The sequence below is a fragment of the Algoriphagus lacus genome (assembly GCF_003583985.1).
Classification (GTDB): Bacteria; Bacteroidota; Bacteroidia; order Cytophagales; family Cyclobacteriaceae; genus Algoriphagus; species Algoriphagus lacus.
In genome coordinates, this window is the sequence record NZ_QXML01000005.1 from 173,014 (window position 1) to 230,684 (window position 57,671).

Sequence of the window (57,671 nt, forward strand, 5' to 3'; positions counted from 1 at the left end):
GCTTATACAAAGCTTTGGTGTATTCCAGTTCCAGCCATGGAGATACAAAAAGACCATGAATCCGAAATGCACCCGGAATCAAATATTCTCCGTCTGCACTTATAGACCATTTCTCGGAGATTTTTCCGATCAGCTCCCCTCCGATGTAAAGTTCATTAAAGGTTTCCTTTTCTGCAGGGAAAAAAGGACTTTCCATCCTGCCATTCCGCAGACGGGTAAACGCATTGTAATAGAACCCTTTGTATGAACCTTTCACCCCGAATTCATTTCTCCACTCTGCAAAATCGCTTTTGTTCTGCGTGGTATCAGGTTGATTAAATCGGTTCTTATTGAAAAATAAGGAATCAGAAGTAGTCAGGTCTGACTCAAAGACAATATTCTGGTTTTTTCGATCGAGTGTATGATAGATTTGTAAGCCATTGCCCAGCTTGTACTCATGGTAAACATGGTAATCCTGTCTCAGATCTCTAGCTCTGGAATTTTGAAGCCAAACTTTGGCATCCTCATAGGTGAAATAAAGGGAGGTAGGATCCACTTCAGGAGGTATAATTCCACCGATTTCATTCACCTCGTGCTTCATTCTTGAATAGGAACCTAAAAACCAGTAACGCCCGTTCTCGGACCTGTAATTGGTGTGAAGCCCATAGGCGTTTTGCTCGGCCATATGGTCATCCCGATCCGCTGGATTAAGCGTTTTTCGAATCCGCTGGGTATTAAAATCCAACCCCAAATTCCACCTAGGATTCACATTTCGTGCAAAGGCAATATCCAGCATGTTTCGGTTGCCTCCTCCAAAAAATGCAGACATCTCCGTAAAAGGTGATTTGGTATCAAAATACCGCCTCTTGGCAGGATCACGGAAATACAAATCATAGGCATGGTAGCCCGAAGTCAGTCCGATCAGTTCCGGTATTTCATAAAAAACTGGCTTGGCCGCACTCCCGATATTTCCGAGGTCCTGGTATTTCCATCCTCCCTTTGCCACAGGATCGTAATTATGGAAATTATTGAGAAGCGTATCTTGCTCATAGAGCACAAGTCTGTTTCGTTTGAGGTCTTTTTCAAAAAAGTAAAGGGAAGTTTTGGGACCATAGACCTGACGCGTACTGTCGTCCAGCAGCGCCCTTCTGCCGTCGGCCTCCTCCGCTTGCTGAGGATCGGCCAATTCCCTACCCGGCCTGGCTGTTTGACCCATTCCCGGAAACTGCTGCGCTTGGGGGATCGGCCGCTGTGCAAAGAGCGACTGAATGGCCAATAAACCGAATAAAACCCCAAAGAATACCCTTTTTCTGATCACTTCTTTTTGAATTTTTCCAGGATATAGCTCAACAGCATTTGCTTGTCTTCTGATTGAAATTTAGCCTCAATGGGCAGCACAAAAATCGGAATTTCCCCCAAAAATCCCCGATTTGCGAGAGATTTAAGTTTGACGGCATCTTTTTCTGTCGTGAGTAAAACGGGCTTTTGCCTGTGGTGTTTTCCTACCAGTCCGGCAAATTGTTCTAGATCAGCCAATGTGTATTCATGATGGTCAGGGAAAGATAGGACATCGAGTACTTCAAATCGATCCTTACAGTAAGAAACAAACGACCGATCATCGGCCAGTCCTGAGACCGGAATCACTGATCCGGAAAAAGGAATAGGCTCACCAAGCGAATAGGGATCTCCATAACCTATCTCGGAAAACAGCACCGAAACCTCTGGCCGAAGGTAGGACCTGAGCTGATTTTGAATTCCCTCTTTACTACTTCTTTTGAGGTTTTCAGGGCACTTGGTCACGATGACCAAATCTGCGCGTTTGGCCTCTGATCGGCTTTCCCTCAGCCTACCCATGGGTAAGAGAAAATCATCGGAAAAAGGAAATGAATAAGGTGTGAGCAGGCAATAAAAATCCCCATTCAGCCTTCTGTGCTGAAATGCATCGTCCAAAATCACCAACTCAGTTTCAGAAGAAATCCGGGAAATTTTATCCAAGGCAGCGACACGGTCTTCCCCCACAAAAACCTTGATTTTCCTGTGAAAATTCCTGTAAATCTGAAGCGGTTCGTCTCCGATATCACTTGGTGAACTTTCCTGATTTGCTTGGAGAAATCCTTTGGTCTTTCGACCATAACCCCTGCTGAGTGATGCAATTTGAAAATCAGCCTGAAGATTACGGATCAGAAATTCCACCATGGGGGTTTTTCCTGTTCCTCCTACACTCAGATTCCCTACAATTAAGGTTGGGATCTGAGATCTGTAACTTTTTAGAATTTTCAGATCAAACAATAAATTGCGTATGCCGGTGATTATCCGAAAAATCAGCGCAAAAGGAGCAAGCAGATAGGAATACCACGGCATTGGCAGGAATTGCTATTTTTGACCAAAGAAAAGAAAAATAATGGGATACAGGATTCAGGATGTGATTTCTTACTTGGAGCAATTGGCTCCTCCGGCCTATCAGGAAAGCTACGATAATGCAACCCTGATCTGCGGGGACCGAAGCGCAGAAGTAAAAGGAATATTGTGCACCTTGGATTGCACAGAAGCCGTGGTGGATGAAGCCATCCGCTTAGGGGCTAATCTAATCGTAGCCCATCATCCCATTGTCTTCAAAGGACTAAAAAGCCTGACCGGAAAAAACTACGTGGAGCGCACAGTCATCAAAGCCATCAAAAATGACGTCGCTATCTATGCCATCCATACCAACTTGGACCATGTTTCGATGGGTGTCAACAAGCGGATCTGTGACCGACTTGGGCTTTCCCACACCAAGATCCTACAACCTAAAAAGCAGATTTTGAACAAACTGGTCTTTTTTGTGCCAGTCAAAGACAAGGACAAAGTGCTCGAAGCGGTGTTTTCCGCAGGAGCAGGGCAGATTGGAGAATACAAAGACTGCTCATTCCAAGTCGAAGGAATGGGCACATATACCCCTTCCGAAAATGCAAATCCCCATTTGGGTCAGCGGGGAGTCCCTCAATTCGAAAAGGAAGTGCGTGTCGAAGTAATTTTACCTGCATTTCAAAGCAATCGGATCATTTCTGAAATGAAAAAAGCGCATCCTTACGAGGAAGTGGCCTATTACCTATCTGCTTTGGAAAATGAAAACCAGGAAATCGGAGCAGGAATGATCGGGACTTTGGATAACCCAATGGGTGAACTTGATTTTTTGGATCATTTAAAGGAGAAAATGAATCTTAAAATACTCAAGCACACAGCACTAAAAAACAAACCCGTAAAGAAAGTCGCAGTCTGTGGCGGCGCGGGTATTTTCTTACTTTCAGATGCCAAGCGTTCAGGTGCAGATGTATTTATCACCTCGGATGTGAAGTATCATGAGTTTTTTGACACGGAAGGGCAATTAGTCCTTTGCGACATCGGTCATTATGAGAGTGAAATTTTTACAAAAGAATTATTAGGGGAGTTATTGTCACAAAATTTCCCTAATATTGCACTCTATTTGACAAAAGTAGTTACTAATCCCACATCCTACCGATAGTACATGGAAAGTACAGTAGCACAAAAACTAGAAGCTATCTACAACCTTCAACTCATAGATTCAAGACTAGATGCCATCGTAAAAGTAAGAGGAGCACTTCCTGAGGAAGTCCAAGACCTCGAAGACGAGATAGCAGGCTACGAAACCCGACTCGAAAAATTCAAGAATGACATCGAATCTTTCGAAGACGACATCAAGCGGTATAAAGAAAACATCAAGGAGTCCGAGAAACTGATCAAAAAGTATCAGGACCAACAGATGAACGTACGAAACAACCGTGAGTACGATGCCATCACCAAAGAATTGGAACTTCAGGATCTTGAAATTCAGGTTTCCAAAAAGAAAATCGCTGAAGCCGGTGTGAAAATCGAACAGAAAAAGACTGATCTGGAAGAGTTGAGCAACCTGATGAAAGATCGTCAGAAAGATCTTGATCTGAAAAAAGAAGAATTGGATACCATAGTCGCAGAAAGTGAGTCAGAGGAATCCAAGCTTCAAGCCGAAAGAGACAAATCAGCCAAGAAAGTAGAAGATAGACTCATCAAGTCCTACACTAAAATCAGAGCTAACGCTAAAAACGGTTTGGCAGTAGTAATGGTAAAAAGAGGTGCTTGCGGAGGTTGCTTCAACACAGTACCTCCTCAAAGACAGGCTGATATCCGAGAAAAGAAAAAACTCATCGTATGTGAACATTGCGGGAGAATCCTTGCCGGAGTAGAAGATGAAATTGAAGAAGAAGGAGTAAAAGCAAAAAGAAGAGCTGTTAAAGCTTAAATCATAAATTACTTTCAAAATCCCCGAAGCCAAACCTTCGGGGATTTTTTTATGCCCTTAGGTCTTGCCAACCTTCCTTTTATTATAGTATATTACAAGCCATGAAAAAGTTAGCAATGCTTCTGTTAAGTATGATTTGTTGCGCTTCGGTGTTTGCAAAAGATCCCGAATCCAAGACTTTTTTGGTGCTTTTCAAAAGCAAGGAATTAAAAGAGATGAAAACCAGCATCAAGGAGATTGAGTCCCAATTTTCCATGGCCTTCTCTACCAAATCCTACGAAGGAAACTCCGACCTGGCGCTTATGATTGAAATTCCTTCCTGTGATTTTGACGAGTGTTTCCTCGGTGAATTTTTAGTTGACTTAAAAGACGGTCAAAAAGTACAACTTCAGCACATTGCGTTTCGCCTTTTTGATCTTTCTGAAAACAGATCCCTTCATCAGCAATACCTGGCGATGTATGAGGAAAGTATGACCCCAAAGAAGAAAGCAGCCAAATCTGCTAAAGCCGCTTCAAACCCTTGAGGTGCTCCTGATCATTGAATTTCTTTACTACAAAGGTCTCGTCTGGCAATTGTTCGAGCAGATAGAGACATAAATTATTATGCTCAAACTGGTCCATGTATCGCATGTCGTAATTCAGCAGCAAGCTTAGGAAAATACGCATCGCCCGCCCATGCATGCAGACCAAAATAGTTTCTCCCGGACCATTTAGAATAATTTCAATTCCTCGTTTCATTCGAACAGCAACCGTATTGGGACTTTCTCCTCCGGCAATAGCGTAGTCCAGATTCCCCTGCTGCCACTGATGAAGCATGTGTCGGTAATACTCACCCTCCTCAGGAGTCATGGGAGTTCCCTCATAATCTCCCCATGATATCTCATTCAACTCTGAAAGCGATCGCGTCGGAATACCCAAGTCGATAAACTTCTGAATTGATTGCTTGGTGCGGATAAGTGCAGTGTGATAAATCTGGTCAAAAGGAATATCCTTGTAAGCCTCAAAAAAAGCTTGGGCTTGGGCCTCACCTGTCGAATTGATGGGTGCATCTATCCCACTTCCTTGTACTACCCCCTGAAGATTAAAGTCAGTCTGACCGTGTCTGACCAGGTAAATTTTTTTTCGAGTCAAGTTTCTCTATTTTTGTCCAAAGCTCAAATAAACTTCATTTACCCCATATTTTAATGGTTTTTCTTACCAGACCCACTCTTGAGCAACTGAATTTCACCAGAGAAGAAACCATGGTTAACCATTTGGGTATTGAGTTCACTGGTATTGGAGTGGATTACTTGGAAGCAACCATGCCGGTGGATAATCGAACCAAGCAGCCTATGGGCTTGTTACACGGTGGAGCAAATGTAGCACTTGCTGAAACCCTTGGTAGCCTAGCAGCTTCCTTGACGATTGATCAAACAAAGCAGGCTTGTGTCGGTTTAGAAATCAATGCAAATCATATCAAGTCTGTAAGGGACGGAAAAGTAAAAGGAGTAGCCAAACCGATCCATCTTGGAAAGACTACCCAGATTTGGGAAATCAAAATCTACAACGAGGCCGAACAATTGTGCTGCATTAGCCGGATTACCATGGCTATTTTGGAGAAAAAATGAACGCTACCGAAAACCCAATAACCACTACGCAATCCGAGGTTTTGGATCTTTTGTTTCTGAAAGGTCTGACGTCAGGTGGTTCATTTGCAGTTTGGAGAAAGCCTCGAACAACAAAACTGGAATTTTTGCTTGATGACAAGAAAAACCCAGAGCGGGTCACCCTGAATTTTGAAGAACTCCCGGCTGGTTTTTTGGTACACCCCTTTGCTGACCAAGAGGATAAAAAAGCCTTTTTCATCAGATCAAGTCACTATTTCAGCTTTGATCTGGACCAAGACCTTGACCAGGAAGATTTACCAAAATGGTTAAATCAATCGCTTGATCCAGAGGCCGGCTCAATTCGTTCAGAGATAAGCCATCTCATTCAAATTAAATCTGAATCTTCCCTTCAGGAAAATTTAAAGGGAAACGAAAAAGAACATTTCATTCGACTGGTCGAACATGGAATTAAGGCAATTGAGGACGGAATTTTGGAAAAGGTAGTACCTGCCCGAACAAAATTTATTCATCTTTCTGAAGATTTCGATCTTGGAAAAACTTTCTCCAACCTCCTGAAATCCTATCCAAATTCCTTCATCAACTTCTTTCATATTCCCCAAGTGGGAACTTGGATTGGAGCAAGTCCGGAAGTATTGATTGAGACTAAAGGAGACCATTTCCACACTATGGCATTGGCGGGTACCCAGCCAGCCATCGGTGAAAATCCTCTTAAATCAGCCGGCTGGACACAAAAGGAAATTGAGGAACAGGCCTTGGTCTGCCGGTACATTGTGGATTGTTTCAAAAAAATCCGATTGAGGGAATATGAGGAGCATGGCCCAAAAACAATCATGGCCGGAAATCTCCTCCATCTTCGAACGGATTTTAGGGTGAATATGAAAGCAACCGGGTTCCCTCAACTGGGATCGGTCATGCTGGAGCTGCTTCATCCAACTTCAGCTGTTTGCGGAATGCCTCGTAAGGAGGCTCATGATTTTTTGCAGGAAAATGAAGGTTTTGACCGTTCGTTCTATGCAGGTTTCCTCGGCCCTGTAAATATCCAGGACGAAACCTCCATCTATGTGAATCTACGAACCGCATCGATCCGAGGAGACAAGGCTATTCTCTATGCAGGGGCAGGAGTGACAGAGGAATCAGATCCTGAAAAAGAATGGGAAGAAACCGAACTCAAATGTCAGATCATCGGTAAATTCATCCAAAAACCAAACACTTGATCATTCAGCCTATCCTCGACCTTGTGGCCATCTGTGCCAAAAAGGGTATCGATCATGCAATTCTTTCCCCGGGATCACGGTGTGCTCCGCTTACATTGGCTTTTGCAAGACATCCAAACATCCATTCCAGGACCATTCCCGATGAGCGTTCGGCTGCATTTATTGCCTTGGGCATGGCACAACAACAAAGTCAACCTGTGGTCCTGGTCTGTACTTCCGGTTCAGCAGCATTGAATTATTTTCCTGCCATCGCCGAGGCCTATTTTCAGCAAGTTCCGCTTTTGATTTTGACTGCAGATCGCCCTCCGGAATGGATTGATCAGTGGGATGGGCAAACGATTTATCAGGAAGAAGTTTTCGGGAAACATGTTAAAAAGAGCTTCCGTTTTCCAGATAACTTTTCCAATCAAGATCAAATCTGGCATGCTGGCAGAATCGTTAATGAAGCCATTAATCTCAGCCAGCAATTTCCCGCCGGACCGGTTCACATTAATATCCCACTCCGCGAACCCTTCTATCCTGTAGAGGGGGAAAAATTTGACTTCCCGGAATATCCCCGCGAGTTCACTCCAATTACCAGCCAAAGTCAACTGACCGAAGAAAGTCTTCGAAATATAAAAGACAGACTTTCAAAGGTAAGCCGTGTAATGATTGTTCCAGGTCAACAAAAACCAAATAATCAGATTCAAAGCCTTTTGGATCAGCTGGTAAAAAACCGGAAAGCTGTAATAGTAACTGATGTCATCACCAATCTTCAGGGAGAAAATACAATCAACCTACACGATCATTGGCTGGGAAATGAAAACCTTCATCCGGATTTAACGCCGGATTTGGTCATCAGCTTTGGAAAATCTGTGATTTCAAAATCGCTCAAGCAGTTTTTGAGAAAGTCGAATACCTCGCATTGGCATATTCAGCCCGATGGTCAATCCAGAGATACTTTCCACCATTTGACCCGAATTCTTGCTTGTTCACCCACAGGATTTTTGAATTGGCTATATGAAAACCTTCCGGATCAGGATGAAGACTTTTTCACTCGATGGATGAGATTGGAAAAAAACGTTCAAAATGCTCTCCCTTCAGCTTTTTCATCCGTAGAATTCGGAGAATATCCGGCTTTACATTTTCTGCTGAAGAAAATTCCGCCCTTCTCCAAAATCCACTTGGCCAACTCCATGGCTGTTCGTTATGTGAATTTTCTGGGAAAAAGAAACCAGGAAATCATCTGCAACCGCGGGACAAGCGGAATCGACGGCTCCAACAGCACGGCAGTTGGATGCACTTTTACCACCAAGGAGCCCGTTACCCTGATCACAGGGGACATGGCTTTCTTCTATGACCGAAATGCCTTTTGGCACAATTACGGAATGCCAAACCTAAGAATCATAGTTCTGAATAATCATTCGGGTGGAATCTTCCGCCTGATAGACGGACCGGCCAAGCAACCCGAATTGGAGGAGTTTTTTGAAACCAGACAAAAATTAACTGCCAAACCTCTATCTGAGGAATATGGCTTTCAGTACACTTTTGTCAAAAATCAGGAGGAGCTTGAACTAGCCATGCTGAAGTTTTACGAACCTAGCCTTCAACCCAAGATTCTCGAAATCGAATCTTCCAGCCCGAAAAACGCGGAGATTTTGAAACTGGTGAAAAGCAAAATTGCTTCAGCATTGGCTGAATCCATCTAGAATTCAGTTCGGAGAAATTTATTTTTTCTGGAATACCCGGATATAATCCACGTTCATCTCCTGAGGGAATACAGTACTTGCGTCAGGACTACCAGGCCAAGTACCTCCCACTGCCACATTTAAGATAAAGTAGAATGGTTTGTGAAATTCATCCAATCCGGCTGGACGGATGTCTATGACATGGTATTGTACATTGTCTAAAAGCCAAACAATCTTCTCTGTATCCCAGATGATCGAAAAGACATGAAACTCATCGTTGAAAATCCCAAAAGGCAACGCAGTTTTCCCTCCATAGTTGGCGTAGCTTCCTCCATTATCCCAATGGACTGTTCCATGAATGGTTCCGTCTTTGTTTTCAGGGCTCCCTCCGACCAACTCCATGATGTCTATCTCGCCGCATTTTGGCCAACCCACTTCTGTAATATTTTCACCCAGCATCCAAAGTGCCGGCCACATTCCTTGACCTTTAGGCAGCTTTGCCCGAATATCTATCCGGCCGTAGGTAAAGGATTTTTTTCCTTTTGTGATTAGTCTGGAAGAGGTATAGCTTCTGCTCCCGGCATTTTCTTTTTTTGCAGTGATGATCAGATTCCCATCCTTAAGGCTTGTATTTTCCTTCTTGTAAAATTCAAGTTCCTGATTTCCCCATCCACAAAGATCTGGGCATCCATCTCCCAATTCAAATGTCCAATCGGCAGAAAGTGCTGATCCTGAAAACTCATCTGCCCACACCAAATTGTATCCATCGTAAGTACTTGGACTGGTATAGCCCGCATTGGGACCCAATCCCAGAGCCTCGGCATTCATGCTGATAGTTTGTGAGGAAACCACGAAATCAGTTTCGGTGGAATGGGCTTGCACATTCAGCTGGTAGTTCCCTTTCTCGGTGTAAGTTTTTGTCGCCGAATTCCCGTCCACACGCACCATTGACTCACCTGGAGTACCGAAATTCACTTTGAAAAAAACGGCATTATCCGCAGTGAAACTGGCTTTCACCTTTCCATTCCCCAGATATTCTACCGAAACGAGCAAGTTATCCGGTAATTTTATGGGATCCTCTGGAGTACTTTCGGAGCAGGAAAAAAAGAGAACAGCTCCAAAAAGAAGGTAGAACAATGAGCTAAATCGATTCATGGGTCAAGGGATTTCCTATCAATATAATCCGATTTGGTCAGTCTTAAAAAAATCAGCCATTTGGAATTTCAGGTTTGTAAGGAGGAGTGACACTGCTCCTGGTTTTTTGAATAAAGTAAATCATCAATCCCAACTGCCCAATCTCAAATAAGGTCAATGGAATTAATCCGAAAATCACACCTATACCTGAAAAAATGAGGATTCCAGCAGTTAAACCCAATGCTCCAAGAATTTGGGGGATAGTTGACCAAATCTTTTTGTATGCCATATATCCGACACCCAAAAAGGCATAGCACAGGCCAAAAGCGCTCATCTTTACCAAATAATAATCCTCCAATGAAAATTGGCCGGTGATCAACCCAATGCAATCCACCGAATACCAGACCACATTTACGCCCAGCATGGTCCAAAGCGCAATCTTGAGAACAAAATTGGGGATCAAAGATTCGAGTCTTATCCAACCATAAATGAATGCCGCATAAGTCAGAAACGTCCCGATTTTCACTCCAATGAATACAGAAGTATCCGAACTGGGTCCACTTTCGATCCATTCGTATTCCATCATGATCTCGAAAAAAGCGAGAAAAAAATAGACTAATCCTGCAGCAAAAGCCCAATATAGATACGGAGGAGTTTTCTTTTCTTCATCTTCAAATCCGCTCTTGGCTTCCTCCCACTGATAATCCAAGGCCTCAAAAAGTGCCTTGACCGTGTAGCTTCTCGGAGTTACCTCCCCGGCTTCGATCCGCTGAATAGTGCGAACATTCAGATTGCATTTTTCAACAAGCTCCTCTTGCGTTAGACCTTTGGCTTTTCTCAGTTCAGAGATTTTTTTGCCCAATTCCGGTTGTTTCATAGAAAATAGATTTTGATTAACCATGGCAATTTCTCTGATTGAATTTTGACAAAGGACGGAATGAACTCGGAATTGACCCGACTTTTACCCGACATTTCGATTGGGCTTTCAAAATAGTGAATCCCAAGCTGCAGTCGGAAATCTAAAAGGGTTTAGAGTTGGAAGATGGGCTGGGAAATTCCTTTACAATAAAGGCAAAACACGCTTCAAGGCTGGATTTCGATTTGCCGGTTTCCAAATCACCGAAAGCTCTGTAAACTGCGGAATTCCCGGAATTTCCATAAAACGCACATTAAGGTCATAGCCTTCTTTTAAGGAAGTGGGAACGATGGCTATGCCAAGTCCATTTTCAACCAAGCGGAAGATTGTCAGTGCATGGACTGACTTGTGCCTAATCTTCGGTGAAAAGCCGGAATCCCTGCAAATACTCAAAATCTGCTCGTAGTAAAAACTCGAATAGTCACTGGAAAAAAGAATAAATGATTCCTCCTTAAACTGGGAAACTGTCCTAAAATCAGCCACCTGAACGGGATGATCCTGAGGCACAACCAAGGAAAAGGAATCTCTCAAAACAGGCTTCATTTCCAAGTCTTCCGGCACCGAAGCAAGTCTCACAAAACCCAAATCCAATTTGTCTTTTTGGATCATTTCCACTTGCACGGAATTACTCAACTCTTCCAAACTCGTCGTAATCAAGGGCTGCGATGCATTGAGGTGAGTTAGCAAATCCGGTAATACCCTATTGGAAGCAGAACCCAAAAATCCGATCCGTAACTCCCCGATTTTTCCGGATTCGATAAGTTTCAATTGACTTTTGGTGGATTCCAGATGGTTGATTACAAAATCAACCTCTCCTTTCAAAAATGCTCCAGCAGCTGTCAGTTCCACATGTTTCTTATCTCGGTCAAACAGCCTCACCTCCAGCAGTTCCTCCAATTGCCTGATTTGCCGGCTTAATCCAGGCTGGGAAATAAACAGCCGCTCAGCTGCCTTACGGTAGTTTAACTCTTCAGCAACAGCCTTAAAATAGAGTAAATGTCTAAGCTCCATTGATGCTTTTCAGTTATTGATTATTGACAAAAATAGTATCAATAAGCATCAAATGGAAGCGATACCTTTGATCAACCTTTAAGACTTTATAGACTTCGAAAGGTTGAAAGCAGGTCTTAATACATCCTCAATTTTAGTCCTTGGGGTTTTGAAAACTCCAATGAATTCCCATACCATGAAAACCTTCCACTACGGTCAGGATCACCTCACGGCTTCTCTTGCTCTGCAACTGGCCAGCAAAGAAATCAAGGGAGTTTTTAGTCCCGAAACAATTCAAAAAATAAGTTCATCGGCTGAAGCTGTTGCAAAAATTGCTCAGGGGGAAAAGGCAGTCTATGGCATAAACACCGGATTTGGTCCACTTTGCACGACCCGAATTTCGGCCGATGACACCACCACCTTGCAGGAAAACCTGCTTAAAAGTCACGCTGTGGGTGTTGGGGAACATGTGTCTCCTGAAATCTCCCGATTGATGCTGGTGTTGAAAATCCAAGCCTTGGCCCAAGGATTTTCTGGCATCCGGATGGAAACGCTTGATCGGATCATTTGGATGCTTGAAAATGACATCATCCCTGTTGTACCGGAGCAAGGTTCTGTGGGGGCATCAGGGGATTTGGCTCCTCTTTCTCATTTGTTTTTGCCGTTGATCGGTTTAGGGAAAGTACACTTTAAAGGAGAAATCACATCAGCAAAAAATGCCCTAGACCACTTTGCGAAAGCACCTTTACAACTCGGTCCAAAAGAAGGATTGGCGTTGATCAACGGAACCCAGTTTATGGCAGCTCACGGGGTAAAAATCGTCGAGAGACTGCATAATCTACTTTCTCATGCCAGCATCACAGGCGCGATGATGATTGAAGGACTGATGGGGTCTGTTAAACCATTTGCCGCTGAACTGCATCGACTTCGTCCTTATGCTGGAAATCAACACGTCGCACAAACGATCCTCAATCTCCTACACGAATCCGAAATTGTCAATTCCCATCTCCATTGTGCACGGGTACAGGATCCTTATTCCCTTCGCTGTATGCCACAGGTCCATGGGGCAAGTTGGAATGCATGGCTTCATCTGAAGGATTCGATCGAAACCGAAATCAATTCTGTGACCGATAATCCCGTGGTCTTTGATGCGGAAAATACCATTTCCGGCGGCCATTTTCATGGTCAACCGATCGCTTTGCCTTTGGATTACGCCTGCCTGGCAGCATCCGAAATCGGAAACATTGCGGACCGTAGAATCTACCTTTCCATCGAAGGAGACACCCCTGGAGTACCCAAACTTTTACTCAAAGAAACTGGGCTCAACTCCGGGCTGATGATACCCCAATACACCACCGCTGCTTTGGCTTCGGAAAATAAAGGACTGTGCTTTCCTGCCTCGGCAGACTCCATCCCTACTTCACTTGGTCAGGAAGATCACGTGAGCATGGGAAGTATCGGAGCCAGAAAAGCGCTTCGAGTCATCGGAAATGTGGAAAAAATCTTAGGCATTGAGCTTTTCTATGCTGCGCAAGCAATGGACTACCATGCACCATTGAAGTCTGGCAAAATCATGACCGCAATTTACGAGCGGGTGAGGCAGGAAATTGATCCAGTAGTTTCTGACCGGATTATGTACGAGGATATGGAAACAGCCATCAACTTGGTGAAAAGCGGAGAGTTGGTGACACTTGCAAAAAAGGTAGCCGATCAGGAAGGATTGGCCTTTGAAACCGAGTGGAGTGAGTTGTTTAATTATTAAAAAATCCCTCCGCCATCTTATAAAGGGGGAGTCATGCACATTCAACATCAATTGTAAAACAAGAACTTAAAGAGATCTTTTTACGCAATTCCCCCTTTTTAAGGGGGTTAGGGGGATTTGAAAATTAAACTAAATGAAAAACTTAAAACTAATCGGCCCAATTGCCCAACTACTCACCCTTGAAAGGCTTCATTTAAAAGGAGCTTTGAAGGATGAACAATTGGAAATCATCTCTCAAGCAGGTATCCTCATCCAAGGCGAAAAAATCCTGAAAGTTGGTTCATGGCTTGATTTGAAAAAAGAATTTACTCAGGCAGAACTGTTCGAATTGGAGGGCGATTATGTAGCTCTGCCCGGATTGGTGGATTGCCACACACACATTTGCTTTGGTGGCTCGAGAGCTAAAGATTTTACCATGCGAAACGCAGGAAAAACTTACCTCGAAATCGCCCAAGCAGGAGGTGGAATCTGGGACACCGTCACCCAAACTCGAAAACTGAGTTTGGAGGAATTGGCTGAAAAAACTACCAAAAATGCCAATAGACACCTTTCTGAGGGAGTGACTACAATCGAGGTGAAAAGTGGCTATGGGCTTTCCGTTGAGGAAGAGTTGAAAATGCTCTGGGCTATCCGACAAGCCAATCAGGCCACCTCAGCTGATCTGATTCCAACTTGCCTTGCAGCACACATGAAACCCAGGGATTTTCAGGGTTCCAACTCTGAATATTTGAACCAGATTGCTGCTCAACTTTTACCCATTCTAAAAACTGAAAATCTGTGCAATCGCATCGATGCCTTTGTTGAGAAAAGTGCTTTTTCACCCGAAGAAATCACACCCTATTTTCATAAAGCCAAAGAAATGGGTTTTGTCCTGACCGTTCATGCGGATCAGTTTAGTGCAGGGGGATCCAAGGTTGCAGTGGAACTTGGAGCACTTTCTGCAGATCACTTGGAAGCTTCCGGAGAAGAGGAAATCCAACTTTTATCCAAGTCCAACACCATGGCAGTTGCACTACCCGGCGCGAGCCTAGGTTTAGGCTGTGATTTCACACCAGCCCGACAACTCCTCAATCAAGGTGGAGGGTTGGCCATTGCTTCTGACTGGAATCCGGGTTCGGCACCGATGGGCGATTTAATAGCTCAAGCTTCTATTTTGGCAACTTTTGAAAAACTCAGCACGGCAGAAGTCTTTGCAGGAATCACCTTCCGGGCAGCAGCAGCTTTGGGCTTGGCAGATCGTGGCAAAATCGCTTCCGGTCTCCTGGCTGATTTTATCCTTTTCTCTACATCGGATTACCGTGAGATCCTGTACCACCAGGGCAAATTGAAGCCAGTGATAGTCTGGAAAAATGGCCAAAGACTCTAGATATTAGAAACAAGACTTGAGAACTGAAATCCAGGGTTGAGGAACCAAAAAGCCTCGTAAATAAAACATCGTAAATCTTAAATCCTATGACTTTTCAAGATCAAATCCGACAAGGAATTCCTGCTGCTCTTCCTCCAAAAAAGAAAAGAAATCCGGCTGTTTCACATGCACCAAAGCGAAAGGACATTTTAACTCCTGAAGAGAAAAAACTGGCTATACGCAATGCCCTGCGCTATTTCCCCAAAGAATGGCATACTGAACTGGCTGAGGAATTTCTGGCAGAATTGAAGGAATATGGCCGGATTTACATGTATCGTTTTATGCCGGATTACCCGATGAATGCCCGGCCAATTTCGGAGTATCCCGCAAAATCCGCCCAAGCTGCAGCGATCATGCTAATGATCCAAAACAACCTGGATCCGGCTGTTGCCCAACATCCTGAGGAATTAATCACCTACGGAGGTAACGGGGCCGTCTTTCAAAACTGGGCCCAATACCTCCTCACGATGAAATACCTGTCTGAAATGAACGAAGAGCAGACACTCCATATGTATTCAGGTCATCCCATGGGACTTTTCCCATCTTCTTCGGAAGCTCCAAGGGTCATCGTCACCAACGGAATGATGATCCCTAATTATTCCAAACCTGACGATTGGGAGCGATTCAATGCCTTAGGCGTCACCCAATACGGACAAATGACTGCAGGATCTTACATGTACATCGGACCTCAGGGAATCGTCCATGGTACTACGATCACTGTCATGAATGCCTTTCGGAAAAAGCTCCTGTCGGGACAAAAATCCAAGGGGAAAATCTTCCTAACGGCAGGATTGGGCGGCATGAGTGGCGCCCAACCCAAAGCAGGAAATATCGCGGGTTGCGTGACCGTCTGTGCCGAGGTCAATCCTGCCGCAGCACGAAAGCGACATTCCCAAGGTTGGGTGGATGAATTGATCGAGGATCTGAGCGAATTGGTCAAGCGAGTGCAATCCGCCAAGAAGAAGGAAGAGATAGTTTCCATCGCTTACCTCGGCAATGTGGTAGACGTGTGGGAACGGTTTGATCAGGAAAATATCCTGGTTGAAATTGGTTCCGACCAGACTTCACTTCACAATCCCTGGGCTGGCGGATACTATCCGGTGGGCCTGAGTTTTGAGGAATCAAATCAGTTGATGTCCGAAAATCCGGAAGAATTCAAGGTCAAAGTTCAGGAGTCTCTTCGCAGACATGCTGCTGCTATAAACCAACATGCAGCAAAAGGAACCTATTTTTTCGATTATGGGAATGCGTTTTTACTCGAGGCCTCCAGGGCTGGTGCAGAAGTCATGGCCGAAAATGGAATTGATTTTCGCTATCCTAGCTACGTGCAGGACATTTTGGGGCCAATGTGCTTTGACTACGGATTTGGACCTTTTCGCTGGGTTTGTACTTCCGGAAAAGCCGAAGACCTGAGAAAAACTGATCAGATTGCAGCTTTGGTTTTGAAAGAGATCAAAAAAACAGCACCTGAATCCATCGCCCAACAATTGCAGGATAATATCACCTGGATTCAAGAAGCGGAGAAAAACAGCTTGGTGGTGGGTTCTCAAGCCCGGATACTTTATGCAGATGCAGAAGGAAGATCCAGGATTGCAGAAGCCTTCAACCGTGCTATTGAAGAAGGGAAAATCTCTGCTCCAGTTGTTCTTGGCCGAGACCATCACGATGTAAGTGGCACGGATTCTCCCTACAGGGAAACAAGCAATATCTACGATGGTAGCCGATTTACAGCAGATATGGCTATCCACAATGTAATTGGCGACAGCTTCCGTGGCGCCACTTGGGTATCGATCCACAACGGAGGCGGAGTAGGCTGGGGAGAAGTAATCAACGGTGGTTTTGGATTGGTTCTTGACGGTAGTCAGGAGGCGGAAAGACGATTGAAATCAATGCTTTTTTACGATGTAAACAATGGCATCGCACGGCGGGCATGGGCGAGAAATTCCGGGTCCTTGGAAGCCATCCAGAGGGAAATGGACCGGACTCCGGGGCTGAAAGTGACGATTCCAAACTTGGTAGATGAGGTGATTTTGAATGAATTATCTTAAATTACTTGTATGGAAAAGCTCCATCAAAACCCCACATCCGCACTTTGGTCCGGCAGGACCTCAGATCAGCCTGAATATTGGCATCAGATCGTCCAACCTGTAAATGGCCTTGAACTTCATTCTGGCTCCCAAAAGAAAATCGGGATCTTGGGATATGCAGGAGATGAAGGTGTAAGAAGAAACCGGGGAAGAGTTGGAACTGCAAAAGGACCGGACGCAATCCGAAAAATGCTGGGGAGCACAGCCTACCACCTTCCCGACCACCTCTCAGTTTTAGATTACGGCAATGTAATCACCGTTGGCGAAAACATGGAAGGCAGCCATGAGCTCATCACCCAAATTACCTACGACTTATTGCAAACCAATCACATTCCTGTACTCTTGGGAGGTGGACATGACTTGGCCTATGCCCATGGAAAAGGAGTGGAACGCTATGTAAGGGAAAAAAATGAAAAATTGGGAATCATCAATCTGGATGCACATTTTGACTTAAGACATTTGATAGATGGAAAAGGTCATTCGGGCTCTCCTTTCTATCAACTTGCAATGGAAAATCCTGATAACTTCAACTACCTAGCCCTAGGTATCCAGCGTGCTTCCAATCCCAAATCACTTTTTCAAACTGCTGAGAATTTAAATGCCCTTTGGATGGTCATGGAGGAGTTCCGAATGAACAACTGGCCGGAAATCCAGGAAAAAATCCTGTGGTTGATCGAATCCATGGATAAAATATACCTCAGCATCGATTTGGACGGATTTTCTTCCGCCTATGCTCCGGGGGTATCTGCGCCTTCTCCCATTGGTTTTGATCCTCTGGTTTCGTTCAAGGTTTTTGAACTCATTGCTACTAGCAACAAACTCATCAGCATGGATGTGGTGGAGCTTAATCCTCAATTTGACAATGACAATGCCACGGCACGACTGGCTGCCCGCTGCGTAGAATATGTACTTAGAAAAGTCTTTCAATAAGCTCTAAAAACAAAGCCCGGTTCAATTGACCCGGGCTTTGTTTTTGAATTTCTGAATTAGGGTATCCATTTGATGTGTTTGAAATTCGGCTTGCGCTTCTCAAGAAAAGCATTCCTACCCTCTTTAGCCTCTTCGGTCATGTATGCCAACCGGGTTGCCTCACCGGCAAACACCTGCTGCCCCACCATTCCGTCATCGGTCAGGTTCATGGCAAATTTGAGCATCTTAATCGAGGTAGGTGACTTAGCCAAAATCTCCTGCGCCCATTCGTAGGCGGTAGCTTCAAGGTCTGCATGAGGAATCACAGCATTGACCATTCCCATGTCATACGCTTCCTGTGCAGAATAATTTCTTCCCAAGAAAAAAATCTCACGGGCTTTTTTCTGACCGACCATTTTCGCCAGATAAGCTGAACCATAACCACCGTCAAAGCTGGTCACATCGGCATCGGTTTGCTTGAAAATCGCATGTTCCTTGCTCGCCAGTGTCAGGTCACAAACAACGTGAAGGCTGTGTCCTCCTCCTACTGCCCAGCCTGGAACAACAGCAATCACCACTTTAGGCATAAACCGGATCAAGCGCTGTACTTCGAGAATGTTTAAGCGATGATATCCATCCTCTCCCACATAGCCCTGATGCCCTCTGGCTCGCTGGTCTCCTCCGGAGCAAAATGCCCAGCCACCATCTTTGGGTGAAGGCCCTTCCCCACTCAATAGGATGACTCCAATTGATGTGTCTTCCTGCGCATCATAAAAGGCATCGTACAGCTCTGCTGTGGTCTTTGGACGAAAGGCATTCCGAACTTCGGGTCGGTTGAATGCGATCCGAGCAACTCCATTACACTTTTTATAGGTGATGTCTTCGTATTCTTTGGCAGTAATCCACTCCATGATCTTCCTTTTGGTTGAAAATTTCGATTTTTTTGCAAGATAACCGTCTACCCTGAAATTTTGTTGATCCTTTAGGTCAATGAAGCCTTTCCAAACATTCCATGTTCCAACTCACTTTTCAAAATCAAAGCCTAAGTAATCTGCAGGATTTCGAGTTGGACTTGAGTGGGCTTCCACCTTTTGCTCAGGCAGCAATTTCCTTTTGCATGGCTTGGCTGTCCGGCCAGCAAGAGTTCTCCCAATTCACATCCGGATCAACTGGCCTTCCAAAAAAAATTGAGCTTAACCGAAGCCAGATGATTGCGAGTGCCAAGGCTACGGGAGCTTTTTTCAAGACCAATTCAAAAACCAAACTCCTCTGTTGCCTCAATCCGGAATACATCGCAGGCAAAATGATGCTCGTGAGATCGATGGTCTGGAATTGCCCAGTTGTATTGGTCGAACCCAGCGCTGACCCCCTAAAAGGTCTGAAGGAGAATTTTGATTTCGTGGCAATGGTTCCGCTTCAAGTGGAAAAATCTCTGCAAGTAATCGATGAAACCAATTCCCTGAAGTCCTTCGAAAATCTAATCATCGGAGGAGCCCCGATTTCTGACTCACTCAAAAGGAATTTGGTGGATCAAGGCATACATGCTTGGCAGACATACGGGATGACGGAAACCGTTTCACATATCGCTCTGGCAAAAATAGAGGAAGGCCCGTTGGAATATCAAACCTTATCTGGAGTGGAAATCGGGCAAGATGACCGAGGAACACTTTGGATAAAATCCCCGATGAGCGGATTGGAAAAAATCCAAACCAATGACCTTATCGAACTGAAATCTGAAACCTCTTTTTTCTGGCTGGGTAGGGCTGATTTTGTGGTTAATTCGGGCGGGATTAAGCTTTTTCCGGAACTTTTGGAGCAGAAATCAGAAGCATTCATTCAGGAAGTTTTTCCGGATTGCAGGTATTTTTTCCTTGGAGAAAAAGATCCAACCTTGGGTGAAAAACTGGTATTAGTCTTGGAAACTAAGAGTCCAGATCAAAAGAAGGCCGAAGTTTTGCGTAATAGGTTAAAATCCATTTTGGAAAAGTTTGAGGTGCCTAAAGAAATTTACTTTTCCAAAGGATTTGAACTCACCGAAAGCGGAAAAATCGACCGAAATCAAACCTTTGCCAAGCTATGATTGCATGGATTTTAAGTTTATCTCTCATTCTTTCCCAGCCATTTGGTAATCAAAGTACCGGCGTCATTGATTTGCAAATCAATTCTGCCAAGTCTGATAAAGGGGTGATGCGTATTTTGGTTTTCAAATCCCCAAAGGGATTTCCCGATGAGATAGATCATTCCGTAAAAGCCCTTTCCCTTCGCATCAAAGACAAAGGGTCAAGAATTGAGATCAAGGATTTGCCGCCGGGAAAGTATGCCATTGCTGCCTTTCATGACGAGGATGAAAATGGGAAAATCAATACCAATCCAGTGGGCTACCCCATTGAGAAATACGGATTTTCCAACAACGCCAAAGCCTATTTTGGACCTCCTGAATTTGAAAAGGCAAGTTTTACGCTGGAAAGTGGAATCAAAAATGTCACTATCAACCTACGCTAGTCGATATTACGCAGCCAGCCGGTGATGCTGATTCGTTCTTTTTTGGTAGGCAGCACTTCGTGAGGAATCTCCCCGCTGAGGAAAACAACTAATCGTCCACCTAATGGCAAGATGTCCTCATACCGCTCCGAACCATCCTCCTGTGAAAAATACATCCGCAAAACCCCTTCATCCTCCGAAGTCCAGGAATCATTGAGGTACAAAATAACCGTGACCACTCGATGGGGTACTGCATGAAACTGATCGAGGTGACGCTTATAAAAAGACCCTATCGGATATCTGGCAAAATGCCCCTCAAAAGAACGTAAACCCAAAAAACAACGCTGATTTAGGACCTTTCGGATTTCTTCCACTTTTGCCCAGTAGGAAGCCTGAAGCGGACTCAGATCATCCGCATCCATCCACAAGACTTCGTCACTTCGAATCTCGGTTCGCACCTGCTTCTGTCCACCTTTTCCAACGGCAGCATGCCGAAATTTGCCCTGATTGACCAAGTTGATTTGCTCTTCAAGCAGGGCTTTTCTGAAATTCTCGTCGATGAAATTGTCCACGATGACGTAGGAATTTTGATAAATCTCAGCAGAAATGTGATCAAGCAAGTCTTCCATGGATCTTGGTTTAGGGCTGCAAAATAACCACTTAATTACCCGAAAAACCATACTTTTGCGCAAAGCTCACATAATGACTCTGACAAAAAGCACCTTCACCGGCCTGGTTTTAGAATACGATTCGGGAATTGTCCCTCCTCCCTACAGCCATGTTTTTCGACTGGCATTGGATTGGTCCAAAGGGGATATGATTGCTGATTTGGTACTCCATTACACCGAACGGGAGGATTTGAGTGAAGAGGAAATTTTGGACGAAGGTTTCACCCTGAATGACGATTACAACTACCAAGGACCGCTGAATTCAGTTTGGATCAAGCCTTTGCAGCAGCTATACGAAAAAACCCGCTGGACCAACAAGGATATAGAGGAAGGTGGAATTACGGTAACTCCTCTGGAAAAAGGGAAAGATGAAGGAGTGAAAATCCCGTCAGACCAAGAGGAGTGGCAGCTCATGGCCCAGGATCTTATTCAGGCCATCTATGAAACTGTCAAAAAAGAGGCTCCACTAAAGGTTAATTATCGATCTGTTCAGGGAGATGAAATTATCGATTGCAGTTTGACAGTCCATTTTTCAAATCGCGAGGTAATCTTTGAGATAGCTGGAAAATCCCGACAAATCAATTGGGAATATGCAATCCAGTTGATGAAGATAGTTTTTACGCCGGATTACCACTATGAATTGGCAAAAGAGGAAGCCGGAAAAAAGCGTGGAGCCTACATCGACTGCGGGGATGGCTTTTGGCATGAACTGGGAAAAGGCGTGGTAAACATTGATCCTTCCTTTGACGCCGTCAGCAAAATTCGAAAAGGATTTGACGAACTGATCTCCGAATAATATTCCGACTTTTTATAAAAAAGTACCTGATTTCCTTAACTTTAGTAAAAGGAAAAATCAGGTTTTTTTATGGCAAAGGGGAAAATTTTTATTAGCTACAGAAGAGAAGATACCTCAGGTGAATCCGGTCGATTGAAGGACAAACTTGAGCAAGTATTCGGTCAGGAAAACATCTTTTACGATGTTGAAACATTAGAGGTAGGGTTGAATTTTGACCAATCCATCGCAAAAGCATTGGACGAAAGCAAAGTTTTGCTTGCCATGATTGGTCCGCACTGGCTCAAAGTCACCGATTCGGAGGGAAAACCCCGGATTTTGAAATCCCAAGACTGGGTAAGGAAAGAGATTTCACTTGCCTTGCAGAAAAACTTGCGGGTAATTCCTATTCTGGTCAATGGGGCAACAATGCCAGATTCCAAGGACCTTCCCGATGAACTTCAGGAGCTTTCCCTTAAGCATGCCAAGGAAATCAGCAGCAGCCGCTGGAATTACGATGTAAGTGAATTGGTGAAAGTGCTGGAAAAAATCATTGATAAAAAAGAGGAGCCCAAACCCCAACCCGTTCCAGAACCAAGAACTAATCCTAGACCTTATGTTCCACTACCTCAGCAAAAAAGCTGGTGGGCAAAAAACTATTTATGGGTATTGGGAAGTGTTTTATTCTTCGCAGTCATTGTCGGAATGTGTGTGCCTAATGAGGAGGTTAGCAATGACACAGAGCAACCCACATCCATGACTGAGGAAGAAATGATCCAAGCTAGGGAGAACAGTCCTGAAGGAAGTGAAATTTCCGAGAGTTTAACCCTTTCAGATCCTAGTACTTCTTCATCCACAAATCAAGAAACCGAAGGGATTCCCGATCTCAATGGTTATTGGATTTTGAAAGATCCTCAGGGAAATCAATCCACCCTCTTTTTTTCACAGAACGGGAATCAGTTTGAATTTGTGGAATACAACATTCTCAATGTTCAAATCGGACAAGGTCAGGGAAAAATTGAGGGCAATCAATTGGATTCAGAATACTACAATTCCCTTTTTGAGGTTAGCGGATCTATTTCATTGAGTACAGGAAATAACGGAAGGACTTGGGAAGGTCAGGTCTCGATACCAGCCGCAGGCACCTCTAGTCAAATTTCCCTGACAAGGAATTAGCCTTTAATCCGCTTAAGGTCCAACTGAATATCACGAATCATTTCCCCAAGGTCTTCCAGGCTGAGGGGCTTTTTTTTGTCACCCGGATTTGGAAAATCAGTACTGATGAAAGCCTTAGCCTCCCAAATCTCAAGCACATCCTCTCCCCTTACCTCATAAGGTTTGTAATGCTCATTATCTGATACGAGGAAAAGCTTTCCGTTTTCTTCCAGGTAATTAAACACCCGCTTGTAAACCACGCCCTCGGTCTGCGTGACCAACACATAGGTTTTTCCGCTTTTGATTTGCTTCAGTTGCTCTACATATCCTCCGATGACGATCGTGCCTGGAATCAGGGGAAGCATTGAGTCGCCGGAAAGCTCAAAGGCTCTGTAGGTCGCCAGTCGGGAAAGGTTGGGCAAATGAAACTGAGGCAATGTTTCCATGTATTCCGGATCGGCAAAGCCGTTCAGATACCCTGCTGAGGCTTTTTGCCCTACCAGTGTAATGTTTTCTTTGTCTTGCTCATCCGCCGCAATGGTCAAAATATTGATTCCCCGCTTCTGAATGGCCTTTCTCCCCAACTTCTCTATGTCATGCTCCAAAAACTCCTCCACTCCTACCTCAAGAATTTCACACAGCTTCTGCAAGGTGGTTAGCTTGGGCTCTGATCTTCCATCTTCATAGGCGGAAATCATCGTACGCTGCACGTCCAATTGATCTGCGAGATCATTTTGGGTGATGCCTTTTTGCTTTCGCAAAAACCGGAGATTGGAAGCCAGAAAACTCATGCCGAATAGAGGTAAAAGTGGTGATCTTCAAGTGAGGGAGGTAATGGAAAAAACGGATTCAGATTCATTGCTTCCAATCTTCTTCGTTCCAGTCTATTCTTGATTTCTTCGATGATATCTCCCACCGGCTTGGGCTCGGTCACCAGCAGATATCCATACTGAGGCTGATGCTCGTCTTCCACAAAGAACTTTACCTGACAATTGCCAGAGGCAAGGGTCTTGGTCGTGATGCTGATTTTTTCCGCTGTTTCCATAACTGATTCGATTAACGACAGCTAAGATAAAAATGTTACTTTTTTAAACATACCATTGATCGAAAAATCAACATAATTAATTGACAAATTCTGTCAGTCTTTGAATCCTCCTTACAACTCACTAATTATCAGGATACCACAGGATAGAATCGTTTGATTTTCCATGAAAGGATACTGCTCAATTGGTTTTACAACCGCTCAACGAATTACTCCCTGACTAAAACAATTTATGTGGTTTTCTTTGTTACGTGTAGGCTTTGAAAAGCGAGCTGGCCCCAAGAAACGGTGCCGATCAAAGTGAAAATTAAACCACCTTATGAAATACCTGCTTTTGATTCTATTTTTTGTTGGAACCGTCTTGAACGGTTTTTCTCAGACATATACTCTTCGGGGCAAAGTGCAGGACACAGGAACTAGGCAAGGGGTCCCATACGCAAATATCTTACTGTTAACCCTGACCGACTCTTCCCAAGTCACCGGCATGATCACAGATCAGGATGGAAGTTTTGAAATCACCAACATACGGGAAGGAGATTACCTTTTCAAAGTTCAATACCTCGGTTATCAGAATATTTTCAAAACAGTTCAAATCTCCAGTAATCTGGACCTTGGCATCATCGGAATCAGCGAGGAAGCTACAGCACTCAATGAAGTGGTAGTTGCAGCCAGACGATCTACTGGTTCTCAGCGAAGCGACACCACGATGTACAATGCTGACGCTTTCAAAACGATGAAGGATGCCAGTGCTCAGGTACTGATCGAAAAGCTGCCTGGTGTAACTTCGGATAATGGATCCCTGCAGGCTCAGGGAGAAAACATCGCACAGATTTTAGTCGATGGGAAGCCTTTCTTCGGGACTGACGTTCGAACTGCGCTGCAAAATATCCCCGCAGAAGTAATCCAAAGCATCGAAATCTACGATCAGAAAAGCGAAAAGGCCCAGTTGAGCGGATTTGATGATGGAGAGCGTCTGAAGACCATCAATATCATCACCAAACCAAACCGCAGAAAAGGTCAGTTTGGAAAAACCACAGCAGGGTACGGAACCGACGACCGGTATTTGGTAGGCGCGAGCATCAATGCGTTTGACGAAGACCAGCGGATCACTTTTACCGGACTGACCAACAACGTCAACATGCTCAATTATTCGAGCGATCCCAATTCCCAGGACAATTCCACCCCTCAGGAAGGGATCATTACGACCAACATTCTCGGTCTTAACTACACCGATCTTTGGGGAGAAAAGATCAAAGTCACCGGAAGCTATGTCTATTCCAACCGGGAAAACGTGGGGATTGTCAATCTGTTCAGGGATTTTGTGACCACCGACGAATCCAATCAGTTTTACACCGAAACGAGCACCGATGTCCGGATCAACAACGAACATCAGGCGAATCTAAGACTCGAGTACAACATCGATGACAAAAACCGAATTCTTTATATCCCGAGATTTTCTGCCCGATTTGAATCGGAAAATTCAGGCTTTGTTGGAGAAACCGAAGATGGAGTCAATCTGATCAACCAAGTAGAGAACCTGAAAACGGGTAACTATCAGGACTACGATCTATTCAACCGTCTCCTCTATAGCCACAAGTTCAACAAACCGGGAAGGACAATAACTTGGAGAAGTAATTTCTCCAGTGGATGGAATCAGGACGAATCCGACCGGAAAGCCCGTAACACCTACTATGAAGATGGTGGACAGCGATTGGAAAATATCGACCAACGGACCACCCGGGAACGAACCGGCAACTCTTGGGAAACAGGCGTTTCTTTTACCGAGGCTTTAGGAAAAAAAGGCCAGATGGAGCTTGAATACGAAATCGGCAACCGAAAAAATGACTCCGACAAACTGACGTACAATGTTGAAGGCGGAGATTTCGAGACCGGCAATCTGTTTTTGGACACAGCCCTGAGCAATACCTTCCAAAGCGAATACCTGACTCAGGAGTTTGAAGCAGGATATCAGTTTACCTCCGAAAAGCTGAAAATGCAGACTGAAGTCGAATATCAGGATGCCCAGTTGGACAATGTCCAGGAATTCCCGGGAGCTTTCGAACTAAAAAGAAGATTCAACGCTATCCTTCCCACCGTAAGGATGGAGTACCAATTTTCTCCAAACACCAATATCCAGCTGGATTACGACACCTATACCAATGAACCCCAAATCAACCAACTTCAGGCGGTCATTGACAATACCAATCCGCTACAACTCCGCACTGGAAATCCTGAACTGGATCAGGCTTACAGCAATCAGTTCCGGCTGAGATTCCGAAGCAACAATCCGGACACTGACAAAAACTGGTTCATTTACGCCCAGTCCACCCTTACCGACCGGTTCATCACCAACAGTTCCTTCATCGCGCAGGAGCCTACAGAGATTCAGGATGGAATTATCCTGGAAAAAGGTTCTCAACTCAACAAACCTGTCAATTTGAACGGGTATTTTGAAGTGAGATCCTGGATGAGTTATGGCATGCCAATGGGCTTCATCAAGTCCAACTTCAACATCAACCTGGGAGGAGGAATCACCAAAAGACCGGGTATCGTAAACGACCAAACGGGATTCAATAACTCCCGACGAATCAGCACAGGATTTTCCATCAATTCCAGTATCAGCGATCAGATCGACTTTAACATTTGGTCACGATCCTCATTCAACGATGTGGAAAACACCCTGAATCCAAGTCTAAACGACAATTTCTTTCAGCAGCGCTTCCGGGTAAATTTCAACTGGATCTTCTGGGAAGGGTTCATTTACCGCCTGGACCTCAACCATCAAATCAACTCAGGACTTTCCGAAGGATTTGACAACAATTTCTCCCTGATCAACATGAGCCTTGGGAAGAAAATATTCAACAACCAACGGGGAGAAATCAGCATCATGGTCTATGATCTTTTAGGTCAAAACGCCAATGTAAACCGAAACATCAACTCCACTTACATTGAAGATGTGCAGACCAACGTCCTCCAGCAGTATGTCATGCTTTCTTTCACATATAACCTGAGAAGGTTCAGCAAAGGAATGGATGAAAACCAATACAACGAATTGTATCAGGACGACGAAAACTGAGTTATCAAAATTCACAGAAAGCCTCAAAAATTGAGGCTTTTTTTACTTTTATTCAGCTCGGCACAACGGAGATTTTTCAAATAACCCTATCTTAAATCCGAATAATTCTTTGGGAAATCAGGGATTAACCAAAATAAATAACACTTAATTCACCCTTCTTTATTCCTTCAAAAACATGCCCGGCAAGCGATTGATTTCCAGTGTTTATTTGGCTTTCTTTTTCTTGTTCATAGGGAATGTCTCTGCCCAGGATATAAAAAAGATGCTCCAAAAAGGAGTCACTTCAGCTGATTCAAGCGACTATTACTTTTCCGCAGCAAAATCCCTTATCAAAACTCCAGTAGATCAGGCAGAATTTGACTTTGCAAAGAACACCTACTTCTCTAATCAGGGCATGCTTGACAGTTGCATTTATTATGGTCAAAAGGCCTTGACCTATTTCGAGAAAGTCAATGACCTCAACAAAATGATCTACGCCCGGCACAACATGAGTAAAGCCTACCGCAGTGCCGGAGATTACGAACAAGCGATTCAGATTTCCTTTGAAGCACTTCCCATGGCAGAGGAATTGAAAAGCCTTTCCTGGCAGGGTTGGTTGCTCCAGGGCATTTCAAACAATTACCACGACTTCTCGGGATACGAAAAGGGCGTTTATTATGGAAAAAAAGCCTACGGGATTCTCCTTCAGAATCTGGAAAATGACCCGATGAGCGTGGTCCTCGCATTGAACTCTATTGCCATCAACTACGACGATTGGGGTAAATACGACAGCGCACTCTTTTTTCATTCCAAAGTCATGGAACTGAAAAGCTCTCTAGACACGCTTCAGATTGGATTCACCTATAACAATATCGGCAACACGCTGATCAAACTCAATCGGCTCGAAGAAGCCAAACCCTGGATCCAAACGGCCATCAAAATCAGTGAGACCAACTCGAAATCCGGTATTTCGGAAGATTATGATCTTGCTACCTATTACACCAACCTTGGGAGGATCAACACCAAAACCGGTAATTTCAAGGATGCCGGAGAAGCACTGAACCGAGGAAAATTCTACTCACTTCGAAGCCAGAGCAAGGAAAAAATAGGCGACAATTACGAGGCACTTTATGAGTTTTTCAAAAACTCTTCTGGCCCCGATTCTGCCCTTTTTTACCACGAACTCCTCACCCAAATCAACGACAGCATTTTCAGTGAGAAAAATGCTCAGCTAATCACCGAGACCGAAACCAAATATCAGATCGCTGAGAAGGAGCGAATTTTGGCCGAGGAAAAACTCAAGAACCAGCGGATCACGTTTGGCGCTGCGGCTTTGGGAATCTTCCTGATGGCTTCCATCGGGATCGGCTTTTTGACCGTAAAACAGCAAAAACTTAAAAACCGGCAGCAGCAACAAGAGATTGAATTCCAAAAAATCAAAGCTCAAGTGGATATCCAAAACCGACTTCAGGAGCAGCGATTTGCCATTTCCAGAGATTTGCATGACAACATCGGCGTACAACTCACTTTCATCATTCTTTCTGTCGATCAGCTGAAAAAAAGTCTACAACCGCTGAGTGAAAAGGCCCTGACCAGCTTGGACTTGATCAAATCCTTTACCCAATCCACCATAATCGAACTAAGGGACACCATCTGGGCCATGAACAAACCCGAGATGAGCTTTGCCGATTTGAAGGAACGGTTGTGGGGTTTTATCGAAAAGGCCAAATTTTCAGAAACAGTCGCCTTTAGCTTTGAAATGGATGAAGCACTTGAGGAAATGAAGCTGAGTTCCTTTGAAGGAATCACCCTCTACCGGATTATTCAGGAAGGGGTGCACAATGGATTCAAGCATGCTGAGGCCGGTAATATCTCCATTTTCCTTCGAAAAAAAGGAAATGACGGACTGGTCATTCAGATCGAGGATGACGGAAAAGGCTTTTCTTTGGAAGTAGCTGAATTTGGAAACGGCATATTAAATCTCAGGAAGCGTGTTTCGGATTTGAAGGGAAAAATTGATATTAACTCCACGATCCAAAAAGGCACCAAAATCAGGATTGAATTACCCGAAAACTTCCATGGTTCGACTCGGAATAGCTGAAGATAGTCCTTACATCCTAAAAGCTCTGACCGAAAAACTGAGCTCAATTCCTAATGTTCAGCTGAAAGTAAAAGCAGTCAACGGCAAAGATCTGATCGAAAAACTCCAGCAGGATTCCAATCTGGATCTGATTTTCATGGACATCGAAATGCCCGAAATGAACGGGATTGAGGCCACGTATCTGATCAAGCAGCGATGGCCCCAGATCAAAGTAGTCATGCTGACTGTTTTTGATTCTGATGATAAAATTTTCAATTCAATCCGGGCAGGTGCGGATGGGTATTTGCTTAAAGAAGCCGAAAATCAGGACTTGGAAAAGGCCATCCGGGACACCCTGGAAGGTGGTGCAGCGATGACACCCTCCATTGCTTTGAAAACACTCCGCCTGCTAAGAAATCCTCAACTCCCTGAAAATCTTCCAGAACCCGAGGAAGTCCGGCTTTCCAAACGGGAGATTGAAATATTGGAGCAGCTCAGCAAAGGACTGAAATACAAAATGATTGCTGACAATCTTTTCCTTTCAGTAGGCACGGTCAAAAAACACGTGGACAATGTGTACTCCAAACTTCAAGCCCACAACAAACTCGAAGCAATCCAAAAAGCAAAATCCAATCGTCTGATCGGCTAGAATACTGAAAATAGCGTATTTCAGAGCCTGACTTTCACACCTACTTTCGAAAAAAAATCAACCGAAAGCAGGTATGAAATACAAACACCTTTTTCTTTTAATGGCCTTGATCGGAATTTTGGCCTCCTGTGATCTTCTCAGCAGTGGAGATGACAGTACAGATGGAACAGACGGAACTTCTGGAGGAGACCAACTCGCTAAGGAAGTTGCTGATGCAAAGGCCTTCTACACCAAACAGGGAGCTCAGTTTAAGTTTCGGGTGTATGCCTTCAACGGTGACCTAAACAACCGGCATGAGATGTACCTACAAAAGATCTTTGAGCGAAACGGAAAAATCTCCTTCATTTCTGAGTCTTGGACCACCTTTGGAGGGACCTCTTTCACCTATAAAATCAACGCAAGCGGTGAATTGATCCTTGATCCGACCATTGGAGGAAATCAGCTGAATCCTGCTAATGAAAATGAAATCAATGCCGAGGATCAGCTGGTAGTATATCAATACGGTTCGGGTGCAGTGACTCACGGTGCTTATGGAAATTCGCGTGGGGTAATGCATAACCTCAGCACCCAGAAGATTCAGCAAACTCCCATGAATAATTCTGAGCAGGGTTACTTGCTCAATCTCAAAGGCAAAAGCTATGTCTTCAGCATGGGGTTAAATTCCAATACCGGCTTTCCAAGCCTTTACACTTTTGTGCCAGGTGTACCTCCGGCGGCAGATCGCTGGGATTTGACAGACCTTCCCAATTTTAAGAATGTCGGGATCAACTTCACCAATGATGCATCAAAGGCTGGAAATCCAAACAAGGTTTTCTGGACTTGGGTAAGCTACGATGCTGTGAATACCACCAATGGAAAAATCCACTGCGTTTCCTTTGACGGAAGCAACTTCAGCGCGATCACTTCCAAATCAATCGGTCCTGTAGGTGAGACACTTTCCATGGAGAAAAAACACATGCCTGTCCTGTACAAAAATCCAAACAATCTTGACCAACCTTACATCGTGGTTCGCAGATGGAATAATCAAAACATCCTGGACATCTACAAATACACAGGTACGGCGATTGAAACAGTCGCGGAAGGAGTATCCCTCCCAACCACCTTGCCGGCAAGCAATGGGGTAACACGGGAATACAAAGAAATCGCCTTTACCGGCAACAATGTCTACCTGATTGCCCGGGCAGACAACAAGCTATACAGGCTCAAAGGGAAAGATTGGGAAGTCATCGGACAAAATCTCCTTACCGGTGAAAATAAGTTCACCGCGATCGAAGGAGGGGCTGACGGACTTTACCTGGGGATTTCCTACTTGCTCCAAAACGGGAACCTGATCCGTATTGCAGGTGATCTGGTGTTTTTGAAAAATTGAGCGGTTTCTTCGATTTTGTTTATAAATGCCTCCCAATTAACCAGGAGGCATCATTTCATTTATTCCCGAACAGAATCCAACTTTTGGGCACATTTCAATAAGAGTTCATTTTGTCTGAGAACCTCATCCCAGTCGTTCTTATGAATTGCCTCTCTTTGAATTTCCAAATGGTGAACAAGTATTCTGATTAGTTTTTCAGATTGGTCGTTTACTGTGGACGACTTTGATCCTGCATATCTTGTCAAGACAGAGGAGCCTTGAAGTTCTTTTTCCTTTCTATTATTTAAAGCAGAAAAAACAGCATTGAGCAACAACCTTGCTGAAATGGGCTTAGTCAGGTAATTATCCGCTCCAAGGGCTAGGCCTCTTTCTTTGTCTTCCTTTCTGGCTTTTGCACTTAGGAATATAAATGGCGTGTTGAGAAACTTTTCCTGAGTCCGGATGAATTCGAGAAATTGAAATCCATCCATTATCGGCATCATGATGTCACATATAATTAAGTCAATTTCATGATCATTCAGTTTCGAAATTGCGTCCTCCCCATGATCGGCAGTAAGTAGCCTAAATCCATTGTATTCCAGAATTTCCTTGAGATTCTGTTGCAGTTCGATTTCATCCTCAATCAGCAATAGCGTTTCTTTCATATGGAAGGATGACGGTAAATGTGGAACCTTTATTTTCTTCTGATTCGCAGGTGAGTTTTCCTCCCAACTTTTTAATCAAATCGTTGACAATGCTCAGTCCTAGTCCTGTGCCTTTGATATTTTTTACATTGGAGGCTCTGAAAAAGGTGTCAAAAATAAATTTTGTCTCCTCTTTGGGTATTCCGATTCCAAAATCGATCACTTTGACGTGGACTGATTTTTCATTTGGAAGTAGGCTCAGGATCGGCTTAGGAGATCCCTCAGGTGAATATTTAATGGCATTTTCAATCAGATTTCGAAATATGTGGAAAAGTAAGTCAGGGTCGGATTTGATCATCAGGGGCTTTTCTCCCAGATCCAATTGGACTTTAGTCTCATTCTCCTTATGGGCAAACTGATTAAATACCAACTGGATAATCATCGCCCTGAGGTCCAGTTCAATTTGATTAAACTGAAGCTTCCCTTCGTTATTTTTCTCAAAGAGCATCACATCCGAAATGATCTGGGTAAGCCGACCAAGCTGAATGTGGATTTTTCTAATCTGCTTGACCAATCCTTCGTGGGCCTTTGGTTCTTGCACAACTTCTGTAAAGATTTCCATCATGTCCACGGAGCTCTGAATAGTAGCAAGAGGAGTCCGTAGTTCATGGGAAGTCATGGAGATAAACTTGGACTTTAATTGATTTAGCTCTATTTCCTTTTCCAAGGTTTTTTTGAGCTCTTCTAATACGAGTTCTCGCTCAGTCACATCCCGGGAAGCTGCCAAATACGAAGTTAATTCCCCTTTCTCGGTGTAAATGGGCTTCCACAGCATTTCAAGCCTGATTTCTTTTCCGGTATGGGAATGCTTAAGGGGGATGATGAATCTCGGAAATTTGGAAAAATCCGTGCCCTCATGTGGCTTAAAGTCAAAGAGGTGGAAGAAATCCTTTCCAATAAACAAGTCTGCTTTATATCCTGTCACTTTCTCAATGGAGGGGGAGGCATAGACTGTTTTCAGTTCAAGATCATGAAGCGTGACAATATCATCTATGTTTTCCGAAAGCAGCTGATAGAGGCTTTCTGACTGTTTTTGAAGCATTTCAGCGTTTCTCTTATCCCGGTTTACATTAAGGGATGCTATCAGGTTGGCATAGCTGGACAAAAAAGGATTCAAAAAGTCCACATCCTCCTGGGTATAGGGTTTTTCTTTATTGGCCAATCCAACCATTCCCACAAACTTCTCCCCTTTGAAAATCGGAATTCCCAAAAACCGGTGAAGCAAAGGATGGCCAGGAGGAGTAGCATGCGGACTTCTTCGGGAATCTTTTTCTACTTCATTACAGATCATCGTCTCTTTGTTCACCAAGACCCATCCAAATAGGGAATTGAGATTCCTAAACTCCATTCCAACCCTGAAATTTCTCTGGTAATATTCGTCCACTTCATCACTCCAGGAGATGTTGCTGATCGCATTGGACTTCAGATAGGGCATGCCATTTTCATCATACAATACTTCTCCCAAAAACCCGAAAGAACTATCCGTGAAACCAATGAGACTTTCCAAAAGCATGTAAAAAGTATCCTGGATCTCATTATCCATTGAAAAATCCATTTGGGTCTGATTAATGGCTTGGATGACATCATTCATCCTAATCAGTTCCAGTTCGCTAAGCTTACGCTTGTTGATATTATAAAAAACGAGTGCCCTGGCAACACCCAATTTATAAGGTATTAATTGACAGCTGATACTATACCACTGCACACCTTCTTTGGTGTTGATTTGTGCTTCATAGTTCGAAAAATTGGAGTTTGCCTGGATAAAATTTAAAAATGATTCCCTGGAATCCGAAGAGACAATCTGATTGATCCAGTAAACTTCAAAATCACCCAATCCAAAATTGCTGCTCTGAAAATTTTCATAGAAGGCAAAATTATAATAGAGCAGTTTGAAATCATCATCCTTACAGAGGATGAAAGGGAAAGGGAGATTTTCGGTAATTATCCTAAACCTGTTTTCAGTCTGGTCCAGTTGGACTTCCTTGTTCTTTTTTTCAGTAATGTCCGAAATCCTCCCATGGATTCGCACTGCCTTTTGATCCGAACCGTATTCAATACCCGATTTATCATAGACCCAAGCGATACTTCCATCTGGCTTCAGGATGCGGTATTCCATTTCGAATAGTGGAAGTTTTTTCTCAACAAACTCCGTGAAGGTTCGCTTGACCACTGGACGGTCTTCAGGTACTATTTGCATCCACCAGAACTGTGGATCTGACATAAAATCCTCCCTCTTAAAGCCGAACCGCTCAATTTTCTCAGAAATAATTAATAGCCTGCCAGTTTGTGCATCCAAAGAATAAAGAACGTCCTCAACTGTTTCGAAAAGCGCCTTGAATTTTGATTCGCTTTCCTTAAGCAAATCGAAATTGATCTGACTTTGATGGACATCGTTGATGGTTCCAAAAAATTCAATCCGATCCCCTTTTTGATTTTTTTTCAGGTTGACTCTTACATAATACAAGGATCCGTCAACCTTTCTAAATGCAGTTCGGATTGACAGGTTTCGCTCCCCTTTGACATCCAGCAAGGCCAATTCCAAATTCAACTGCCTTGCCCCTTCCTCTACAAAGAAACAGCTGAGGGGTTTTCCTACACAGTCCTGGATTTTTCGGTCGGTCATTTTCGACCATGCTCCATTCAGGTAGGTTATGTTCAAGCTTTTGTCAAGCTTGAATACTACGTCCTGGATATTTGAAATAATCTGTTTGTACTTGCGCTGATTTCTGACCGCTTTTTTAAAGCTTCTTTTTGCAAAAATCAAATTACCCAACGTAGTGGCGAATGCATGCAAGGCACTTACCTGTTCCGGAGTAAATAGCTCTTCCCGGGTACAGTTGTCAAAACCTATAAATCCCCAAAACTCATTGTGTACCAAAATGGGGATAAACAAATAGGCCATGATATCCTGTTGAGCCATGACTTCCTTAAATACCTCATTGGGCGACTCCCTGACAAATCCATTTTGGACTTTGTTATTTCTCAGGTCAACTTCCAATTCCGGAAAAATACTCCAAGGAACTCCAAACAGATTTTCATTATCCATCTGAACACTAATCCCCTCCCTGCACCATTCGTCGAGATAGGTAAGACAAAACTCGCCCTCAGGATTATAGTAATTGCGAAAAACATAAACCCGGTCAACAGAGGAAGCCTCTCCAAGTTTTGGTAGGATTCGGTTTATGGCCTTTCTCAGATTCTTGGTCCCTTCCAAAAGGGCATAAGACTCTCCAATTGTTGATAATATTTTTACACTTAAGTGGGTTTTATCGCTCATTTTGGATGAATTGTAAAAAGATTAAATATACAAGCCGATAAATTTTCGATTTTACACTTTATATATATTTTTATTCATTTCACTTCAGTGTTAGATACTCTTATAGAGAAAAAGGTTCAAATTTATGCATGAGCTTGAAAGTATTGATAATTGAGGACGAGCAAGACCTAGCCGAAAATATTTCAGATTACCTAATCCAGCATGGATATGAGGTCATTGGGATCATTACCACGGCTGAGGATGTTCCGGAATTTTTGGATCTGCATCAAGCAGATTTGTTTTTGGTGGATATCATGCTCAAAGGCAATGTCAAAGGAATAGAAATTGCCTCCACAATCAGAAAAAAAAATCCCAAGAGTGGAATTCTGTTTACCACAGCGTTGTCAGCCAAAAGCGTATTGGACAAAATTTCCGACACCCTTTACGATGGATATTTATTAAAACCATTTAGCTTAAAATCGCTGGAATCAACCCTTTACCTGATTTCAAAAAAACTTGAGAAACCCGAGGAAAATATAAAATCGGGTCAAAAAAGGAATCTTTTGCCTATAAGAGATAAGGGGAAAATTATTCTCATTGATGAAAACGATATACAATTCATCAAAGCGGAAGGTTTGTACCTGAGAATCTACACCGAAAATAAAGTGTATTTGATTCGGGATCTGTTGAAAACATTTTTACCTAAACTCAATGAGGAAAAATTCCTCAGGATTCATAAGTCTTTTGTGATAAATCTAAAAAAGGTCAAAGGCTTGACCTCAAAAGAGTGCACAATCCTCGATCAGCAGATACCTATCAGAAGAGGATTTTACAAAGACTTTCTGTCTTTATTACAAAGTAAGAAATACATCTAACATCCAGATCTTCTATTTTTTTTAAAAGAAAAAACCCTGTGGTTACAGGGTTTTGAAAAATTACAAACAAATGAAAACTCCGGGGTGACACAACTTTTCAATTATTTTTCTAGATGATTATTAAATCATGTTTGAATATAAGGTGAAAAGAAATCCGGCTTTCATGCTGATTACAACATTGTATATGTAAGGATGATTTACTTATACAAAATGTATTCTATTAGTTCTCTTTGGATAGTTCTTTTTGGAAAACCAATTATAAAAGTGAGCACATAATTTCACCTTCCAAATTTCCCTTTGAGCATCGCCAGTTTATCAGCCATTGAGCCTTGGGGTTCTTCTTCTTTTTGGGGTTTTGGTACCGGTTTTCCGGGATTTTTTCCCCGCTCTGCAAACGGGTCAGCTTTCATACTTAATGCAATTCGCTTTCTGGGGATATCCACTTCCACCACCGTTACCTGGACTTTTTGGGTCACTGTCACCACTTCATTGGGGTCTTTGACGAATCGATCGGCCAAATGACTCAGGTGCACCAAGCCGTCCTGATGAACTCCGATATCCACAAAAGCCCCAAAGGCGGTAATATTGGTCACCACTCCAGGCAGCTTCATCCCGACCTTAAGATCAGCCATGGAATTGACTCCTTCCTGGAAATTAAAGACCTCAAATGTCTCACGTGGATCCCGCCCCGGTTTGGCCAGTTCCTCCAAAATATCCTGAAGGGTCGGTAGTCCAACTGTCTCGGAAACATAGTTTTTGAGGACAATCCGCTTTCGTAATTCCTCCGAACTCATCAATTCCTTCACCGAAGCGCCTAAGTCCTTAGCCATTTTTTCGACCAAGTCGTATCGCTCGGGATGCACTGCTGACGCGTCCAACGGATGCTTCGCTTTGCTTATTCTCAAGAAACCTGCAGCCTGTTCAAACGCTTTTTCACCCAAGCGAGGCACTTTCTTGAGTTGGGCACGGCTGGTAAACGGTCCGTTTTCAGTTCGGAAGTCCACGATATTTTGAGCCAAAACGGGGCCCAATCCAGAAACATAAGTCAGCAATTGCTTGGAAGCGGTGTTGACCTCCACTCCTACTCCGTTTACAGCAGACATCACAGTATCGTCCAGGGAATTTTTCAATGCATTCTGATCCACATCGTGCTGGTATTGACCCACCCCGATGGATTTGGGGTCGATTTTTACCAACTCCGCCAAAGGATCCATCAGCCGGCGACCGATCGAAACAGCTCCCCTTACCGTCAGATCCAAGCCCGGAAATTCTTCCCTTGCCACATCCGAAGCGGAGTAAATGGAGGCACCTGCTTCGTTGACCATCGTCACGATTACCGATTTTGGAAGGTTCAAGCTTTTGACAAAAGCCTCTGTTTCTCTTCCGGCGGTACCATTGCCGATGGCAATGGCCTGTATGTCAAACTTGTCCACCAAGCCTTTTACGGTCATGCCTGCAGCAGAGGACTGACGCTGTGGTTCGTGTGGGTAGATTGCTTCATAATGTAAAAACTGTCCCTGAGGTCCAAGACATACCAACTTACAGCCTGTTCGGAAACCGGGGTCAATGGCCATCACAGTCTTCTCGCCAAGGGGAGCTCCCAACAGCAACTGCCGCAGATTTTCCGCAAACACTTTGATTGCTTCCTCGTCTGCCTTCTTTTTGGTCAAGAGCCGAACTTCCGTTTCCATGCTTGGCTTGAGCAGTCGTTTGTAGCAGTCCTTGATGGCCAGTTTAACTTGGTCAACTGCCGAGTTGGCGGCATTTTCAAGTATTTGCCGTTCCATTAGTGCTGTCGCCGACAGCTCATCCGGACAGGTGTCCAGCATCAGAAAGAGCTCCTTTTCCCCTCTTCTCATTGCTAAAACCCGGTGAGAAGGTGCGGTTTTGATTGGTTCGGACCATTCGAAATAGTCTTTGTATTTAATTGCTTCGGCTTCTTTTCCTGGAATCACACGGGAGGTAAACACACCTTCCTCGAGGAAAAGCTTTCGCATTTTTTCACGCAAAGAAGCATTTTCGTTGATCCATTCAGCTATAATGTCCCTAGCTCCCTGAAGCGCTTCCTCGATCGTTTTCACCTCCTTTTCCTCACTCAAATATTTTTCCGCTTCCCCATCCAAATCGAATGAAGTCTGTGCAAAAATCCGCTCGGCGAGTGGCTCAAGTCCTTTTTCCCGGGCAATGGTAGCTTTGGTCCGGCGCTTGGGCTTGTAGGGCAAGTAGATATCCTCCAGCTTGGACATGGTCTCAGCTGCATCAATGGCTTTTCTTAGTTCGGGAGTCAATTTCCCTTGCTCGTCGATGGATTTGAGGATGGCCTCTCTGCGTTTATCCAGTTCGCGTAGCTGCTCGATCCGGTCACGGATGGTAGCCACTTGTACTTCGTCGAGGGTTCCAGTGGCTTCCTTTCTGTATCGGGAAATAAAAGGAACTGTTGCCCCTCCGTCCAGGAGTTCAATCGTAGCTTGCACCTGATGCGGTTTTACTCCAAGTTCGGAGGCTATTTTACTTTCGTAATTCATATTTTGAGAAAATCTACTTCAGAAACAAGGTCGCAAGATACGCCTGCTTTTGATGCCAAAAACCCAAAATGTGCGACTTGTCACTAAGGGACTGATTTAAAGATTGTAAAATTGCAAGATTGAAAAATTGAAAAACTGGGTTGGAAAGTTGGAAGTTTTAAAAGCTGAGAAGTTCCCGAGAGGGATGGTTCAAAACACTTCCAAGGCCTCGTATTTCGTAAATCGTACTTCGTACTTCAAATGGATTGGAAAAAAGAAATTAAGTCCTGGGGCCTTATCTTGGCCTTTTTTGTATTTCTCTACTTTACTGGCCTGCTGCCGGTAATTCAGGGGGCCATTCAATCCGTGTTGCTTTCCACAGGACTGATCAAACCCAAACTGGAAATACCTGACCTTACTAACCAAAAATTCGATTATCGGGGACAGTTCAAGGACTTTGAAGGAAACATCGTGGATCTTCAAAATTATCGGGGCAAGACCGTTTTCATCAATCTTTGGGCGTCCTGGTGCGGACCTTGCCGTGCAGAGATGCCTCACATTTCGGAATTGTACAAATCCGTCAAAGACACGCCGAATCTCGAATTTCTGATGATTGGGCTGGACAATGACTTTAACAAAAGCAAGGATTTCATGGAAGGGAAAACCTGGGCTTTTCCGACAGTCCATGCTAGTTTTGGCATCAATCAAAGCCTGCAAAGTGAATCGATCCCGACCACTTTGGTTGTCAACAAGGAAGGGAAGATTGTTTTTTACCAGCAGGGTATGAGCAATTTCAATACGGACGAATTCCGGAATTTTCTCCTATCGCAGTAAAAACAATTTGAACCAAGCGGAAGCATATTTTCACTTTTCGGGTTGGAGAGATCGATGATTTATCATAATCTTTAACAGCCAACCCAAGTAACCTATGAAGAAGTCCTCCCTGATCCTATTCTGGGCATTTTTTTCCATACCCTTTTCATTTGCACAGAAATCCGTCATTTGGTACCAACAGCCCGCCCAAAATTGGGATGAAGCCCTTCCGATCGGAAATGGCAGGTTGGGTGCCATGGTCTTTGGTATACCCGGAAAGGAGCGCATCCAGCTTAACGAGGATTCACTTTGGCCTGGAGGACCCGAAGACTGGGGCTTGGCAGATGGCACTCCAAAAGATCTGGAGCAAATCCGAAACTACCTCATCTCTGGAGATCATGCCAAAGCAGACTCCCTTCTGGTGTTGAAATTTTCCAGAAAAGAAATCACCCGCTCCCATCAAACTTTGGGTGATTTGTGGCTTGATTTCGACTGGAATTCCGTGACCGATTACAAGCGGAGTCTCGATTTGGAAGAGGCAATTTCGCTTACCGAATTCAAAAGCGAAGGGTATGAAGTGAGTCAGGAAGTCATTTCATCCGCTCCGGATGATGCCATTTTTATCAGACTGAAGACCACACATCCAGATGGATTTCGAGGAGCAATCCGACTCAACAGGCCTGAGGATCAGGGGTACCCGACGGCCGAATCCAAAGCCCTAAATAACAATCTCCTGCAAATGACCGGGATGATAACCCAACGATCAGGTCAAATCGATTCCAAACCCTACCCAATTCTTCATGGAGTAAAATTCAAAACCCTGGTGTTGGCACAAAATCATGACGGGGAAATCAAGTCAACCTCCAATCGCCTGGAGGTCAGTGGAGCAAAGGAAATCATCCTCAAACTCGTCACCGCAACTTCTTATTATTCCCCGGATTTCGAAAAGCAAGTAGAAGCCCAAATCGATCAGATCAGCTTCAAAAGCTGGGGAGAAGTCCATTCCACTCATGTCCGGGAATATAAATCCTGGTACAAACGTATGAGTTTAAAGCTTGGAGAATCAACTTCTAAGGACATCCCTACCGATCAGCGAATTCAGAATGTCAAAGCTGGTCATACAGATCTTCACCTCGAAAAACTGCTCTTTGACTTTGGACGCTACCTCCTGATATCCTCCTCCCGTCCCGGCACCAACCCGGCCAACTTGCAGGGAATCTGGAATCAGCACATCGCTGCACCTTGGAACGCGGACTATCACCTGAACATCAATCTGCAGATGAACTATTGGCCGACTGAGGTGACCAATCTGAGCGAACTTCACGGTCCGCTTTTTGACTTTACAGATGACTTGATTGAAAACGGGAAAAAAGTCGCCTCCAATAATTTCAACATGCGGGGATCCATGCTCCCACACACCACTGATTTGTGGAAAATCCCCTTTCTGCAGTCTTCCACCGCCTATTGGGGAAGTTGGGTCGGAGCCGGAGCTTGGCTGGGCAGGCACTATTGGGAGCATTACCTGTTTACCGGTGATCGGGATTTTTTGGAAAAACGGGCCTTTCCTGCCTTTGAACAATTGGTGCTATTCTATTCCGATTGGCTGATGACTGATCCACGGGATGGAACCTTGGTCTCAGCCCCATCGACTTCTCCGGAAAATCAGTTCATCAATGAAAAAGGCCAAAAAGCTGCGGCTACACTTGGCGCTGCTATGGATCAACAGTTGATTCATGACATATTCTCCATTTATCTGAAATCCTCCGAAATCCTCGGGAAACGATCTCCCCAGAGCGATAAAATTCAAGCCCAACTCGGTAAACTGCGCACAGGAATCCAACTGGGTTCCGATGGCCGAATACTGGAGTGGGATCGAGAATATGAAGAGCCAGAAAAGGGCCACCGACACATGTCCCATCTCTATGCTTTTCATCCGGGAGCAGCCATCACCAAAAGTCAAACCCCGGAATATTTTCAGGCAGTCAAAAAGACCCTTGATTTCCGCTTGGCAAATGGCGGAGCAGGTCCGGGTTGGTCCAGGGCCTGGCTGATCAACTTTTCAGCAAGACTTCTGGATGGAGAAATGGTGCACGAACATGTCGAAAAACTCATTACCCATAGCCTTCTTCCCAATCTGTTTGACGGACACCCCCCATTTCAGATCGATGGGAATTTTGGCTACACAGCTGGAGTAGCCGAAGCCTTGATCCAATCCCACGAAGAGGGAATCATCCGGATTTTGCCTGCTTTGCCCAAAGCCTGGGAATCTGGGAAAGTAACCGGAATCAAAGCCAGAGGAGGATTTACGCTGGATTTTACTTGGGAAAATGGGGAAGTGAAAACGGTGAAAATCCTATCCAATTTGGGAAAGAAAACAAAGCTTTTTGCTGACGGATCAGAAATCGACCTGGAATTGAAGCCCGGGGAAAGTTTGGAAATGGAGTTCTAACCCCAATTTTAACCTAAGATCACGAGAGCCAAAAAATTTCCCTAAATTCCGAAAATGAGCAATTCATCACCCAAAGTCCTCATTGTTGGAGGTGGTTTTTCGGGCATTGCCGCAGCCAAAAAACTTCATAAATCAGGTATTTCTTTTCAGGTTCTGGAAGCACGGGAACGACTGGGAGGAAGGGTTTTCACCAAAACTCTGACCGAGGATCTCTATGTGGATTTTGGAGGCCAATGGATCGGTCCGACCCAGGACCGGATGTACGAGCTCTGCCGGGAATATGGAATCGAGTATTTCGAAACCTACAATCAGGGTAAAAACATCCTTGACCTTCGTGGAAAGATCAAAACTTACACTGGCGTAATTCCCAAAATAGACCTGTTTTCTTTACTCAATCTGGATTGGGTGATCCGAAAACTGGAACGACTCGCCCGTCAGATAGATTTGAATTCCCCCTGGTCGCATCCCAAAGCCGGTGAATTTGACAGCCAAACACTGGAAGATTTTCTTAGAAAAAACTCCAAAACCAATGCCTGCTACCAGGTAATTCGGGTGGGGTGTGAGACGATTTTTGCCTGTGAACTTCATGAGCTTTCACTTCTCCATGCGCTGTTTTACATCAAATCCGGCACTTCATTGGATTGCCTGATCAATATAAAAAACGGAGCGCAACTCCACCGCATCAAAGGAGGAATGCAGACTATTGTAGACAAAATGGCGGAGGCTTTTCCGGAAAACATCCGTTTTAATTCTCCTGTCCGAAAGATCGAAAAAACCGATTCCGGTATTTTGGTGATTTCTGATTCCGGCTCATTCACCTGTGAAAAGGTGATTTTTGCTGTTCCACCTCCACTTTTGGAGGAAATTAAAATTTTCCCCGGGCTTTCGGAGGAAAAGAAAAATCTGATCAAAGATTACCCCATGGGCCGGGTTGGAAAGTGCTTTATGATTTACAAGTCTCCTTTCTGGCGGAAATCCGGTTTCAGCGGACAGGCAGTTTCGGACGGAATCACTCCCTTCCAGACACTTTTTGACTGCTCTCCCGCTAATTCAAACTATGGGATACTAATGGGATTTACCATTGGAAACCGAGCCAAATCCTATTTTGAGCTTTCCAAAGAAGACCGCAAATCGCAAATGCAAAAGTTATTGGTTTCCTATTTTGGAAGTGAAGCTGCCAAATCCATCCGATATGAAGACTTCACCATGACCGATGAGACTTGGTCGCGAGGTTGCTATGCTGCCTTGATGCCTACAGGAGCTTGGACCAATTTTCGTGACAGCTATCGAAAATCCGCTGATCCCTTTTTCTTTGCGGGGACAGAAGCCGCTACGAGATGGCATGGATACATCGAAGGAGCAGTTTTGGCGGGTGAAGCAGCTGCAAATGAAGTACTTATTTCCCTGAAAAAATGATCAAGAAAATCATCAGTTTAATCATTCTCTGTGTGTTTATCTGGATGATTTGGTCTTTTTCAGGACGCAATCATCCCCTTCCTTTGGTGGACGCTCAAATCACTGAAATCCAGGAAATCAATCCTTCGGACAGTCTGGACCGATCCATAGTAGGAATCCAACCTTATATGCTGGCATCAGATTATTTTTCCCAGGCCATGTTTAAGGAAAAAATGGGCATTTATCTCAGGGAGGCAAAAAAGAGCAACCTGATTCGAAAAAAATCCATAGTCCTTTTCCCAGAATACATTGGAACTTGGCTGGTCTTGGAAGGAGAAAAACATTCCATCGCAACCGAAGAAACCCTTCAGGATGCCATGACTATCATGGTCGTCAGTAATCTGTTTGAATTTGTAAAATCCCTTCCGGCAGCAGCCGATGCCAAAGACAAAGCAGCGGCAGCGATTTTCAGAATGAAAGCAAGGAAAATGGCAAAGAGTTATTTTTCCACATTCAGTGAATTGGCCATTGAATACAAGACTTACATCGCTGCGGGATCGATCATTCTTCCCGGTCCGGGCGTGGAAAATGGAAACTTGGTCTTGGACACTGATAAGCCCCTTTACAACGCCTCCTTTATCTTTGGCCCGGATGGTAAAATCGTCGGATCTCCCATATTGAAAGCTTTTCCCATCGAATCCGAACAGCCATTTCTTGCAACGTCCGATCCGCTACAAATCCCGACTTTTGATCTTCCTATCGGTAAAACCTCCCTTTTGATCTGTGCAGACAGCTGGTATCCTGAGGCCTATCAAACTGCAAAAAATGAAAACGTTGAGATAATCCTGGTCCCCTCCTACTGCACCGGAAATGGCACCATGGAAAAGCTTTGGCAAGGATACAGTGGCTATCCTGAACCCACGGGGACCGAACTTGACGACATCAATCAAATCTCGGAGCGTCAGGCTTGGGAGAAATATGCCCTACCTGGAAAAATCAAAACTACCTCCGCACAAGTGGGTATGAATGTTTTTTTGCGTGGGGAACTGTGGGATTTGGGAACGGATGGGCAGCCTTTGGTGGTAAGTCAGGGTGAACTTTTACCGGTGAAAGCAGCGGAAAAAGCAGGAATTTGGAGTCTTAATTTCTGAGAAATGTGTGACACGCTGGTTGCCCTGCCTCAAAGAACCCGCTCAGGTAATCTGATTTTGGGAAAAAACTCCGACCGGGAACCACTCGAGGCACAGGCAATCGTTCATTTCCCCAGAAAACTGACTTCCCAAAAGGAAGTGCAATGCACCTACATTTCCATTCCCCAAGCTAAGGAGACGTTTGAAGTTATTCTTTCCAAGCCCTTTCAGATGTGGGGAGCCGAGATGGGTGTCAATGAATTTGGGCTGGTAATCGGAAATGAGGCCGTATTCACCAATGTGAAATTTGACAAGAAAGCAGTCGGATTGACAGGCATGGATCTCCTCAGATTGGCCTTGGAGCGGTGCAAAACGGCCAACGAGGCCTTGAAAACCTTGGTAACTTTGCTGAATGAGTACGGTCAAAATGCCTGCGGAGGATACCAAAACCAAGACTTCTACTACCACAACAGCTTTCTGATTGCAGATCCGGATCAAGCCTACATTTTGGAAACCGCCGGGAAATCCTGGGCCTATCGGCAGGTCGAATCCCTCGGGAGCATTTCCAACGGATTGACAATCGGGGAGGATTATCAGGAAGTCCATTGGGAAAAAGAACCCCGGACAATCCAAAAACTCTTTGCGGGAAAACACCTGAATTTCAGGGAGTACTTTTCGGATCTGCTGTACACCACCGCTGGAAGATCCAAATCAAGACAAGCTTGTACCCTTGATTTTTTATCAAAACGGGAAAAGCTGAGCGTTTCTGACTTTTTTCAGGGTTTGCGTCAGCATAATCATCCGGAAGGAGAATTTGACCCCAAAAAAGCAACCACCGGCAGCATTTGCATGCATGCCACAGGCTTTACCAACCCTTCGGATACCACCGGAAGTATGGTAGCTGAGATTCGCAAAGACAGAGCAACCACTGTTTGGTTGAGTGGTACCTCTTACCCTTGCCTTAGCCTTTATTTACCTGTTTACTTTGGAACTTCAATAGACTCCCCCGTACTTTCACCGGGTGGAAATCCGGATGAAAGCCTCTGGTGGCAGGCTAAAAAAGTCCACCAAATCATCCTGAAAAACTACTCCAAGCTCCAACCTGACTACCGAAAACGGCTTGATGAAATTCAGCAAAAGTGGCTGGAAAAAGATCGGGAGTTAATTGAGAAAAGTGCCTCCAATGAGGAATTGAGCCGATTTTCCGATTCCTGTCTGCACCAGTATCTCCAATTTCTCAGAGAAATTCAGGGTTAAAAACATCAGGTTTTCCCTGACAAAAGTCACCTGAGAACAAAGCTTATAACAGCCTATGAAAATGGATTAACAACGCCTGCTTGGGTAATTTTGGCTGTTTATTTGAATTCATTACCAGCACTCAATCAATGCATCAATCTTCCGGACTTCATTCCTTCCACATCCCGGTCATGGGATTGGGATATACTGTAGAAACTCCTCTCAAAGTAGCCAAATTTGGAATTTCCAGCGTGGTCTCCATCATGGATGACTTTCTGCTGGAGGACATGCGGAAAATCCATTCCCAAAAATTGAATCTTCCTTTCGAACCCATTTCCGAGGAGGAGGAAGACTATCGGGCCAAGCGAATTCAAGCCTATCTGGACTTTTTGCATTCGGCCATTCATCAACAAATCGAACAACTGAAATCTGAAAATTGGGAGGAAGAAGGATCGATGAATCAGTTGGTTTCTTTGCTGCCAGAAAACAGTCTGCTCGCTCAACTTTTCCACGAATTCATGATCGCTGATGAATCGGAAAAGCATAGCTTGAAAGCTAAAATCCTAAAGTTGTTGAAGCCTGGATCAGTTGATGTCAACATCATGACCAAAGTCGATAAACTTAATTATGACAAAGAAGGCAAGGAACTTCCCCGAGAATATTCCGATGCACTTTCAGCTTTGAGAGCTTTTGCAAAAAGTAAACTTCATGCTTCCGTGGTCTTTTCAGCAGGCATGAACCCTGCCCTTTACAGTTATGCGGAGCAGTTTGAAGGATTTTTCCCAGACAAAACCGGAAACATCCAAAAGAGAATCATTTTGAAAGTGAGCGATTACCGTTCAGCTCTGATTCAAGGAAAATTCCTGGCAAAAAAAGGGCTATTTGTATCCGAGTTTCGAATAGAATCCGGCCTCAATTGCGGAGGGCATGCCTTTGCCACGGACGGATTCTTAGCGGGTCCTATTCTGGAGGAGTTTAAAACCAACCGGGCAGAACTCATTTCTACTATCCGTCAGTCTTGCAACCAAGCCTTGTGCGAAAAAGGACTTCCGCTTTTACCTGAAAGTGAAACCATCAAAATCACCTACCAAGGTGGAATAGGTACGGCTCATGAGGACAGTTTCCTGCGAAATCATTACCAATTGGACGGTACGGGTTGGGGAAGTCCATTCCTGCTGGTACCGGAAGCTACATCCGTGGACGAAGACACCTTGCAGCGCATCATCGAAGCAAAAAAGTCGGATTTCTTCCTAAGTCATGCCTCTCCTTTGGGTGTGCCGTTCAACAACCTGAGAACGAGCAGCGGTGAAAAACAGCGTTTGGAGCGGATCGAAAAAGGACGGCCGGGAAGTCCCTGCTACAAGAAGTTTTTGACCTTCAGCACGGAGTTTTCAGAAAAACCCATCTGCACCGCCTCACGGCAATACCAAAATCTGAAGAGCAAGTTTTTCAGCGAAGGAAAAGTGACACATCAGGAACTCACAGATACGCTGGAAAAAGACTGCCTTTGCGAGGGATTGAGTGCCCCTGCAATCTTAGCCCAGGGAGAAACCCCACGAAGAAACCTCAAAGCCGTGACCATCTGTCCCGGACCTAATCTCGCTTATTTCAAGGGAGTTTTCAGCCTGAAGGAAATGGTGGATCATATCTATGGAAAAATCAACCTTCGACTGGATTCCGAGAGGCCTCATGTTTTTGTGAAAGAAGCGCAACTCTATGTGGATTACCTGAAAAATGAATTCCAAAAATTGATTCCGGAGGCCTCGGCCAAGCAGGGAGCCTATCTGGAAAAGTTCAGAAAAAACCTCAACCTCGGACTGACCTATTATCAGGATTTGATCAATTCGATCCAGATGGATTCGGAGGAAATCCTCGAAAAAATGAAAAGCCAGCTTCAGGAGCTAAAAGCAGAAATTGAGCAATTGAGACCTGTTTTAAGCTAAAATTCAAAATATTTTCAAGTGAAAAAGGCAGCCTGTTAGCTGCCTTTTTGATGTTGAACCCAATCCCAAGTCAAGTTTCCTGGCACTCGGAACATTGTCCAGTCCTCAATGCCTCTCCCCTGACAATACTTTGAACACATGCAAAACTGCGGGAAAAATCGCATCCATGGATTCGCTTGCACCTGCCGTTGATCCCGGAAGGCCCAAAACGAGCATTTTACCCATGGTTCCGGCAATGGATCGGGAAAGCATAGCAGTAGGAACCCGCTGCTGTCCATAGCTACGAATCGCTTCTTCAATTCCGGGAATTCTTCGGTCCAAAAGCGGTTCGAGGGATTCAGGCGTGATGTCCCTTCGGGATAATCCAGTGCCCCCGGTGTAAATCAACAAATCAATTCCTTGTGCCAGTGCATCGTTGGCGGCATTTTGGATTTGGTCACTGTCGTCAGGAATGACCCTGTATTCCTGCACCTGTACTTGCAGATTTTCCAGCTTTTCGATAATGATTTTCCCGGACTTGTCCTCTCCTATTCCCTGGGAAATGGTATCTGAACACACCAAAACCGATGCTTTCAACTGACTGAAATCCGACTGCTGATCTGATTTACCTCCTTTTTTCTCCTGCAATTTTATCTGTTCGATGCTGATTCCTTTGTCGATCGGTTTGAGCATGTCGTACATCGTGAGGGCGACCACCGAGGCGGCATGCATAGCTTCCACTTCCACCCCGGTTTTATATATGGTGTGGATTTCCACCAGCACCTTGATTTCCATCACACCAATTTCATAGCTGATGGAAGTGAATTCAATAGGCAGCGGATGGCAATCCGGGATCATGTCGGCTGTCCGCTTGGCGGCAAAAAGCCCGGCGGTCTTAGCCATTTCCAGCACGTCGCCTTTGGGAACTGCCCGATCCTTCACGGCAAGGATCGTTTCCGGTTTACTCACTTTGACAATCGCCTGAGCAATAGCTTTTCGAAGGGTCGGACTTTTATGGGTGATGTTGATCATTGTTTTGTTTTTTTTAGTCAACAGTCCATTGAGGACAGTCGACCGTGGTCTGTGGACTACACATTCACTTTCCAGACATGGTTGTCCGTATCCAAAATTTCCTTTCCCCAAATTGGAAGTTCAGCTTTGATTCGTTCCACCAGTTCGTCACAAGCTTGCATGGCTGCTTTGCGGTGTTTGGATGAGGTAAATACAAACAGGCAAATCTCTCCAACTTTGACTTCACCCAAACTGTGGTAAATGTGCATGCAGGTCAGGGGATACTTTTCAAATATGGCTTCACGGATTTCAAAAGCCTTTTCCAAGGCCATTTCCTCGTAGGCTGTATAGTCGATAGCAATAACTTTTCCTTCTGGTTTTTCATCGGCACGGATTTGTCCCAAAAAAATGGAGTGTCCACCTATATCGGTTTTGCTTTGGTGAGCAGCGATGGAATGGGCTATTTTCTCAGGAGATATTGCTCCCTGCACAAAGATATTTTTGGGTTTGCGCTCTTTTTCCATGGTCAAATCAGGAGGTTTTCAGGGCGTTGATTCCGCCTCTGATGGAGAAGATTTTTTTATCGGGAAAAGCCTGCTGCAATTGCTGGGCAGCTTTTTGGCTACGGATACCACTCTGGCAGAAAAACAGAATTTCTTCCGAATCCTCCAATCGGTCAAGTTGAGCTGAAAGGGTGGAAAGCGGGATTTTCATCAAGCCGGTACATTCCAAAGGCGGCATTTCTCCAGGTTCGCGAACATCCACGAAAGCCACATCCCGGTTCATTTTCCGCATGGCTTCATCCCAAGTCAATTGCTTGATTCCTTCACAGGCAAGCTCATAATCCATAGCCTCGAACGCTTGCCAAGTATCTGGAATTGACTGTTGGGAATTGGAGTTTCGCGCAATTTCCACTTCATAAGTTTGGGATGTCAAACTGTTGAAAAACAACACGCGGTTTTTCAGAGGTTTACCCAAAACGCTTAGCACTTTGATGGCTTCCAAAGCCATCAGGTTACCAATGATGCCAGGCAATACGCCCAAAACACCGGTTTCGGAGCAGTTAGGAATCTCTGAAGCCGCCGGCATCTGAGGATAGAGATCCCGATAGTTGCAGGCATTTTCTCCAAGATTGAAGACTGAAACCTGCCCTTCGTGTTGATAAATAGCACCAAATACCAAGGGCTTATCCTGAAGCACACAGGCATCGTTGACCAAGTATCGGGTCGGGAAATTATCCGTTCCGTCAATGATCAAATCAAACCCTGAAATGAGTTCCTGGGCATTTTCGACTGTAATGAATTCGGGGAAAATCTCCCATTTAATATCCTTGTACTTTTCCTGAAAATGTCGGGCGGCAGTTTCAGCTTTGTTTTTTCCAAGGTCTTTTTCCCCGTAAAGCACTTGCCGGTTAAGATTGGATTTTGCCACAGAATCTCCGTCTACAATTCCAATTTTACCCACTCCGGCGGCAGCCAAATACAGTAGAATTGGACAGCCCAAACCTCCTGCCCCGATGACCAGCACAGAAGCACTTCTTAATCGGGCTTGCCCTTCGGGTCCAAATCCCGGTAATATCACTTGTCTTTCAAATCTGTCCATAAATTATCCTCCTGAAAATGGGGGTAATAAGGCAATCTCTTTGCCTTGGGAAATATCGGTATCCGACTGAATCATTTTTTTATCCAATGCCAAGCTAAACTTCATGGATTTCAATCCGGGAAACTGCTTAAAGAGCTGCTGCTTCAAGGCCTCCGAGGAACCCGGATTCTCCATTTCCAAGGAATCCGAACCGATAGTCTCGGCTACCATTCCAAAAGCTTTGATGTGGATGGTGTGGGGCATAGTTTGGTTTGATTTCTGTTCCCAAGTTACGCTTTAGTATGCTTTTTCTCCCACTGATTTGGACTGATCCCTTGACAGATTTCCACAGATTTAAATTTATCTGCGCTTATCTGTGACATCTGGGAGAATCTGTTTACCCGATAATCAACTTCACAGCTGCAAAAGCCAGGACAAAAGCCAGGAGATATTTCAGTGTTTTGGGACTGAATTTCTTCGCTCCCAAATAGGCTCCCAATGCTCCTCCTGCCACAGTCAGCGGCAACAAAATCCAGAGTTGCATCGAAAAGTCAACATGAAAAACAGAAGCTCCCAGAAAACCTGCCACGGAGTTGAGGAAAATGAAAAGCGCACTCAGAGCTGCCGTTTCCTTCATTCCAGCCCAACCCAGCATCAGCAGAATAGGTGACAGAATGATCCCACCCCCGATTCCGATCATACCTGAAAGTAAACCGATTGCCAATCCAAGTACCGGAGCCATCCACCATTTTCGCTCGATTTTTTCAGTATCGGAGACAGGGAAAACCCCGGCAAATTTCAAAACAGGGAACAAGAGCAATACCCCTAAAACCTGCTTGTAAATACCGGTATCCAGCAAAATTGTTCCTCCGAGGTAAGCCGCAGGAATCGAAAATGCAGCTAAGGAAATAAAAAGTTTGACCGGGAATTCTCCTGATTTCCGATAATTCAAAAAGGAAATCATGGAAACAAACATATTTAGAATCAGGGCTGAAGGTCGGATTTCCTCAGGAGCAAAACCCATCAAAGCCAAAATCATCAGGTAACTGCTCGCTCCTCCATGCCCCACTGAAGCATACATAAAGGCAGCAAAAGGCATTAAAAAATACAGTAACAAATCCCAAATCTCCATCCCTTACCAAGGATAAAACGCCACTAAACTCCCCTCTTCCACGTGCTCCGCAGCTTCCGGGATTTCAACCAATCCGTCGGCCACGCCAAAAGGCAATAAGTTAAAGGATTCCTGACCCGGCAGCAGGTGTAACCTGCCGTTCTCCAGCTTTGCTTTTAAGAAGAAAGTCAGCTCTACTTTCTTGTTGAAATCGGATGCAGTGGGTAAGTAACTCGGGCCTGCCCAAGCTTCTGGATTCCCCATCCATTCCATCAGGCATGGTCTTACATACTGAATGAAACAGGTCAAAACTGAAGCAGGATTCCCTGGCAAGGCAAAAACAAGCTTCTCTCCCTTTCTGCCTGCAAACAAGGGTTTTCCAGGGCGTTGTTTGATTTTATAGAATAGCTGTTCGACACCGTTTTGCTCCAGGCTTCCCTTGACAAAGTCAAAATCACCGACAGAAATTCCGCCTGTAAGCAGGAGAACATCCGAATTTTCAAGGGCTGTTTCAACCATCCGGGTCACTTCCTCCTGATCGTCTTTGACTTTGTATACCGTGACGTCGCTGATGCCTAACAATGCCAAAGCGGCATGAATGGAAGGTCCGTTGGCATTGTAGATTTCACCCGGTCGGAGTGGATTTCCTGTTTCAACGATTTCATCACCGGTCAAAATCAACGCGACTTTTGGAGAAGAAACTACCTCGACTTCCTGAAGTCCCAAAGAAGCCAGCAAACCGATTGTCCCGGGAGTAATCTTTGTTCCGACAGGAACGACCTCAGCACCTACCCGGCATTGCGCGCCTTTCTTTCGAACATTGACTCCTCTGAAAAATTTACCGGAATCAAAAAAAATCATTTCTCCTGTTCGGTCAATGTACTCTTGGGGAATCACAGTATCCGCACCTTGGGGAACCGGAGCACCGGTAAAAATCCTTACTGCTTTACCTTTTTCGAGCACAAAATCCGGACGGTCACCCGCTTGAATTATGCCCAGTACTTCCCGACCTTCTCCTTGATCATCCCAGGCTATGGCATACCCGTCCATGCCCGAATTGTCAAAAGACGGCACATCCATTGGTGCCAAAATTGGACCAGCGGTGATTTTACCCAGACATTTTCCCAAAGGCAAAAAGACCGAACTTCCGGTTATTTTTTGCGCTTGAAGAATATTTTTGGCTTCGGAAACTGAGATGAATTCAACCATTATCCACCGATTGTGATCATACTTCGATTATCGATTTTATCCGGATCCGCTTTGAGGTAGTCTTGGGAAAACTGACCTCCCAGGGCGGCATGCTTTCTTGCCACGGACTTTTCAATCAATGGAATAACCTCCTGTCCGGATCGCAAGGCTGCCAACAAATCCAGTTCTTCTTTGCCAAAAAGGCAATTCTTTATCTTTCCGTCGGCAGTCAGCCGTAACCGGTTGCAGTCTCCGCAGAAATGCTCGCTCATCGTGGTGATGAAGGCAAAAGTTCCGACAAAACCCGGAACCTGGTATTTTTTGGCCGTGTCGTGCTTTTGGTCTTCCAGTTTGGTCACGTCAAATTCAGTCTTGACCAACTCCAGCATTTGAGCTGCCGTCACTACTTTTTGGCTGTTCCAGTGATTTCCGCTGAAAGGCATAAACTCGATAAACCGGATATGAAGCGGCAATTTTTCCGTGATTCTTACAAAATCACAGATTTCCTCTTCGATCATGCCATGCAAAGCAACCGCATTCACTTTGACTCTAAAACCTTCCTGCAAAAGCAACAGAATGTTGTTCCAAACCTGATCAAACTGATCTCTTCGTGTAAGTTTTTGGAACTTCTCACGGTTAAGCGTGTCCAAGCTGACGTTGACCGAGCGAACGCCCGCATCTTTAAGTCCTTGAATGTGCTTATGAATCAATACCCCGTTGGTGGTAATGGTCGTTTCGACATTCATTTTGGCGATTCCAGCCAAGATTTCAGGAAATTCCTTTCTGACCAGAGGTTCTCCTCCCGTCAGGCGGATCTTTTTGACCCCAAGCGAAACAAAAGTCTCCGCCAGCTTCAAAATCTCCTCCTTACTCATCAGTTTGGACTGCGGCATCCATTCCATTTCCTCCACAGGCATACAATAACTGCAACGGAAATTGCAATTATCCGTCAGCGAGATTCGCAGGTAATCATGAATACGTCCGAAAGAATCTTTAAGCATAGCCCTAGTTTAGGGAATTGTGTGGTGAAAAACGCATAGAAATAACCCAATAACCGAAATTATGAATAATGAATTGAAATCCGGCTGCAATCTCTGATCTCTTAATCTCCAATTCTAGACTTAACATTCTTCATTCAAAATTAACTCCCCTTCCTAAACTGAGTTGGACTTAAATTAATCTGCTTTTTAAAGAAATTATTGAAGTGGGTGACTTCATTGAATCCAAGTGAGAAGGCAATTTCGGACACATTCCACGAACTGTGTTTCAACAACACTTTGGACTCCTGAAGAATTCGCTCCCCGATCAATTGAGTGGTTGTCTTTCCTGTCATTTCCTTCACGGCGCGATTCAGGTGATTGACATGGACATTCAATTGCTCCGCAAAATCCGAAGCGGCTCTCAGCTGAATGGAAGAATGGCTTTCATCGATCGGAAACTGACGCTCGAGCAACTCCAGGAAAATGGAGGCAATACGCAGTGAAGCATTTCCATGCTGGGTTTGCTGGACTGCAGCAGGCTGCAGCTTCATTCCAAAATGAATCAGCTCAAAGATGAGATTTCTCAATACGTCGTATTTGTACTTGTACTCCGAATCAAACTCCTCCTTCATTCGGGCAAAAATTTCCCCCACTTTTTTAGCTTCATCATCAGTCAACTCAAATACGTGCGTGCCATTGGGCTGAAACACCTCGTATTGCTGGATTTGGCCGAAATTCATGAAAAAATGCGGGTTGAAAATGCAATACACGCCCGAAGCATTTTCGCTCATATGGTCCCACTTGTATGGCACTAAAGGATTGGAAAAGGAAAGCGCCTGCTTTTTGACTTCGTACACACGGTCCGCATAATGAACGGTAGATTCACCTTTGAAAAACATCACTTTGTAAAAGTCCCTTCTGCGGTAAGGAACTGCCTTTAACTTTCCTTCTAGGTAAGGTTCGAGTCTGAACAAGTTGAAATGTCCAAGGTCATTTTTAAGGTTCTCTGGAATCCAATTGAACTTCCTTTTGTAAAATTCCTCCAGTGATTCTGCTTTTTCCATAGTTCCAAGGGTTAATCTTTTTTGTAGTCGTTGGCAAAGTTGTAGTACAAGCCCACATTCCAGACAAAATCATCCCCAGGGACAGTGGAGTTGATTTTCTGAGTCATTGTAGACGTGATTCCAATTGGAAAATCATTCTTTTTGAGCGCAAAAGTTGAGGTAACATAAGTTCCGGAGGTATCATCCACACGAAGAAAGAAAAACTGGGGATTGACCCGCAATTCCATATTCCAGAACAAAGGCAACTCAGAAAACACTGCATTCAAAGCCAGGAAATTGGTATTGTAAGGAGGTGTGGGATTGAACCCATGCCCTTGGAGGTAATACAAGCCAAAACTGAATCGGTTGGAAACTTTATACATCGGTGTCAATTCTCCCGCTAAAAACCGCTTGGTCACCAGCATCTTTTCCTCTTTTCCATCCACCATTACCGGCATTTCGCTAAAAATAAACGCCGGGTGCGCCCCCGCGTTGAGCGTAAATCGTCTATCCTTTACCACCTTGTATCTCCACCAAAACACAAAAGCCCAGGGCTTTCCGTCCATTCCAAAGCGGAACATGGGATCGAAAGAAAGTCGCTCCCCGCCCACACTCAAGTCAAAAAACACTGCCGGCTTACCAAGGGTGAAAGATGGAATCAGGGAAATACCATTGTTGGTGGCGGTAATAGTCCCGTTGAAGTGTCGGATCAAGGGTTCGCGTTGGGTTTCTTGTGCCAGTACTTCGGGAAATGAAGACAAGCTTACGAAAATCAAAACGAGGAAGAATAGCTGAAGTCTCTCTCTCATTTCTTTCATGTTTTAGGATAGGGATGGGGTGAAAACGGATAAAATAAGATTAACAAGCTTTTATCCATTGCAAAATTGAACAAAGTATCTCACTCAATTATGATGGTTTTCAAAGGAAAACTTATGTTTTTCAAACAAACCTATCAAAATCTGGGTGAATTGGAACTCAATATCCATTTGAAGTCTGTTACTCTGTCTTTGGTTCATGAGTCCGTTAATTATCCTGATTTATCACCTGTTTGATTTTGATAAGCTATTGTTTGAATAAGGTTAATTATTGGCCTGTATCGGAGTGAATTTTGTAGGATCCTATTGTAAACCCATCCTACAGATTTAACTATTGAAAAGAGACAACTTAGAAGTAGGGGAACCTAATTATCTCCCTGGGGACTAGGTTGTATGGGAATGAACTTTGGCAATGGATCCTCAGCGGATAAACCCAAAAACAACAAACTTGAAACTTAAAGGCAACTGGCTATTTTCGAAGTCTATTTTCCTCTCATGTCCTTCAAATTTCTCACACTTTTCCTCCTGATTTTTTTCAACTCCGCCAGAATTTGGGGTCAGGAAAAAGCGGAATTGGACACCGTCCCGGTTCAGAATCTGAGGGAACTAATCATCACCGCTACCAGACAGGAAGAAAGCCTACTCAAGGCTCCTGTCAGTGTTGAAAAGCTGAATCTCCAAGCCATTCGACAATCTGCCCATCCCGGATTTTTCGAGGCCATTCAAAATCTAAAAGGAATCCAGGTGATCACCCCAAGCCTTGGATTTCGGGTCATCAATGCCAGAGGTTTTGCCCACACGACCAATGTCCGTTTCGTCCAACTGGTGGATGGGGTGGACAACCAAGCCCCTCACATAGGTGCTCCGATTGCCAATTCGCTCGGCCCAAATGACTTGGATATCCTCACAGTTGAAATTATTCCCGGCTCTGCCTCCGCCCTTTATGGAATGAACGCCATCAACGGCATTGCCCAGTTCATCACCAAAAACCCTTTTGATTTTCAAGGGATTTCCATCAACCAAAAAATCGGGGTTAACAACGTCAATTCTCCGGACTCTAAAAGCACTGCTTTCTCCGAAACCAACCTCCGAATCGCTGAAGTTTGGGGAGGAAAATGGGGCATCAAACTCAACGGAACTTGGATTCAGGGAACAGATTGGCATGCCAACAACCAACAGGATTTAAATCCATTAGCCAATAATTCTACCCAATTGACAGGGGAACAAAATCCCGGAGCGGACCGGGTCAACCAATACGGAGATGAAGCTCCCAATCGGAGAACACTCACCCTAAATGGAATCCGATATGTAGTCAGTCGCACCGGATATGCTGAAAAGGAAGTGGCTGATTATGGATTAAAAAATCTCAAAGGAGACGTTTCTGTTTTTTTCCGACCAAAAAAGCATCTTGAGCTTTCCTACACGTTCCGTGCGACTCAACAGAACAACATCTACCAACGAACCAACCGATTTCGCTTTGATGATTACCTCACTCAACAGCACGCTTTTTTGGTTCATTCCCCCAGTATCCAGTTTAGAACCTATCTCACTAGCGAAAACACCGGAAATTCTTATAACATCCGATCCATGGCAGAAAACATTGATCGGAGTTTTAAGACCGACTCCCAATGGTTTTCTGATTTTTCCAGGCATTACAGCGAGGCTGTAGCCAATGGGTCGCCAGTTGAAGAAGCGATGAATCTATCTAGAGCACTTTCCGATGAGGGGAGGATTCAACCTGAAACTCCCGAAATGGCAGCCAAAATTGAGGAACTCAGAACTATCAACAATTGGGACGTGGGAGCTGCCCTTCGGGTTAAAGCCAAACTTTTTCACACCGAATTTCAGCAGGATTTGAGTTCGTGGCTGTTTCCGACAAATTCGGATGTTCAGGTTATGTATGGTTTGGACTACCGGACCTACATGATCATCCCGGACGGGAATTATTTTATCAATCCGGTCGAGGCAGGAGAAAACCTGAGGTACTGGAAAACCGGAGGGTTTGTCCAAGCCTCCAAAACTTTTTGGGAGGATCGTTTAAAAATCAACACAGTGCTGCGGTTGGAGAAAAACCAGTATTTCGAACCCAAACTGAATCCCAGGTTGGCAATAGTTTACACTTCTCGTACCAAGCAAAGCTTCCGTTTTTCGGTTCAAAACGGTTACCGATTCCCCAGCATCTTCGAAGGTTTTTCCAACATCAACAGCGGGGGGAGAAAGCGAATCGGGGGCTTGCCGATCATGTCTTCCGGAATTTTCGAAAACAGCTACACTCAAGCTTCCATTTCCCTATTCCAGCGGGCAGTCCAATCAGACGTCAATACCAAGGGGCTAAGTCTGGACGAAGCCATATCCAAAAATGAAACCTTGCTAAAAAAATCGGATTACACCTACCTCGAACCGGAACAAGTGACGAGTTTGGAGTGGGGATATCGTGCCGAATTAGCGAAAGGGAAATTGGC

Annotated in this window: 48 protein-coding genes (2 of these 48 only partly in view); 26 read left to right on the top strand and 22 right to left on the bottom strand. The window is 44.5% G+C overall.

What is annotated here, in order from left to right:
• Both D0X99_RS11600 and lpxK read right to left on the bottom strand, forming a co-directional pair.
• Positions 1–1,297, bottom strand: partial view of a putative porin gene (locus tag D0X99_RS11600; protein WP_317133429.1) — the 5' portion only. It extends 659 nt beyond the left edge of the window; the window shows 1,297 of its 1,956 coding nt (coding positions 1–1,297); the start codon lies at positions 1,295–1,297; its stop codon lies off the left edge, out of view.
• Positions 1,294–2,340 (bottom strand): tetraacyldisaccharide 4'-kinase, encoded by a 1,047-nt coding sequence (lpxK, locus tag D0X99_RS11605; RefSeq protein WP_119477991.1) that lies wholly within the window; start codon positions 2,338–2,340, stop codon positions 1,294–1,296. Before lpxK ends, D0X99_RS11600 begins: the two co-directional genes overlap by 4 nt.
• A 40-nt stretch (positions 2,341–2,380) precedes the next feature.
• Here lpxK and D0X99_RS11610 point away from each other — a divergent pair, with 40 nt between their 5' ends.
• The 3 genes from D0X99_RS11610 to D0X99_RS11620 all read left to right on the top strand — a co-directional run bounded on the left by D0X99_RS11610 (position 2,381) and on the right by D0X99_RS11620 (position 4,779).
• Complete coding sequence (locus tag D0X99_RS11610) at positions 2,381–3,481, top strand: Nif3-like dinuclear metal center hexameric protein (RefSeq protein WP_119477992.1); 1,101 nt, start codon at positions 2,381–2,383, stop codon at positions 3,479–3,481.
• A 3-nt stretch (positions 3,482–3,484) separates the two neighbouring features.
• Positions 3,485–4,255: a zinc ribbon domain-containing protein gene (locus tag D0X99_RS11615; RefSeq protein ID WP_119477993.1), complete on the top strand. Its 771-nt coding sequence runs from the start codon at positions 3,485–3,487 to the stop codon at positions 4,253–4,255.
• A gap of 101 nt (positions 4,256–4,356) precedes the next feature.
• Positions 4,357–4,779, top strand: a complete 423-nt coding sequence (locus tag D0X99_RS11620; protein WP_119477994.1) for a hypothetical protein — start codon at positions 4,357–4,359, stop codon at positions 4,777–4,779.
• On the opposite strand, the gene D0X99_RS11625 is transcribed toward D0X99_RS11620, so the two are convergent.
• Positions 4,757–5,386, bottom strand: a complete 630-nt coding sequence (locus D0X99_RS11625) for a histidine phosphatase family protein (protein WP_119477995.1) — start codon at positions 5,384–5,386, stop codon at positions 4,757–4,759. The two genes, D0X99_RS11620 and D0X99_RS11625, sit on opposite strands and share 23 nt — an antisense overlap.
• Before the next feature lie 53 nt (positions 5,387–5,439).
• On the opposite strand from D0X99_RS11625, the gene D0X99_RS11630 reads away from it, so the two are divergent.
• From D0X99_RS11630 to menD, 3 genes are read left to right on the top strand one after another with little or no spacing between them, the layout of a single operon-like run.
• A complete protein-coding gene (locus D0X99_RS11630; protein WP_119477996.1) occupies positions 5,440–5,862 on the top strand; it encodes a hotdog fold thioesterase in 423 nt (140 codons plus the stop codon).
• On the top strand, positions 5,859–7,076 hold the full coding sequence (locus tag D0X99_RS11635; protein ID WP_119477997.1) for a chorismate-binding protein: 1,218 nt from the start codon (positions 5,859–5,861) through the stop codon (positions 7,074–7,076). The genes D0X99_RS11630 and D0X99_RS11635 overlap by 4 nt, the downstream gene beginning before the upstream one ends.
• Positions 7,073–8,764, top strand: coding sequence for a 2-succinyl-5-enolpyruvyl-6-hydroxy-3-cyclohexene-1-carboxylic-acid synthase (gene menD / locus D0X99_RS11640; protein WP_119477998.1), 1,692 nt, complete (start codon positions 7,073–7,075; stop codon positions 8,762–8,764). Before D0X99_RS11635 ends, menD begins: the two co-directional genes overlap by 4 nt.
• 18 nt (positions 8,765–8,782) lie before the next feature.
• Here the strand turns inward: menD and D0X99_RS11645 are convergent, their stop codons facing one another.
• From D0X99_RS11645 to D0X99_RS11655, 3 genes are all read right to left on the bottom strand, one after another.
• Positions 8,783–9,898 carry a glycoside hydrolase family 16 protein gene (locus D0X99_RS11645; protein ID WP_119477999.1) on the bottom strand — a complete coding sequence of 372 codons (1,116 nt, stop codon included), beginning with the start codon at positions 9,896–9,898 and terminating at the stop codon, positions 8,783–8,785.
• 52 nt (positions 9,899–9,950) lie between these two features.
• On the bottom strand, positions 9,951–10,754 hold the full coding sequence (locus tag D0X99_RS11650) for a helix-turn-helix domain-containing protein (RefSeq protein WP_158587699.1): 804 nt from the start codon (positions 10,752–10,754) through the stop codon (positions 9,951–9,953).
• 183 nt (positions 10,755–10,937) lie between these two features.
• Positions 10,938–11,804, bottom strand: coding sequence for a LysR family transcriptional regulator (locus tag D0X99_RS11655; protein WP_119478001.1), 867 nt, complete (start codon positions 11,802–11,804; stop codon positions 10,938–10,940).
• Between the two features lie 175 nt (positions 11,805–11,979).
• Between D0X99_RS11655 and hutH the strand changes: the two genes are divergently transcribed.
• The 4 genes from hutH to hutG all read left to right on the top strand — a co-directional run bounded on the left by hutH (position 11,980) and on the right by hutG (position 17,967).
• The gene (gene hutH / locus D0X99_RS11660) at positions 11,980–13,545 is read left to right on the top strand and encodes a histidine ammonia-lyase (RefSeq protein ID WP_119478162.1); all 1,566 of its coding nucleotides are present in this window, start codon (positions 11,980–11,982) and stop codon (positions 13,543–13,545) included.
• 133 nt (positions 13,546–13,678) lie between these two features.
• A complete protein-coding gene (gene hutI / locus D0X99_RS11665) occupies positions 13,679–14,911 on the top strand; it encodes an imidazolonepropionase (protein WP_119478002.1) in 1,233 nt (410 codons plus the stop codon).
• Positions 14,912–14,997: 86 nt separating this feature from the next.
• Entirely contained in the window at positions 14,998–16,998 is a 2,001-nt protein-coding gene (locus tag D0X99_RS11670) for a urocanate hydratase (protein ID WP_119478003.1), read from the top strand.
• A 9-nt stretch (positions 16,999–17,007) separates the two neighbouring features.
• Entirely contained in the window at positions 17,008–17,967 is a 960-nt protein-coding gene (gene hutG / locus D0X99_RS11675; protein ID WP_119478004.1) for a formimidoylglutamase, read from the top strand.
• Between the two features lie 56 nt (positions 17,968–18,023).
• Here the strand turns inward: hutG and D0X99_RS11680 are convergent, their stop codons facing one another.
• Positions 18,024–18,857, bottom strand: coding sequence for a 1,4-dihydroxy-2-naphthoyl-CoA synthase (locus D0X99_RS11680; RefSeq protein WP_119478005.1), 834 nt, complete (start codon positions 18,855–18,857; stop codon positions 18,024–18,026).
• 101 nt (positions 18,858–18,958) lie between these two features.
• Here D0X99_RS11680 and D0X99_RS11685 point away from each other — a divergent pair, with 101 nt between their 5' ends.
• Positions 18,959–20,026 (top strand): AMP-binding protein, encoded by a 1,068-nt coding sequence (locus D0X99_RS11685; protein WP_119478006.1) that lies wholly within the window; start codon positions 18,959–18,961, stop codon positions 20,024–20,026.
• Positions 20,023–20,448, top strand: coding sequence for a DUF2141 domain-containing protein (locus D0X99_RS11690; protein WP_119478007.1), 426 nt, complete (start codon positions 20,023–20,025; stop codon positions 20,446–20,448). Before D0X99_RS11685 ends, D0X99_RS11690 begins: the two co-directional genes overlap by 4 nt.
• Here the strand turns inward: D0X99_RS11690 and D0X99_RS11695 are convergent.
• On the bottom strand, positions 20,445–21,056 hold the full coding sequence (locus D0X99_RS11695) for a 2OG-Fe(II) oxygenase (protein ID WP_119478008.1): 612 nt from the start codon (positions 21,054–21,056) through the stop codon (positions 20,445–20,447). The two genes, D0X99_RS11690 and D0X99_RS11695, sit on opposite strands and share 4 nt — an antisense overlap.
• 73 nt (positions 21,057–21,129) lie before the next feature.
• Between D0X99_RS11695 and D0X99_RS11700 the strand changes: the two genes are divergently transcribed.
• Positions 21,130–21,891: a hypothetical protein gene (locus D0X99_RS11700; protein ID WP_119478009.1), complete on the top strand. Its 762-nt coding sequence runs from the start codon at positions 21,130–21,132 to the stop codon at positions 21,889–21,891.
• A gap of 69 nt (positions 21,892–21,960) precedes the next feature.
• Positions 21,961–23,043, top strand: coding sequence for a toll/interleukin-1 receptor domain-containing protein (locus D0X99_RS11705; RefSeq protein WP_119478010.1), 1,083 nt, complete (start codon positions 21,961–21,963; stop codon positions 23,041–23,043).
• Here the strand turns inward: D0X99_RS11705 and D0X99_RS11710 are convergent.
• Together D0X99_RS11710 and D0X99_RS11715 are read right to left on the bottom strand one after the other, a co-directional pair.
• Positions 23,040–23,813, bottom strand: a complete 774-nt coding sequence (locus tag D0X99_RS11710) for an XRE family transcriptional regulator (RefSeq protein ID WP_119478011.1) — start codon at positions 23,811–23,813, stop codon at positions 23,040–23,042. The genes D0X99_RS11705 and D0X99_RS11710 overlap by 4 nt on opposite strands.
• On the bottom strand, positions 23,810–24,067 hold the full coding sequence (locus D0X99_RS11715; protein WP_119478012.1) for a hypothetical protein: 258 nt from the start codon (positions 24,065–24,067) through the stop codon (positions 23,810–23,812). The genes D0X99_RS11710 and D0X99_RS11715 overlap by 4 nt, the downstream gene beginning before the upstream one ends.
• 316 nt (positions 24,068–24,383) lie before the next feature.
• Between D0X99_RS11715 and D0X99_RS11720 the strand changes: the two genes are divergently transcribed.
• From D0X99_RS11720 to D0X99_RS11735, 4 genes are all read left to right on the top strand, one after another.
• Positions 24,384–27,140, top strand: a complete 2,757-nt coding sequence (locus D0X99_RS11720; protein WP_119478013.1) for a TonB-dependent receptor — start codon at positions 24,384–24,386, stop codon at positions 27,138–27,140.
• Between the two features lie 175 nt (positions 27,141–27,315).
• Positions 27,316–29,220 (top strand): tetratricopeptide repeat-containing sensor histidine kinase, encoded by a 1,905-nt coding sequence (locus D0X99_RS11725; RefSeq protein ID WP_119478014.1) that lies wholly within the window; start codon positions 27,316–27,318, stop codon positions 29,218–29,220.
• A complete protein-coding gene (locus D0X99_RS11730) occupies positions 29,177–29,848 on the top strand; it encodes a response regulator (RefSeq protein ID WP_233553703.1) in 672 nt (223 codons plus the stop codon). Before D0X99_RS11725 ends, D0X99_RS11730 begins: the two co-directional genes overlap by 44 nt.
• Positions 29,849–29,921: 73 nt before the next feature.
• A complete protein-coding gene (locus D0X99_RS11735; RefSeq protein WP_119478016.1) occupies positions 29,922–31,217 on the top strand; it encodes a hypothetical protein in 1,296 nt (431 codons plus the stop codon).
• Positions 31,218–31,276: 59 nt separating this feature from the next.
• On the opposite strand, the gene D0X99_RS11740 is transcribed toward D0X99_RS11735, so the two are convergent.
• Both D0X99_RS11740 and D0X99_RS11745 read right to left on the bottom strand, forming a co-directional pair.
• Positions 31,277–31,861 (bottom strand): response regulator, encoded by a 585-nt coding sequence (locus D0X99_RS11740; RefSeq protein ID WP_119478017.1) that lies wholly within the window; start codon positions 31,859–31,861, stop codon positions 31,277–31,279.
• Positions 31,836–35,177, bottom strand: coding sequence for a PAS domain S-box protein (locus D0X99_RS11745; RefSeq protein ID WP_119478018.1), 3,342 nt, complete (start codon positions 35,175–35,177; stop codon positions 31,836–31,838). The genes D0X99_RS11740 and D0X99_RS11745 overlap by 26 nt, the downstream gene beginning before the upstream one ends.
• A 128-nt stretch (positions 35,178–35,305) precedes the next feature.
• Between D0X99_RS11745 and D0X99_RS11750 the strand changes: the two genes are divergently transcribed.
• A complete protein-coding gene (locus D0X99_RS11750; RefSeq protein ID WP_119478019.1) occupies positions 35,306–36,031 on the top strand; it encodes a LytR/AlgR family response regulator transcription factor in 726 nt (241 codons plus the stop codon).
• A gap of 278 nt (positions 36,032–36,309) precedes the next feature.
• On the opposite strand, the gene D0X99_RS11755 is transcribed toward D0X99_RS11750, so the two are convergent.
• Complete coding sequence (locus D0X99_RS11755) at positions 36,310–38,556, bottom strand: Tex family protein (RefSeq protein WP_119478020.1); 2,247 nt, start codon at positions 38,554–38,556, stop codon at positions 36,310–36,312.
• Between the two features lie 240 nt (positions 38,557–38,796).
• On the opposite strand from D0X99_RS11755, the gene D0X99_RS11760 reads away from it, so the two are divergent.
• From D0X99_RS11760 to D0X99_RS11785, 6 genes are all read left to right on the top strand, one after another.
• A complete protein-coding gene (locus D0X99_RS11760; RefSeq protein WP_119478021.1) occupies positions 38,797–39,369 on the top strand; it encodes a TlpA family protein disulfide reductase in 573 nt (190 codons plus the stop codon).
• Between the two features lie 94 nt (positions 39,370–39,463).
• Complete coding sequence (locus D0X99_RS11765) at positions 39,464–41,797, top strand: glycoside hydrolase family 95 protein (RefSeq protein ID WP_119478022.1); 2,334 nt, start codon at positions 39,464–39,466, stop codon at positions 41,795–41,797.
• Positions 41,798–41,851: 54 nt separating this feature from the next.
• Positions 41,852–43,213: a flavin monoamine oxidase family protein gene (locus tag D0X99_RS11770; protein WP_119478023.1), complete on the top strand. Its 1,362-nt coding sequence runs from the start codon at positions 41,852–41,854 to the stop codon at positions 43,211–43,213.
• Positions 43,210–44,343, top strand: a complete 1,134-nt coding sequence (locus D0X99_RS11775; protein WP_119478024.1) for a nitrilase-related carbon-nitrogen hydrolase — start codon at positions 43,210–43,212, stop codon at positions 44,341–44,343. The genes D0X99_RS11770 and D0X99_RS11775 overlap by 4 nt, the downstream gene beginning before the upstream one ends.
• A 3-nt stretch (positions 44,344–44,346) precedes the next feature.
• Positions 44,347–45,579: a carcinine hydrolase/isopenicillin-N N-acyltransferase family protein gene (locus tag D0X99_RS11780; protein ID WP_119478025.1), complete on the top strand. Its 1,233-nt coding sequence runs from the start codon at positions 44,347–44,349 to the stop codon at positions 45,577–45,579.
• 128 nt (positions 45,580–45,707) lie between these two features.
• Positions 45,708–47,501, top strand: coding sequence for a hypothetical protein (locus tag D0X99_RS11785; protein ID WP_119478026.1), 1,794 nt, complete (start codon positions 45,708–45,710; stop codon positions 47,499–47,501).
• 105 nt (positions 47,502–47,606) lie between these two features.
• Here the strand turns inward: D0X99_RS11785 and moaCB are convergent, their stop codons facing one another.
• From moaCB to D0X99_RS11830, 9 genes are all read right to left on the bottom strand, one after another.
• Positions 47,607–48,512 carry a bifunctional molybdenum cofactor biosynthesis protein MoaC/MoaB gene (moaCB, locus tag D0X99_RS11790; RefSeq protein WP_119478027.1) on the bottom strand — a complete coding sequence of 302 codons (906 nt, stop codon included), beginning with the start codon at positions 48,510–48,512 and terminating at the stop codon, positions 47,607–47,609.
• Positions 48,513–48,568: 56 nt separating this feature from the next.
• Positions 48,569–49,015, bottom strand: a complete 447-nt coding sequence (locus D0X99_RS11795) for a molybdenum cofactor biosynthesis protein MoaE (RefSeq protein WP_119478028.1) — start codon at positions 49,013–49,015, stop codon at positions 48,569–48,571.
• Between the two features lie 7 nt (positions 49,016–49,022).
• Positions 49,023–50,093, bottom strand: a complete 1,071-nt coding sequence (locus D0X99_RS11800) for a HesA/MoeB/ThiF family protein (RefSeq protein ID WP_119478029.1) — start codon at positions 50,091–50,093, stop codon at positions 49,023–49,025.
• 3 nt (positions 50,094–50,096) lie between these two features.
• Positions 50,097–50,336, bottom strand: coding sequence for a MoaD/ThiS family protein (locus D0X99_RS11805; protein WP_119478030.1), 240 nt, complete (start codon positions 50,334–50,336; stop codon positions 50,097–50,099).
• A gap of 133 nt (positions 50,337–50,469) precedes the next feature.
• Positions 50,470–51,204, bottom strand: coding sequence for a sulfite exporter TauE/SafE family protein (locus D0X99_RS11810; RefSeq protein ID WP_119478031.1), 735 nt, complete (start codon positions 51,202–51,204; stop codon positions 50,470–50,472).
• Positions 51,205–51,207: 3 nt separating this feature from the next.
• Positions 51,208–52,392 carry a molybdopterin molybdotransferase MoeA gene (locus tag D0X99_RS11815; protein ID WP_119478032.1) on the bottom strand — a complete coding sequence of 395 codons (1,185 nt, stop codon included), beginning with the start codon at positions 52,390–52,392 and terminating at the stop codon, positions 51,208–51,210.
• Positions 52,392–53,372 carry a GTP 3',8-cyclase MoaA gene (gene moaA, locus D0X99_RS11820; RefSeq protein ID WP_119478033.1) on the bottom strand — a complete coding sequence of 327 codons (981 nt, stop codon included), beginning with the start codon at positions 53,370–53,372 and terminating at the stop codon, positions 52,392–52,394. The genes D0X99_RS11815 and moaA overlap by 1 nt, the downstream gene beginning before the upstream one ends.
• Positions 53,373–53,512: 140 nt before the next feature.
• Positions 53,513–54,415 carry a helix-turn-helix domain-containing protein gene (locus D0X99_RS11825; RefSeq protein ID WP_119478034.1) on the bottom strand — a complete coding sequence of 301 codons (903 nt, stop codon included), beginning with the start codon at positions 54,413–54,415 and terminating at the stop codon, positions 53,513–53,515.
• 11 nt (positions 54,416–54,426) lie between these two features.
• On the bottom strand, positions 54,427–55,203 hold the full coding sequence (locus D0X99_RS11830) for a hypothetical protein (RefSeq protein ID WP_158587700.1): 777 nt from the start codon (positions 55,201–55,203) through the stop codon (positions 54,427–54,429).
• A gap of 501 nt (positions 55,204–55,704) precedes the next feature.
• On the opposite strand from D0X99_RS11830, the gene D0X99_RS11835 reads away from it, so the two are divergent.
• Positions 55,705–57,671, top strand: the 5' portion of a protein-coding gene (locus tag D0X99_RS11835; protein ID WP_119478036.1) for a TonB-dependent receptor plug domain-containing protein. Its footprint extends 577 nt past the window's final position; only the first 1,967 of its 2,544 coding nucleotides appear in the window; its start codon is at positions 55,705–55,707; the stop codon falls past the right edge of the window.

Excerpts from the sequence above, each read along its gene's own strand:
- D0X99_RS11750 (WP_119478019.1), top strand. The coding sequence starts at position 35,306 with ATGAGCTTGAAAGTATTGATAATTGAGGACGAGCAAGACCTAGCCGAA.
- hutG (WP_119478004.1), top strand. The coding sequence starts at position 17,008 with ATGGAAAAGCTCCATCAAAACCCCACATCCGCACTTTGGTCCGGCAGG.
- D0X99_RS11710 (WP_119478011.1), bottom strand. The coding sequence starts at position 23,813 with ATGAGTTTTCTGGCTTCCAATCTCCGGTTTTTGCGAAAGCAAAAAGGC.
- lpxK (WP_119477991.1), bottom strand. The coding sequence starts at position 2,340 with ATGCCGTGGTATTCCTATCTGCTTGCTCCTTTTGCGCTGATTTTTCGG.
- D0X99_RS11645 (WP_119477999.1), bottom strand. The coding sequence starts at position 9,898 with ATGAATCGATTTAGCTCATTGTTCTACCTTCTTTTTGGAGCTGTTCTC.
- D0X99_RS11655 (WP_119478001.1), bottom strand. The coding sequence starts at position 11,804 with ATGGAGCTTAGACATTTACTCTATTTTAAGGCTGTTGCTGAAGAGTTA.
- D0X99_RS11630 (WP_119477996.1), top strand. The coding sequence starts at position 5,440 with ATGGTTTTTCTTACCAGACCCACTCTTGAGCAACTGAATTTCACCAGA.
- D0X99_RS11805 (WP_119478030.1), bottom strand. The coding sequence starts at position 50,336 with ATGCCCCACACCATCCACATCAAAGCTTTTGGAATGGTAGCCGAGACT.
- D0X99_RS11800 (WP_119478029.1), bottom strand. The coding sequence starts at position 50,093 with ATGGACAGATTTGAAAGACAAGTGATATTACCGGGATTTGGACCCGAA.
- D0X99_RS11610 (WP_119477992.1), top strand. The coding sequence starts at position 2,381 with ATGGGATACAGGATTCAGGATGTGATTTCTTACTTGGAGCAATTGGCT.
- D0X99_RS11700 (WP_119478009.1), top strand. The coding sequence starts at position 21,130 with ATGACTCTGACAAAAAGCACCTTCACCGGCCTGGTTTTAGAATACGAT.
- D0X99_RS11770 (WP_119478023.1), top strand. The coding sequence starts at position 41,852 with ATGAGCAATTCATCACCCAAAGTCCTCATTGTTGGAGGTGGTTTTTCG.
- D0X99_RS11715 (WP_119478012.1), bottom strand. The coding sequence starts at position 24,067 with ATGGAAACAGCGGAAAAAATCAGCATCACGACCAAGACCCTTGCCTCT.
- D0X99_RS11815 (WP_119478032.1), bottom strand. The coding sequence starts at position 52,392 with ATGGTTGAATTCATCTCAGTTTCCGAAGCCAAAAATATTCTTCAAGCG.
- D0X99_RS11830 (WP_158587700.1), bottom strand. The coding sequence starts at position 55,203 with ATGAGAGAGAGACTTCAGCTATTCTTCCTCGTTTTGATTTTCGTAAGC.
- D0X99_RS11615 (WP_119477993.1), top strand. The coding sequence starts at position 3,485 with ATGGAAAGTACAGTAGCACAAAAACTAGAAGCTATCTACAACCTTCAA.
- moaCB (WP_119478027.1), bottom strand. The coding sequence starts at position 48,512 with ATGATCAACATCACCCATAAAAGTCCGACCCTTCGAAAAGCTATTGCT.
- D0X99_RS11685 (WP_119478006.1), top strand. The coding sequence starts at position 18,959 with ATGTTCCAACTCACTTTTCAAAATCAAAGCCTAAGTAATCTGCAGGAT.
- D0X99_RS11745 (WP_119478018.1), bottom strand. The coding sequence starts at position 35,177 with ATGAGCGATAAAACCCACTTAAGTGTAAAAATATTATCAACAATTGGA.
- D0X99_RS11740 (WP_119478017.1), bottom strand. The coding sequence starts at position 31,861 with ATGAAAGAAACGCTATTGCTGATTGAGGATGAAATCGAACTGCAACAG.
- D0X99_RS11765 (WP_119478022.1), top strand. The coding sequence starts at position 39,464 with ATGAAGAAGTCCTCCCTGATCCTATTCTGGGCATTTTTTTCCATACCC.
- hutI (WP_119478002.1), top strand. The coding sequence starts at position 13,679 with ATGAAAAACTTAAAACTAATCGGCCCAATTGCCCAACTACTCACCCTT.
- D0X99_RS11650 (WP_158587699.1), bottom strand. The coding sequence starts at position 10,754 with ATGAAACAACCGGAATTGGGCAAAAAAATCTCTGAACTGAGAAAAGCC.
- D0X99_RS11735 (WP_119478016.1), top strand. The coding sequence starts at position 29,922 with ATGAAATACAAACACCTTTTTCTTTTAATGGCCTTGATCGGAATTTTG.
- D0X99_RS11725 (WP_119478014.1), top strand. The coding sequence starts at position 27,316 with ATGCCCGGCAAGCGATTGATTTCCAGTGTTTATTTGGCTTTCTTTTTC.
- D0X99_RS11755 (WP_119478020.1), bottom strand. The coding sequence starts at position 38,556 with ATGAATTACGAAAGTAAAATAGCCTCCGAACTTGGAGTAAAACCGCAT.
- D0X99_RS11775 (WP_119478024.1), top strand. The coding sequence starts at position 43,210 with ATGATCAAGAAAATCATCAGTTTAATCATTCTCTGTGTGTTTATCTGG.
- D0X99_RS11825 (WP_119478034.1), bottom strand. The coding sequence starts at position 54,415 with ATGGAAAAAGCAGAATCACTGGAGGAATTTTACAAAAGGAAGTTCAAT.
- D0X99_RS11795 (WP_119478028.1), bottom strand. The coding sequence starts at position 49,015 with ATGGAAAAAGAGCGCAAACCCAAAAATATCTTTGTGCAGGGAGCAATA.
- D0X99_RS11670 (WP_119478003.1), top strand. The coding sequence starts at position 14,998 with ATGACTTTTCAAGATCAAATCCGACAAGGAATTCCTGCTGCTCTTCCT.
- D0X99_RS11680 (WP_119478005.1), bottom strand. The coding sequence starts at position 18,857 with ATGGAGTGGATTACTGCCAAAGAATACGAAGACATCACCTATAAAAAG.
- D0X99_RS11695 (WP_119478008.1), bottom strand. The coding sequence starts at position 21,056 with ATGGAAGACTTGCTTGATCACATTTCTGCTGAGATTTATCAAAATTCC.
- D0X99_RS11720 (WP_119478013.1), top strand. The coding sequence starts at position 24,384 with ATGAAATACCTGCTTTTGATTCTATTTTTTGTTGGAACCGTCTTGAAC.
- D0X99_RS11810 (WP_119478031.1), bottom strand. The coding sequence starts at position 51,204 with ATGGAGATTTGGGATTTGTTACTGTATTTTTTAATGCCTTTTGCTGCC.
- D0X99_RS11620 (WP_119477994.1), top strand. The coding sequence starts at position 4,357 with ATGAAAAAGTTAGCAATGCTTCTGTTAAGTATGATTTGTTGCGCTTCG.
- D0X99_RS11705 (WP_119478010.1), top strand. The coding sequence starts at position 21,961 with ATGGCAAAGGGGAAAATTTTTATTAGCTACAGAAGAGAAGATACCTCA.
- D0X99_RS11760 (WP_119478021.1), top strand. The coding sequence starts at position 38,797 with ATGGATTGGAAAAAAGAAATTAAGTCCTGGGGCCTTATCTTGGCCTTT.
- moaA (WP_119478033.1), bottom strand. The coding sequence starts at position 53,372 with ATGCTTAAAGATTCTTTCGGACGTATTCATGATTACCTGCGAATCTCG.
- D0X99_RS11785 (WP_119478026.1), top strand. The coding sequence starts at position 45,708 with ATGCATCAATCTTCCGGACTTCATTCCTTCCACATCCCGGTCATGGGA.
- D0X99_RS11690 (WP_119478007.1), top strand. The coding sequence starts at position 20,023 with ATGATTGCATGGATTTTAAGTTTATCTCTCATTCTTTCCCAGCCATTT.
- D0X99_RS11780 (WP_119478025.1), top strand. The coding sequence starts at position 44,347 with ATGTGTGACACGCTGGTTGCCCTGCCTCAAAGAACCCGCTCAGGTAAT.
- hutH (WP_119478162.1), top strand. The coding sequence starts at position 11,980 with ATGAAAACCTTCCACTACGGTCAGGATCACCTCACGGCTTCTCTTGCT.
- D0X99_RS11635 (WP_119477997.1), top strand. The coding sequence starts at position 5,859 with ATGAACGCTACCGAAAACCCAATAACCACTACGCAATCCGAGGTTTTG.